This window comes from Streptomyces sp. NPDC087440 (assembly GCF_044744005.1).
Lineage (GTDB): Bacteria > Actinomycetota > Actinomycetes > Streptomycetales > Streptomycetaceae > Streptomyces.
Window position 1 is genome coordinate 113,768 of the sequence record NZ_JBIUXN010000011.1, and the last position, 55,047, is coordinate 168,814.

The window sequence follows — 55,047 nt, forward strand, 5'->3', positions numbered from 1 at the left end:
ACAAGATGTCGGTGTCGATGACGATGAACGGCGCGGTGCTGCCCGTGCTGGCGCTGTACATCGTGGCGGCCGAGGAGCAAGGGGTGCCGCCGGAGAAGCTGGCGGGGACCATCCAGAACGACATCCTCAAAGAGTTCATGGTCCGCAACACCTACATCTATCCGCCGAAGCCCTCGATGCGGATCATCTCCGACATCTTCGCGTTCACCTCGCAGAAGATGCCGCGCTACAACTCCATCTCGATCTCCGGGTACCACATCCAGGAGGCGGGGGCGACGGCCGACCTGGAGCTGGCGTACACCCTCGCCGACGGAGTCGAGTACCTGCGGGCCGGACTCGACGTCGGCCTGGACGTCGACGCGTTCGCGCCCCGGCTGTCCTTCTTCTGGGCGATCGGCATGAACTTCTTCATGGAGATCGCCAAGATGCGGGCGGCGCGTCTGCTGTGGGCGAAGCTGGTCAAGCAGTTCGACCCGAAGAACCCCAAGTCCCTGTCGCTGCGCACCCATTCGCAGACCTCGGGCTGGTCGCTGACCGCGCAGGACGTGTTCAACAACGTGCCGCGCACCTGCATCGAGGCGATGGCCGCGACGCAGGGCCACACGCAGTCGCTGCACACCAACGCCCTCGACGAGGCGCTCGCCCTGCCCACCGACTTCTCGGCGCGCATCGCCCGCAACACCCAGCTGCTGCTCCAGCAGGAGTCGGGCACCGGCCGGGTCATCGACCCGTGGGGCGGCTCCGCGTACGTCGAGAAGCTGACGTACGACCTGGCGCGGCGCGCCTGGCAGCACATCGAGGAGGTGGAGGCGGCCGGCGGCATGGCGAAGGCGATCGACGCGGGCATCCCCAAGCTCCGTATCGAGGAGGCCGCGGCCCGCACCCAGGCGCGGATCGACTCGGGCCGTCAGCCGGTGATCGGCGTGAACAAGTACCGGGTGGAGACCGACGAGGACATCGACGTCCTCAAGGTCGACAACACCTCCGTGCGGGCCCAGCAGATCGCCAAGCTGAAGCGGCTGCGCGAGGAGCGCGACGAGGCGGCCTGCCAGGACGCGCTACGCGCCCTGACCGCGTCCGCCGAGCGCGGCACCTCCAGCGGCCTCGACGACAACCTCCTCGCGCTGGCCGTGAACGCGGCGCGTGCCAAGGCGACCGTCGGGGAGATCTCGGACGCGCTGGAGACGGTGTACGGGCGGCACGCGGGCCAGATCCGTACGATCGCCGGTGTGTACCGCAACGAGGCTGGAGAGTCCCCTTCCGTGGAGCGCACCCGTGCCCTGGTCGACGCGTTCGCCGAGGCGGAGGGGCGCCGTCCGCGCATCCTGGTCGCCAAGATGGGCCAGGACGGCCACGACCGGGGCCAGAAGGTGATCGCGACGGCCTTCGCCGACCTGGGCTTCGACGTGGACGTCGGCCCGCTGTTCCAGACCCCGGCGGAGGTGGCGCGCCAGGCCGTCGAGGCGGACGTGCACATCGTCGGCGTGTCGTCCCTCGCGGCGGGCCATCTGACCCTCGTCCCCGCGCTCCGGGAGGAGCTGGCGGCGGAGGGCCGGGAGGACGTGATGATCGTCGTCGGCGGTGTCATCCCGCCGCAGGACGTGCCCGCGCTGCACGAGGCGGGGGCGACGGCGGTCTTCCCGCCGGGCACGGTCATCCCGGACGCCGCGTTCGACCTGGTGCGGCGGCTCGCTGTGGAGCTGGGGCACGAGGTGGCGGTGCCGGGCGAGGCGTAGGACGTACGGTTTCCGGCAGTACCGGGCGGCACGGCCGCAAGGCCGGGCCGCCCCGAGACCGAACCGTATGTCCCTGCTGCTGCCCTCACGCTGCCCCCGAAGCCGGACGGAGACGGAGAACCGTATGCCCCCGAAGATCGACATCGAGGCGTACGCCAAGGGCGTGCTCGACGGGAAGCGGGCCTTCGTCGCCCGTGCCATCACCCTCGTCGAGTCGTCGCGCCCCGACCACCGGGTGCTCGCCCAGCAGTTGCTGACCGAGCTGCTGCCGCACTCGGGTGCGGCGCGCCGCATCGGCATCAGCGGGGTGCCCGGTGTCGGCAAGTCGACCTTCATCGACGCGTTCGGCACCATGCTGACGGGGCTCGGGCACCGGGTCGCGGTGCTTGCCGTGGACCCCTCCTCCAGCCGCACCGGCGGCTCCATCCTGGGCGACAAGACCCGGATGGAGCGCCTGGCCGTCGACCCCGCCGCCTATGTCCGCCCGTCCCCCTCGGCGGGCACGCTGGGCGGTGTGGCGCGGGCGACGCGCGAGGCGATGGTGGTCGTGGAGGCCGCGGGGTACGACGTCGTGCTCGTGGAGACGGTGGGCGTCGGGCAGTCGGAGACGACCGTGGCGCAGATGGTCGACACCTTCCTGCTGCTGACCCTGGCGCGTACGGGCGACCAGCTCCAGGGCATCAAGAAGGGCGTCCTGGAGCTCGCGGACGTCGTCGCCGTGAACAAGGCGGACGGCCCGCACGAGCGTGACGCGCGGTCCGCCGCACGGGAGTTGGCGGGTGCGCTGCGCCTGATGCACCCGGCGGACGCCGCCTGGACTCCCCCGGTGCTCAGTTGCAGCGCCCGCGAGTCGGCGGGGCTCGACACGGTGTGGGACCGGCTGGAGCAGCACCGCACCCTCCTCGATTCGACGGGCCGCCTGGCCGCCAAGCGAGCCGACCAGCAGGTCGACTGGGCGTGGTCGATGGTCCGCGACGAACTCCTGGGCCGGCTGCGCTCGCACCCGGGCGTGCGCCAGGTGACCCCCGGGGTCGAACAGGCCCTGCGCGACGGCGAGTTGACGGCGACGCTGGCGGCGGAAAGGATCCTGAAGGCCTTCGGCGACCGCCTCGCATAACCCCGGACCCGCACGCCCGATTCAGGGCATGTTCACGTCATGCTCACCGGAAGGCCCTGGCCCCGGCAGGTGATCTTCCGGGATGCTCCCTCACGCATGTGCTCCGACCCGCCCCACAGCGTCGCTTCACAGAATCGAAGGGAAACCCCGGTGTCCTTCACCGTGTCACTGCGTACGGCCGCCCTGCCCGCGGCCGTCGCCGCCGCCCTGCTCCTGCCGACCGCCCCCGCACAGGCGGCGGTCGCCGGCTCCGTCACCGCGACCGTGGAGAGCACTCCCGTGTCGCACAGCGGTGACGCGGCCGACGACCCGGCGATCTGGGTGCACCCGTCGGACCCGGCGAAGTCGGTGGTCGTCGCGACGGACAAGAAGGGCGCGCTGGAGGTGTACGACATGGCCGGGGCCCGCATCCAGCGGATCGACGGCGACCACGGCAACAACGTCGACCTGCGCGGGAACATCGTCGTCTCGGCGGACGACGAGGCGGCGGGCGGCTCCCTGCACGTCTACCGCATCGACCCGGCGACCCGGAAGCTGACGTTGCTCAAGGACGTCCCGACCGAGGTCACCGCGCACGGCCTCTGCCTCTACACCTCGCGGACCTCCGGCAAGCTGTACGCCTTCCCGAACTCCACCTCCGGGCGCGTCGAGCAGTGGGAACTCGCCGTCAGCGGGAACACGGTGAAGGCGACCTCGGTGCGGCTCTGGGACGCCGGGTCGGCCGTCGAGGGCTGCTATGCCGACGACAGCACCGGCAAGCTCTACCTCGGCGAGGAGGACGTCGGCGTCTGGACGTACGGCGCCGAACCCACCGCCGGAACGGCGCGTACGAAACTCGACTCGACGGGTTCCGGCGGCCACCTGACGGCCGACGTCGAGGGCATCACCGCGGCCGGCAACCGTATCTACGTCTCCTCGCAGGGGAGCAACGACTTCACCGTGTACGACCGCGCCTCGCACGCCTACCTGGGCCGGTTCGCCGTCGCGAACGGCACGGCCGCCGACGACTGCGAGGACACCGACGGCATCGACGCCTCGGCCGCCAACCTCGGCCCGGCCTTCCCGCAGGGCGTCTTCGTCTGCCAGGACGGCTCCAACGGCGCGCCCGGCACCAGCGGCAACCAGAACTTCAAGTTCGTCCCGCTCCAGCGCATCACGGCGCTCTTCGGCTGAGCCGGGCGGGGCCCCGGGACGCCCCCCGGGGCCCCTGCTCAGCGCCGCCCGCCGCACTGCCAGCGGTGCACCTCGATCTCGGCGTAGCCGTCCGCGGTCAGGACGGCGCGCGCGGCCTGCGCGTCCGGCGCCCGGACCAGGGCGGCCGTGCCCAGCCACGTCCCGCCGTCGTCCGACAGAAGGGGCCCGTACGCGATCAGGTGGTCCCGGTCGGACGGCGGATCCAGGTCGACGGCCTCGCCGCCACCGAGCCCGAGCACGAAGTACCGGTCGCCGTCGTCGTCCAGCCCGCCCGGGAACTCCCACATGGTGCGACCCAGTTCATTGCGCCAGCGCCGCAGCATCACGTCCCGGTAGGCGCCCGCCTGGTAACAGGGCTCGTCGAAGGCAAAGGCACGAGCGGCCGCCGGGTCCGGCAGGTCGACGATGTGCACGCTGCCGACGAGCGTCTCGTCCGCGTCGTCGGTGAACACCGGTCCGCGGGCTATGAGTTCCTTCGCGTACGTGTCCATGTACGACCAGTGGTCCTCCAGCAGCGCCTCGCGCAGCGGCAGCGAATCCGTACGGTCCCGGTGGTAGCAGAAGAATTCCATGTCCCCATGATCACGTGCGGGGCACGAGCAGGGGCCCGCTTCAGGAAATGCGCAGGTGCAGCCGGAGCACCAGGCCCCGCTCCGTCGCCCGGATCTCCAGCAGGTCGCACAGCTGGTGCATGATCCACACGCCCCGGCCGCCGTTCGCGGCGAACGGGTCGGGGCGGCGGCGCCCCGTCAGCGGGTCGGTGAACCGCCCCCGGTCGCTGATCTCGGCGATCGCCGCACCGCCGTCGCTCCACATCCGCAGCAGGCCGCTGCCGCCGCCGTGCCGCACCGAGTTGCTGAGCCCCTCGCCGACGGCCAGCAGCCAGTCGGCCCGTCGGGTGTACGTGAAGCCCTCGGCCCGCGCCCAGGCGTCGGCCGCGTCGCGGGCCCGGGCCAGCGCGTCCAGGTCGAAGGCGACGGAGACCGCGTCCCGGGGTTCGGGCAGCGGGAGGTCGCAGTCGCGGCAGACCTCGTGCGGGTCGCTGTAGCGGGTGCTGACCCGGTAGGGCTCGGGGCCGCCGACGACGGGGTGCGTACGGTGCGCCTGGGCCAGTACGTCGCCGGGCAGCGCGGTGTCGTACGGGCACAGGATGTCGACCTCGCGGCCCGCGAAGGCCAGGTTGATCAGCGCTTCGTGGCGGGTGGCCTCCAGGGCCTCGGCCGGGGTGCGGCCGACCCAGATCGGTTCGCCGACGATCGACACCCGGCGTCCGTCGGTGCGGTCGGCGAAGTCCTGGAGCAGCGACAGGATGCGCCCGGGGTTGCGCCCGGCGCTGGTCATGTCCGCCCAGGTGACGTCCGTTGCCGCCGCGCCGAGGAAGCCCCGCAGCAGCGTCAGGTGGGGGCCGGGCACGGCCACCAGCACGGGCTGCCCGTCGGCGAGGGCGTCGCGGACGAAGCCGCCGACGCCGTCGAGGTAGGCGTCCGGGCCGGTGTAGAAGAGGGCCGGGTGGAAGAAGGGGGCCCGGCGGCCGGGGGCGGCGGCCACATGGGAGTGCGTGGTCATCGGGCGACGACCTCCATCGTGGAGCCGAGCTCCGGGAACAGGTCGAGGAGCCGCCGCACGGTCGGCGGGGCCTCCGTGATCCGCAGGAGGGTGCTGCCCGGCCGGTGGGCGGCCGCCCGGGCGAGGGTGACCAGGGACGCGGCGTCGAGGTGGTGCAGGGCGGAGAGGTCCAGGTCGAGCCGGGGGTGCGGGGTGCGGGTGAGGGCGGCGGCAGCGGCGGCGACGATGCGCCGGGTGTCGTGGCCCGCCGCGCCGCCCAGCCGGAAGCCGGGGGCGTCGGCCAGCGGGGCCACCCGCAGGGTGGGGGCGGCGACGGGATCGCCCCGGTGGGTCAGATGGGCGCCCGCCAGCACCTTGAGCCGTTCCCGGGACATCAGGCGCCGGTCGTACAAGCACCATCCGGTCAGGGGGAGTTGCTCGAAGACCTCGTGGTGGATGCGCAGTTCGTACTCCAGCATGCGGTCGGCGTCTCCCGTGTCCCGCTCGGCCCAGGACATCTCGCCGACGACCCGCAGGCCCCGGTAGCCGTCCGCGAAGGCCGTGTCGACGGCGGCGTGCCACTGGCCGATCAGCGCGTCCGGGTCGAACGCCGCGTCGACGCGGTACCCCGTGGACACGCTCTCCACGGTCAACTGGCCGCTGCGCCGGGCCCCTTCGGCGTCGATGCCCGCAGCGTCGAGCGTGCGCAGCACGTGGGCGGGATCGGTGGCGTACGCGAAGTACCGCATCGCCTCGTGCTCGGCCAGCCCGTCCCGGACGAACGTGCACAGGTGCTCGGCCCACTGCCGGTCGTCGGAGTAGACGATGCTGGAGTGCCGCCCCACCGCGGTCTCCGCGGGGGGCCCGACCGTCTGTGCCGTTCTCGCCACGCTGTACGTCCCCTGCCCGGCGTTCCCTGCCTGTCCTCCCCCATCAAAACACAGTGCCCGCACCGCCGTTGGCCCTTCAGCTCCGGCCCGTCCGGCGGGGCCACGCGACGTCGTCGACGGCCAGCCACGGCGCCGACGCCACCGCCGTGGGCGTCCGTCCGGTGAACTCCCGTACTTCGCGGTGCAGATGGGACTGGTCGGCGTACCCGCTGCCGAGGGCGACGTCGGCGGGCGGGAGGCCTGCCGCGAGGAGGTGTGCGGCGTGGTCGAAGCGCACGAGGCGGGCGGCACGCTTGGGGGTGATGCCGAGCTGGGAGCCGAAACGGGCCGAGAGGCGCTTGCGGCTCCAGCCCGTCTCGTACGCCAGGGACTCGACGCGTACGCGCCCCCGCCCGGCGAGGGTGCGCCGCCAGGTGTGCGCGACCTCGGGGTCGACCGGCGGCCGCCGTTCCCGGCGTTCCTCGATCAGGCGGCCGAGCAGGTCGCCCGCGACGGCGAAACGCGCGTCCCAGGACGCGGCGTCGCGCAACCGTTCCTCGGCCTGTTCGGCGGCGCTCCGGCCCCAGACGTCCGCGAGGGCGGCCATCCCTCCCACGAGTTCGGCCGTCGGGCCGAACGCCGCGGCCGCCGCGACGGGCCCGAGCCGGATCTGGAGGCAGGCGCCGACCGTACCGCCCGCCCTCAGCTCGCCGGGCAGGAGGCCGACGACGGCACTGCCCCGCCCGGACCGGCCGGCGGCCCGGCAGACGAGCCGGTCACCGCCGCCCAGGTCGAACAGCAGGGTGACGGAGGGGTGCGCCACCATGGCGATCTCCACGGACGCGGGGGCGGCGGAGACGCGTTGCTCGAATCCGGCCATGACGACATCGGGCAGTCGGGCCGCCCGTGGGACCGCGATGTTCACCGCCGTCCAGTCGATGGACTCCGCCTGCTGCACCATGCGTGCAGACTAGGCCTGTTGACGCTGTTCGGGCGGGGCGTCGGCAGCCCGCTGTGCGAACTCCAGCAGCAGGCGGGCGGTTTCCTCGGGCGCTTCCCACAGGGGTACGTGGCCCACGCCCGCCAGCAGGTCGACGCGCGCGTGCGCGACGGTGTCGTACAGGTGCGCCGACGCCGGTTCCCAGCGCGGATCGGCGGCGCCGAAGACGACCCGCACGGGGACATCGAGGGCGGCGAGGCGATCGGGGACGCCGCGTTCGGCGAGGTAGGCGTCGTAGCCGCGCAACATCCGGCGGAATCCTCGGTACGTGGTGTGCTTCAGGTCGGCGACCACCTCGTCCGGCACCTGCACCGGCCGGGCGAGCGTCGCGGCGAGCCCCTTGCGCACCATCGACGGCGACCGCACCGCCCACACGAGCGGCCCGAACGGCGGCCCGGTCAGGGCCCGTACGATCGCGGGCTGCGCGAGCAGCGCCTCGGGGCGCGGCCCGGTGCTGATCAGCACGAGGGCCCGCACGAGGTCGGGGCGGCGTTCGGCGAGGGCAGTGGCGACATAGCCTCCGCTGGAGTGCCCTGCCACGGTGAGCGACCGCAGCCCGAGGCCGTCGAGCACCGCCGCGACCCGGTCCGCCTGGGCGGGGACGTCGTAGGTCGGCGGGGGCGGCGACTGGCCGCTGCCGGGGAGGTCGACCCGTACGACGTGGTGCTGTGCGGCGAGCGCCGCAAGCATGGGCTGCCAGGAGGCGCCGGACGCGCCCGATCCGTGGATCAGCAGCAGGGGCGGCCCTTGCGGCGGGCCGTCGTGGAGCACGCGGATGCCGTTCGCGGCGTCGTATTCGCTCATGCCCACGAGGGTGCGCCGCGCTCCCCGCAGCCGTCTTGTACGAATGTCGCGGCTTCTGCGCCACGGGTGGCACCACAGGTGCCGTGATGACGCCACCACGGACACCCCTCCGGCGACCACGCTCGCTTCACCGCACTCACGCATGCCGTATCAGTGCAGGTCACAGCCCTGGAGGTGGCGAGTTTCCGGGATTTCTCACGCGACCACTTGCCCATGACGCCAAAGTGGTGCCATGATGACGCCATGGACCTCACCCCGTACGTCGAAACCCTTCGCCGCGAGCTCGCGGTGGCCGCCGAGACCGGTGGCGCCGAGGCCCGCGCGATGGCGGAGAAGCTCGTCGCCCCCCTCGACGCGGCGGCCCGGCTGACGATGCTGCACGTCCTGTCGGCCGCCGCCAACGAGATCACCCGCGAGCTCGCCCCCGGATCGGTCGACGTACGAATGCGGGGGTACGACCCCGACTTCGTGGTGACGCTGCCGCCCGCCGACAGCGGCGCCCCGATGAGCCCGACCACGCCGTACGACAGCACCGCACCCGGTGGCGACGACGGCAGCACCGCCCGCGTCAACCTGCGCCTCCCGGCGCACCTGAAGACCCGCACGGAGGAGGCCGCCGCCCGCTCGGGCCTGTCGCTCAACGCGTGGCTCGTGCGCGCCACCGCCGGCGCGCTCGACGCCGAGGCCCGGCCGCGCACGGCGGAGAAGATCCCCTCCATGGGCAACAGCTTCACGGGCTGGGCGCTCTAGCCCACCACCCGCAGTACCCGGCACCACGTGGCGCCGACTGACACCATCCGGCACCACCCAGGACGCTCCCACCACCTCAGAGGACGGAACAGCCATGCCCACCTTCGACACTCCCGGACCGATCTCGACCACGGCACGCGTGGAGGCCGGTTCCCTCCAGTTCACGGCGACCGACCGCACGGACACCGTCGTCGTCGTGGCGCCCCGCAACACGAAGAAGGACCTGGACGTACGGGCCGCCGAGCAGACGGAGGTGTCCTTCGCGAACGGCGTGCTGACGGTCAGGACGCCCAAGCCCAACCTGCTCGGCCTGAGCATCGGCCGCGTCGGCACGGTGGACGTGACGGTCGAACTGCCCACGGGGTCACGTGTCGACATGACCGGTTCCTGGACCCAGGTCCTCGCGGAGGGGCGGCTCGGCGAGGTGCGGGTGAAGACCTCGTCCGGCGACGTCCGCTTCGACGAGACGGGGCCGCTGGACCTGGTCTCCTCGCACGGTTCGATCACCGTGGACCGGGTCACCGGCCGGGCCGAGCTGACCACGAGCTCGGGCAGCGTGCGCATCGGCCACGTCGACGGCCCGGTCACCGTCAAGAACTCGCACGGCACCACCACGGTGGGCACCGTGACCGGTGAGCTGCGGGTGCGCAACGCGCTCGGGGACATCGACGTGACCCGCGCCGAGGAGTCGGTCACCGCGGTCACCGCCCACGGCACGCTGCGGATCGCCGAAGTGGCCCGCGGCACCGTGCAGTTGGAGACGAACCACGGGGCCATCGAGGTCGGCGTCCGCGAGGGCACCGCCACCTGGCTGGACGTCGACGCGGGCACCGGCCAGGTGCACAACGCACTCGCCTCGTCCGAGCCGCCGACGGGGTCCGAGGAGACGGTCAAGGTCCGCGCCCGCACCAAGTTCGGCAACATCACCGTCCGCCGCGCCAAGGCCTGACCCCACCACCTCCACCACCTTCACCCCCGCCGCACGCGGCCCCCGGGCCCCGCCCGGGGCCCCTCCCACCCCAGAGCCCGCCACCAGAACGGGATTCCCCATGCGTTCATCTGACATGCCCACATCACTTCAGGGCGCCACCGCCAACGCCGCCGCCATCTCCGCCACCGGTCTGCGCAAGTCGTACGGCGACAAGACCGTCCTCGACGGCATCGACCTGCACATCCCCGCAGGCACCGTCTTCGCCCTGCTCGGGCCGAACGGCGCGGGCAAGACCACCGCCGTGAAGATCCTCTCCACCCTCATCGGCGCGGACGGCGGCCGCGCCGAGGTGGCGGGCCACGACATCTCCGCCGCACCGCAGGCCGTGCGTGCCGCGATCGGCGTCACCGGACAGTTCTCCGCCGTGGACGGACTGATCACCGGCGAGGAGAACATGCTGCTCATGGCGGACCTGCACCGGCTGTCCCGCCGCGAGGGCCGCAGGGTCACTGCCGAACTCCTGGAGCGCTTCGACCTGGTGGACGCCGCGAAGAAGCCCGCCCAGAGTTACTCCGGCGGCATGAAGCGCCGCCTGGACATCGCCATGACCCTGGTGGGCGACCCGCGCATCATCTTCCTGGACGAGCCGACCACCGGTCTCGACCCGCGCAGCCGCCACCGCACCTGGCAGATCGTGCGCGAACTGGTCCAGGGCGGTGTCACCGTCTTCCTCACCACCCAGTACCTCGAAGAGGCCGACGAACTGGCCGACCGCATCGCCGTTCTCAACAACGGCAAGATCGCCGCCGAAGGCACCGCCGACGAGCTGAAGCGCATGATCCCCGGCGGGCACATCAGGCTCCGCTTCACCGACCCGGCCGCGTACCGGTCGGCGGCCGGCGCCCTGGCGGAGGCCACCCGGAACGACGAGGCGCTCGCGCTCCAGATCCCCAGCGACGGCAGTCAGCGCGAACTGCGGGCCGTCCTGGACTGGCTGGACGCCGCCGGCGTCGCGGCCGACGAGCTGACCGTGCACACCCCCGACCTGGACGACGTCTTCTTCGCCCTGACCGGCAGCACCACCACCGTCCCCCACCAGCCGAAGGAGGCTCTGCGATGAGCTCCCTGTCCCTCGCCGTGCGCGACTCGTCCACGATGCTGCGCCGCAACCTCCTGCACGCCCGCCGCTATCCGTCGCTCACCCTGAACCTGCTGCTGACGCCGGTGATGCTGCTGCTGCTCTTCGTCTACATCTTCGGCGACGCGCTGAGCGCGGGGATCGGCGGCGCCGGGGCGGACCGGGGCGAGTACGTGGCGTACATCGTGCCGGGAATCCTGCTGATGACCATCGGCGGCACCACGATCGGCAGCGCGGTGTCGGTCTCCACGGACATGGCCGAGGGGATCATCGCCCGCTTCCGGACGATGGCGATCCACCGCGGGTCGATCCTCGTCGGGCACGTCGTCGGCAGCGTGCTCCAGTGCGTGCTGAGCGTGGTCGTCGTGGGCGCGGTCGGGGTGGCCATCGGATTCCGCTCCAAGGACGCGACCGTCGTGGAGTGGCTGCTGGCCTTCGCCCTGCTCGTGATGTTCTCCCTGGCGCTCACCTGGATCGCGGTCGGGATGGGCCTGATCAGCCCGAACGCGGAGGCTGCCAGCAACAACGCGATGCCGCTGATCTTCCTGCCGCTGATCTCCAGCACCTTCGTCCCGGTGGACGCGATGCCGGGCTGGTTCCGGCCGATCGCCGAGTACCAGCCCTTCACCCCGGCCATCGAGACCCTGCGCGGGCTGCTGCGCGGCACCGAGATCGGGTACAACGGCTGGCTGGCCGCGGCCTGGTGCCTGGGGCTGGCGGTGCTCGGCTACTTCTGGTCGGCGTCGGTGTTCAACCGCGACCCCAAGTAGGCCCCGGCGCGCAGGGGCGTAGGTGCTCCGGCACTCCGGTGCCGGAGCATCTCCGCATTGCCTCAGCCAGCATCCATTGCAACAAATCATTGCATTCACCTTCAGCGTCATTGCATCAAAATACCGCTGCTGAGCTGCAATTGAGCATCCGATTCCATTGACCGTTCCATGAATGCAACGTAGCTTTCAGCGAACGTTGAACACGTCGGACCGTGCACCGCCATCTGAAGCCCGGAAAGAGGACTGGCCATGAACGCATCCCCGCACACCCTGGCGACACTGCCGACGGAGCGCACGTCCGGCTGCCCCTTCGACCCGCCGAAGGAACTGATCGACGCCCGCGAGCAGGCCCCGCTCAGCCGCATCATGCACCCCGGCGGCGTGCCCGGCTGGATGATCACCGGATACGACCTGGTGAAGTCGGTGCTGGCCGACCCCCGGTTCAGCTCGCGCAAGGAACTGCTGAACGTCGTCGCCGACTTCGAGATCCCCCCGGCGCCGCCCGGCGAGTTCCTGCTGATGGACGACCCGCAGCACTCGCGCTACCGCAAGCCGCTGATCAGCAAGTTCACCGCCCGTCGGATGCGGCTGCTGACCGAGCGGATCGAGCAGATCACCACCGAGTGCCTGGACGCCATGGAGAAGGCGGGCACCTCGGCGGACCTGGTGACGGCGTTCGCCAAGCCCATCCCGACCATCGTGATCTGCGAGCTGCTCGGTGTGCCGTACGACCAGCGCGCGTCCTTCGAGGAGCAGATCGCCCTGTTCATGAACGGGGAGCCCAGCGACGAGGAGCTGCTCGCCGCGTACACCGCGATCCAGCGGTACCTCGCGGAGCTGGTGGTCGCCAAGCGCGCCCACCCCACCGACGACGTGCTCAGCGAGCTGACCGACAGCGACCTGACGGACGAGGAGTTGCAGGGCATCGGCCTGATCCTGCTGGCCGCCGGTCTCGACACGACGGCCAACATGCTGGCCCTGGGCACCTTCGCGCTCCTGCAGCACCCGGAGCAGCTGGCCGCGCTGCGCGCCGACCCCTCGCTCACCGACAAGGCCGTGGAGGAGCTGCTGCGGTACCTGACCGTCGCCAAGACCTTCATGCGGACCGCCACGGAGGACGTCGAACTGGGCGGGCAGCTCATCGAGGCGGGGACGACGGTCCTGCTGTCGTACAACACCGCCGACCGCGACCCCGAGCGCTTCCCCGACCCGCATGCGCTGGACATCCACCGGCAGGCCGCCGGGCACCTGGCCTTCGGTCACGGAGCGCACCTGTGCCTGGGGGCGCAGCTCGCCCGCATCGAGATGCGGGTCGCCTTCCCGGCGCTGCTGGAGCGCTTCCCGACGCTGCGGCTGGCCGTACCGGCGGACGAGGTGGCGCTGCGCCCCGAGGCGGCCGACATCTACGGGGTGAAGAGCCTGCCGATCGCCTGGGACGCGTGACGTACCGCGCACACGCACGGGAGGCGGGCCCCCGCGAAGGGGGCCCGCCTCCCGTGCGTCTACGCCATCACCCCTTGGCCACCAGGGACTTGAGGGCGAGGTTGAGCTGGAGGACGTTGACGCGGGGCTCGCCGAGGAAGCCCAGGGTGCGCCCGTCGGTGTGCTCGGCGACGAGCTGCTCGACGGCCGCGACGTCGAGGTGGTTGCGGGCGGCGACCCGGTGGGTCTGGAGCTTCGCGTACGTCGGCGAGATGTGCGGGTCGAGGCCGGAGCCGGAGGAGGTGACGGCCTCGGCGGGGACGTCGGACGGCTCGACGGTGTGGCCCGGCACCGAGTTGTCCTGGATGACGGCCTGCTGGGCGGAGAGCACCTTGTAGCAGAGGGTGGCCTGCTCGTCCTCGGTCTGGTAGGCGGAGAGCTTGGCCGGGCACTTCCCGTCGACGGCACCGCTGTCGCCGGAGAGGTTGGTGGCGCCGGAGAGGATCAGCTGGTACTGGGTGTTGACGCTGTTGGCGCCCAGCCCGTTGGAGGGGCGGGGCTGGAACCAGCGGAGGTCGGCCTGCGGGGCGTCGTCCGGGTTCTTCTGCGGGAGGTTGTAGGACTGGCCGATCAGCTCGGAGCCGACGACCTTCCCGGTCGTGGGGTCCTTGATCTCGGAGCCGTTGGCCTTGCCCGGGAAGACGGCCTGGGCGATGCCGGTGACGGCGAGCGGGTAGACGACCCCGCACACGAGGGTGAGGACGAGCAGGGCACGCAGGCCCGCCCCGATCAACCGGCCGGTGTTCACTGCGGAGTTGTTCATGACGGTCAGCCGATTCCGGGGATGAGGGAGAGGAGCAGGTCGATGATCTTGATGCCGATGAAGGGGGCGATCAGGCCGCCGAGTCCGTAGACGCCCAGATTGCGGCGCAGCATCCGGTCCGCACTCATCGGCCGGTACTGGACGCCCTTCAGGGCGAGCGGGACCAGCGCGACGATGATCAGCGCGTTGAAGATGACGGCGGAGAGGATCGCGGACTGCGGGGAGGACAGGCCCATGATGTTGAGCTTGTCGAGGCCCGGGTAGACCACCGCGAACATCGCCGGGATGATCGCGAAGTACTTCGCGACGTCGTTGGCGATCGAGAAGGTCGTCAACGCGCCCCGGGTGATGAGGAGTTGCTTGCCGATCTCGACGATCTCGATGAGCTTGGTGGGGTTGGAGTCCAGGTCCACCATGTTCCCGGCCTCCTTGGCGGCCGAGGTGCCGGTGTTCATCGCGACGCCGACGTCGGCCTGGGCGAGGGCCGGGGCGTCGTTGGTGCCGTCGCCGGTCATCGCGACGAGCTTGCCGCCCGCCTGTTCGCGCTTGATGAGGGCCATCTTGTCCTCGGGGGTGGCCTCGGCGAGGAAGTCGTCGACGCCCGCCTCCTCGGCGATGGCCTTGGCGGTCAGCGGGTTGTCGCCCGTGATCATGACCGTCTTGATGCCCATGCGGCGAAGCTCGTCGAAACGTTCCCGCATGCCGTGCTTGACGACGTCCTTGAGGTGGACGACGCCGAGGACGCGGGCGCCGTCAGCGTCTTCCAGAGCCACCAGCAGCGGCGTGCCACCAGCCTGGGAAATCCGGTCGGTGAGTTCCTGCGCGTCGTCTGCGACACGGCCGCCCCGCTCCTTCACCCAGGCCACGACCGATCCGGTCGCCCCCTTGCGCACCTTGCGTCCGTCCACGTCCACGCCCGACATCCGGGACTGCGCCGTGAAGGGCACCCACTCGGCTCCGACCAACTCGCCCTGGTGACGCTCGCGCAGGCCGTACTTCTCCTTGGCGAGTACGACGACGGAGCGGCCCTCGGGGGTCTCGTCGGAGAGGGAGGAGAGCTGCGCCGCGTCGGCCAGCTCGGCCGCGGTCACTCCGCGTACCGGAAGGAACTCGGCCGCCTGCCGGTTGCCCAGCGTGATGGTGCCGGTCTTGTCGAGGAGCAGCGTGGACACGTCACCGGCGGCTTCCACGGCCCGGCCCGACATGGCCAGGACGTTGCGCTGGACCAGGCGGTCCATGCCCGCGATGCCGATCGCGGAGAGCAGGGCGCCGATGGTCGTGGGGATGAGGCAGACCAGCAGGGCGACCAGCACGATCATCGACTGGGCGGCGCCCGCGTAGGTGGCGAACGGCTGGAGCGTGACGACGGCCAGCAGGAAGACGATGGTCAGCGACGCGAGGAGGATGTTGAGGGCGATCTCGTTGGGCGTCTTCTGCCGGGCCGCGCCCTCGACCAGGTTGATCATCCGGTCGATGAAGGTCTCGCCGGGCTTCGTCGTGATCTTGATGACGATGCGGTCGGAGAGAACCTTGGTGCCGCCGGTGACGGCGCACCGGTCGCCGCCCGACTCGCGGATGACGGGGGCCGACTCACCGGTGATGGCCGACTCGTCGACCGAGGCGACGCCTTCCACCACGTCGCCGTCGCCGGGGATGACGTCCCCCGCCTCGCAGACGACCAGGTCGCCGACGCGCAGGTCGGTGCCGGGCACACGCTCCTCGGTCGAGCCGGTCAGCCGGCGGGCGACGGTGTCGGTCTTGGCCTTGCGCAAGGTGTCGGCCTGCGCCTTGCCCCGGCCCTCCGCGACGGCCTCCGCCAGGTTGGCGAAGAGGGTGGTGAGCCAGAGCCAGACGGTGATCGCCCAGCCGAACCAGTCCCCCGGATTCATGATCGCGAAGACGGTCGTCAGCACGGAGCCGATCTCGACCACGAACATCACCGGGGACTTGATCATCACCCGGGGGTCCAGCTTGCGCAGCGCGTCGGGGAAGGACTTCAGCAGCAGCTTGGGGTCGAACAGGCCGGAGCCGACCCGGCCGCCACCGCCCCCGTCGGGGGTGTGTCCGGTGGGGGCCTCGGACTGCGGGGCCACAGTGGTCGTACTCATGACGCGAGCCCTTCGGCGAGCGGTCCCAGCGCGAGCGCGGGGAAGTAGGTGAGACCTGTGATGATCATGATCGTGCCGACCAGCAGGCCTGTGAACAGCGGCTTCTGCGTGCGCAGGGTGCCTGCCGTCTCCGGTACGGGCGTCTGCTCGGCGAGTGAGCCCGCCAGCGCCAGCACGAACACCATCGGCAGGAAGCGGCCCAGCAGCATCGCGATGCCGATGGTCGAGTTGAACCAGGTGGTGTCGGCGCTGAGCCCGCCGAACGCGGAGCCGTTGTTGTTGGCGCCCGAGGTGTAGGCGTACAGGATCTCGGAGAAGCCGTGCGCCCCGGAGTTCAGCATCGAGTCGGCGGGTCCGTCGAGTGCCATCGCGACGGCGGTGAAGCCGAGGACGAGGGCCGGGGTGACGAGGATGTAGCAGGCGGCGAACTTGATCTGCCGGGTACCGATCTTCTTGCCCAGGTACTCGGGCGTGCGGCCGACCATCAGACCGGCGATGAACACCGCGATGATCGCCATGATCAGCATGCCGTACAGGCCCGAGCCGACGCCGCCGGGGGCGATCTCGCCGAGCTGCATGCCCAGCAGGTTGATGCCGCCGCCGAGGCCGGTGTTGGAAGAGTGGAAGGAGTTCACCGCGCCGGTCGAGGTCAGCGTGGTGGCGACCGAGAAGATCGCGGAGCCGCTGATCCCGAAGCGGGTCTCCTTGCCCTCCATCGCCCCGCCGGCCAGGTCGAACGCCGGGCCGTGGTGGGCGGATTCGGTCCACATCATCAGTGCGGTGAAGCCGAGCCAGATCGTCGCCATCGTGGCGAGGATGGCGTACCCCTGCTTCAGCGAGCCGACCATGCGCCCGAAGGTGCGGGTCAGCGCGAAGGGGATGACGAGGATCAGGAAGACCTCGAAGAGGTTGGAGAAGGCGTTGGGGTTCTCGAAGGGGTGGGCGGAGTTGGCGTTGAAGTAGCCGCCGCCGTTCGTCCCGAGCTCCTTGATGACCTCCTGGGAGGCGACCGCGCCGCCGTTCCACTGCTGCGTACCACCGCTGAACTGGCCGACCTCGTGGATGCCGGAGAAGTTCTGGATCGCACCGCACGCGACGAGGACGATCGCGCCGATCACCGAGATCGGGACGAGGATACGGACCGTGCCGCGCACCAGGTCGGCCCAGAAGTTGCCGAGTTCACCGGTGCGGGAGCGGGCGAAGCCCCGTACGAGAGCGGCCGCGACCGCCATGCCGACGGCCGCCGACACGAAGTTCTGCACCGCGAGGCCGCCGGTCTGCACGACGTGGCCCATGGCCTGTTCGCCGTAGTACGACTGCCAGTTGGTGTTCGCCACGAACGAGGCGGCGGTGTTGAACGCCTGGTCCGGGTCGATCGCGGAGAAGCCGAGCGAGCCGGGCAGGCTGCCCTGCACCCGCTGCATCAGGTAGAGGAAGAGGACGCTCACCAGCGAGAAGGCGAGGACGCCGCGCAGGTACGCGGGCCAGCGCATCTCGGTGCTGGGATTGGCGCCTATCGCCTTGTAGATCCACTTCTCCACCCGCAAGTGCTTCGGGGAGGAGTAGACACCGGCCATGTAGTCGCCGAGCGGGCGGTACGCGAGCGCGAGGGCCGCGACGAGTGCGAGGAGCTGGAGCACTCCGGCGAGGACGGGAGACATATCGGGCTCAGAACCTCTCCGGGTACACGAGGGCGAGGATCAGATAGCCCAGCAGGGCGACGGCCACGACCAGGCCGACGATGTTCTCGGCAGTCACAGCTTCGTCACCCCCTTGGCGACGAGTGCCACCAGCGCGAAAACCGCGAGCGTGGTGACGACGAAGGCCAGATCGGCCATCGCAGGCTCCTGGATGCAGTGGGTGAGTAGAGGCAGGTCTCACGACCGGGGCACCCGGCCTGCGCCGTGCGCCCCGAGATGAGAAAACCTCTCTCCCAAGCCCTTCTGACCTGCGTTAACGCTCTCCTGACGCCCGCAGTGCCGCTCTTGACGCGTCCCGTACGGGCCTTGACGCGCCCCTTACGGGGCGGCGCGTCCGGCGGGCGGCACCGGGTAGGGCACGAAGGTGCTGCTGTTCTCGTCGACGGCCAGCGGGCGGTCCAGCGGGGGCACCGCGCGCTGCGGGCAGTCGGTGCGCTCGCACAGGCGGCATCCCATGCCGATGGGGACGGCGGCCGCCGCGTTGGTGAGGTCGAGGCCGTCGGAGTAGACGAGCCGGGAGGCGTGCCGGATCTCGCAGCCGAGGCCGATCGCGTACGTCTTGCCGGGTTCGCCCCAGCCGCCGCGGTGGCGGGTGACGGCGCGGGCGGTCCACAGGTAGCGGCGGCCGTCGGGCATGGCGGCGACCTGGACGTGGATGCGGCCGGGCGCCGTGAAGGCCTCGTACACGTTCCACAGCGGGCAGGTGCCGCCCGCGCGGGAGAAGTGGAAGGCGGTGGCGGACTGCCGCTTGGACATGTTCCCGGCCCGGTCGACGCGCACGAAGGAGAAGGGCACCCCGCGCAGCCTGGGGCGTTGCAGGGTGCTGAGGCGGTGGCAGACGGTTTCGTGGCCGAGGCCGAAGTGGTCGGTGAGGCGTTCGATGTCGTACCGGAATTCCTCGGCGGCCTGGTGGAAGCGGCGGTACGGGAGGATCAGCGCGGCCGCGAAGTGGTTGGCGATGCCGATGCGGGCCAGTGGCCAGGCGGCCGAGCCGGGTTCGAAGTCCTCCGAGGCGAGGGCGGAGATCTCCGCCGTGTTTTCCAGCAGGGCGAGTTGGGTGGCCATCCGGAAGGCGCGCTGGCCGGGGCGCAGCCGGGCGGAGAGGTGCAGGACTCGGCTGCGCGGGTCGAAGCGGTGCAGGTGGGCGGGGTGGGTGCTGTCCTCGGCGAGGCGCACGCCGTGCCGGTCGGCGAGGCGGTCGGTGAGGGCGCGGACGACGTCGCCGGGGCGGATGCCGAGGTCGGCGGCCAGGTCCTCGGCGGCGAGGTCGAGGTCGTGCAGGTAGTTCTGCCGCCGGTAGAAGAACTCGCGGATCTCCTCGTGCGCGGAGCGCGGCTGGGCGGCCGGCTCGGGGCCGCGCCCCTCGGCGGTCTCCGAGAGCCGTTCGGCGAGCTGTTGGTTGCGGCGGCCGAGGTCGACCAGGAGGGTGGCCGCGGCGGGCACCCGGGTGGCGAGGTCGGTGAGGTCGGAGCCGGTGACCCGGCCCGCGGCGACCTCGTCGGCGAGGGCGTCGCGCAGGTCGGCCAGCAGGCGGCTGGTGTCACGCTCGGAGAAGAAGCCGGGGTCGATGCCGAACGCCTCGGTGAGCCGCAGCAGTACGGGGACGGTCAGCGGCCGGGAGTCGTGCTCCATCTGGTTGAGGTAACTGGGCGAGATGGCGAGGACGCGGGCCAACTCGGCCTGGCTCATGCGGCGTTCCTCGCGGAGCCTGCGCAGGCGGGGTCCAGCGTACGTCTTGCTCATCCTGGCTCCTTGCGGCGATCGCGCGTCGAGGGCTGCGCGGCTTCGCAGAGTTGGCAATGCGGCGGGGGAAGATGCGCAGAAGTTAGCAGCAATCCCTGCTTGTTGGCACTGAGTGCCGGTGTCAGAGTCGTCGTGCGGCCCGCCGGGTGACATTGCTTCTGCCGACTCCGACGGCGTCGGCGGGCCGCATCCTTCACCACGCGAAGGCACTTGGTGCCACTACTTCGCATGCTTCACACCGCTGCGACGACACACACGTCTGGGGAGACACACATGGCTACGTGGACAGGGACGCCGGGGACGACCGCCGAGGAGCTCCGGCAGCGCTGGGCGAGCGACCCGCGCTGGCAGGGCGTCGAGCGGACCTACACCGCCGAGGACGTCGTACGGCTCTCCGGCAGCGTCCGGGAGGAGCACACCCTCGCCCGGCGCGGCGCCGAACGGCTGTGGCGCCAGCTCCACGAGCAGGACTTCATCCACGCACTCGGCGCGCTGACCGGCGGCCAGGCCGTCCAGCAGGTCCGGGCCGGGCTCCAGGCGATCTACCTGTCCGGCTGGCAGGTCGCCGCCGATGCCAACCAGGCCGGTCACACCTACCCCGACCAGTCGCTCTACCCGGTCAACTCCGTTCCCCAGGTGGTCCGTCGGATCAACAACGCGCTGCTGCGCGCCGACCAGATCGCGGTGAGCGAGGGCGACACCTCCATCGACTGGCTGGCCCCGGTCGTCGCGGACGCGGAGGCCGGTTTCGGCGGCCCGCTCAACGCCTTCGAGCTGACGAAGGCGATGATCGCCTCGGGTGCGGCGGGCATCCACTACGAGGACCAGCTCGCGTCCGAGAAGAAGTGCGGCCACCTCGGCGGCAAGGTCCTGGTGCCCACCGCCCAGCACATCCGCACCCTCAACGCGGCCCGCCTCGCTGCCGACATCGCCGACGTGCCCACCCTGATCGTCGCCCGCACCGACGCCCTCGCCGCGAACCTCCTGACCAGCGACGTCGACGAACGCGACGCGCGGTTCGTGACGGGCGAGCGCACCGCCGAGGGCTTCTACCGGGTGCGCGGCGGCATGGCTTCGGTGATCGCGCGCGGGCTCGCGTACGCCCCGTACGCGGATCTCCTCTGGGTGGAGACGGGCACGCCGGACCTGGTGCAGGCCCGGGAGTTCGCGGAGGCGATCCACGCCGAGCACCCGGACCAGATGCTCGCGTACAACTGCTCGCCGTCCTTCAACTGGAAGGCGGCGCTGGACGACGACCAGATCGCCAAGTTCCAGCGGGAGTTGGGCGCGATGGGCTACCGCTTCCAGTTCATCACCCTTGCCGGTTTCCACTCCCTCAACCACGGCATGTTCGACCTGGCGCGCGGCTACGCCGAGCACGGGATGACCGCGTACGTGGATCTCCAGGAGCGCGAATTCGCGGCCCAGCAGCACGGGTTCACCGCGGTGAGGCATCAGCGTGAGGTCGGCACCGGGTACTTCGACCAGATCTCGACGGCCGTCAACCCGGCGTCCTCCACGACGGCGCTCGCGGGGTCGACGGAGGAAGAACAGTTCCACTGAGCCGTGCGAGGCCCTGCCGGGGGCTGGGGGGGGGCGCGTCCGGTGCGGGTCCTGCGTCGGGGCCTCGCGTTCGGCGCACGTCACGTGCGGGAGCGTCGTGGCTGATCGCGCAGTTCCCCGCGCCCCTGGAGGGCCTGCTTCGCGGCCCCCAGGCCACTCCTACCCCGCCTCGTCGAGGAGAGAGAACCATGTCGACCACCATCGCCGTTCCCACGAGCACCGTTCAGGTCCTCGGTGCGCCGGGGGAACGTCATCGCGAGATCCTGAGTCCTGAGGCGCTCGGCTTTCTGGGCCGTCTCGACGCTGCCTTCGCGGGGCGCCGCCTGGACGTGCTCACCGAGCGGCGGCGCCGTGCCGACCGCGTCGCCTCCGGGGTCCCGCTCGCGTTTCCGCTGACCGGCAGGGCGATCCGCGCCGACACCACCTGGCGCGTCGCACCGCCCGCTCCCGGCCTGGCCGACCGCCGGGTGGAGATCACCGGCCCGCCCCTGCCCCGTACCGCACGACAGGCGTTGGCCTCCGGGGCGCAGGTGTGGACCGCCGACTTCGAGGACGCCACCTCGCCCACCTGGGCCAATATCGTCGGGGGCCAACTGACCCTCCTGGACGCCGCCGAGGGCCGCCTCGGCACGACCGCGGCCGACGGGCCCACCCTCGTCGTGCGCCCGCGCGGCTGGCACCTCGTCGAGAAGCACCTGACCGTGGACGGACGGCCGCTGTCCGCCTCGCTTGTCGACTTCGGCCTGTACGTCTTCCACTGCGCCCGGCGGCAGCTCGACGCGGGGCGCGGCCCGTACTTCTCGCTACCCAAGCTGGAGAACCGCGAGGACGCCCGCCTGTGGAACGACGTGTTCCTGCTGGCTCAGGACCTCCTCGGCCTGCCGCGCGGCACGATCCGCGCCACGGTGCTCATCGAGACGGTTCCGGCGGCCTTCGAAATGGAGGAGATCCTCTACGAACTGCGCGAGCACGGCGCGGGGTTGACGGCCGGGCGCTGGGACTATCTCTTCAGCCTGGTCAAGACCCTCGGCCACCGCGCCGACTTCGTCCTCGCCGACCGGTCGCAGATCACCATGACCGCGCCGTTCCTGCGGGCGTACACCGACCTTCTCGTACGTACCTGCCACAAGCGCGGCGCCCACGCGATCGGCGGGCTGGCCGCGCAGATCCCCGGCGGCGACACGGCCACCGACGCCGCCGTGTCCGCCACGGTGCGCCGTGACAAGGAGCGCGAGGCCGAGGACGGCTTCGACGGCACCTGGGTGGCGCACCCGGGCCTGGTGCCGCTGTGCCGTGCTGCGTTCGACGGCGTACTCGCGGGCCGACCGCACCAGTTGGACCGTACGCGGGCGGACGTCGAGGTCACCGCGGCCGACCTGCTGGCGGTACGGCGCTCGGGCGGAGCCCCGGCTGCGGAGGGCGTCCGCACCCATGTCGCCCTCGCCCTGCGCTACTTCGACGCCTGGCTGCGCGGCACGGGCGCGGTCGCCCTGAACGGGATCGTGGAGGACGCCTCGACCGCCGAGATCGCCCGGGCCCAGATCTGGCAGTGGGTCCGGCACGGGTGCGTCAGCCGCGAGGAGGTGCGCCGGATCGTACGGGAGGAGGCGGAAGCCCTGGGGGCCGAGTACCCGTGGGCCCGTATCGAGGACGTCTGCAAGATTTTCGAACGGGCAGCCCTGGCACGGGACTTGCCCGCCTTCTTCACCACCGACGCCTACACCCGGCACCTGGTGACGACACGCGGCGGCCGCTCATGAACGACATCAGGCGGGTCGGCGTCGTGGGCGGCGGACAGATGGGCGCGGGGATCGCCGAGGTGTGCGCGCGGGCCGGACTGGACACCGTCGTGTGTGAGACGGACGCGCCCGCCGCCCGTGCGGCCCGCGAGCGCATGGCCGTCTCCCTCGAACGGGCCGTCGAGCGCGGGAAGATGGACCGCCTGTCCGCCGAGTGCGCCCTCGACCGTACGGTCTTCACCGGCAGCCTCGCCGACCTGGCCGACCGGCAGCTCGTCGTCGAGGCCGTGGTGGAGGAACAGGCCGCGAAGCGAGAGGTGTTCGCCGCGCTCGACAAGATCGTGGAGGACGCGGAGGCCGTCCTGGCCACGAACACCTCCTCGATCCCCGTGATGCGCCTGGGCACCGCCACCCACCGCGCCGACCGGGTGCTCGGCCTGCACTTCTTCAACCCGGTGCCGGTCCTGCCGCTCGTCGAGGTGGTGACCTCGCTGCACACGTCGGCCGGGGCCGCAGCGCTCGCCGAGGAGTTCGTGTCCGGGGTGCTCGGCAAGACCGTGGTCCGCTCGCGGGACCGGGCCGGGTTCGTCGTCAACGCGCTGCTGATCCCGTACGTCCTGTCCGCGATCCGCATGGCGGAGTCCGGCTTCGCCACCGCCGCCGACATCGACGCCGGGATGGAATGGGGCTGCGCGCACCCGATGGGGCCGCTGAAGCTGGCGGACCTGATCGGGCTCGACACCGTCGCCGCGATCGCGGAGTCGCTGTACGAGGAGTTCAAGGAACCGCTCTACGCTCCGCCGCCGCTGCTGAGGCGGATGGTCGACGCGGGGCTGCTCGGTCGGAAGTCGGGCCGCGGGTTCCACGCGTACGACCGGGGCTGAGAGCGCCACACGTAAGACCGGGGCCGATCAGGCCCGCACGAACGACCGGGCTGAGGGGCCCGGGTCCGCCGTCGCGCACTGAGGGGCGTGCGGCGGCGGGCGGCAGGGGTGCGCGGCACGGACCGCGCACCCCTCAGTCGCGCTCCGGCGAGGACGCCAGATGACTCCGCACCGACACGACCAGCGGATGGCTCTCGTCGAAACTGCGCAGGCACAGGGCGAGCGTCTCCTCCAGCAGTACGTCGGCGCGTGCCGGGTCGCCGGCCGCCCGGTAGGCCATCGCGAGATTGCTCCGGGCCTGGAGGGTGTCGACGTGCCCCTCGCCCAGCACCCTGGTCCGGGCCGCGACCGCCTTCTCGTACCGGGGTATGGCCCGCTTGGGATGCCCCGCCATGTGGAGGAAGTACGCCTCGTCGTGCAGCGAGGTGAGGGTGTCGGGGTGGTCGTCGCCCAGCACGACCGAGCGGTCGGCGTAGGTCCGGCCGCGCAGGATGTGGCCCCGGAGCCTCTTCCCGGCACCGATGTACGCGTCGGCGAGGACGCTCCGGCTGAGGAGGGTGTGGGCGTGCTCGTCGCCCAGGCCGCGCCGCCGGTGGTCGACCACCCGTCGCAGCAGCGGAATGGCCCGGGCGTTCTGGCCGGAGCCCTGGAGGGCGGTCCCCAGGGCGTGCCGGACGTCCCAGGTACGGGTGTCGTCCTCGCCGTACTGCCGTTGCCGGGCGCGCAGGACTTCCTCGAAGAGGGGGACCGCGGCGGCCGGGTCCCGCGCGTTCATGTGGGCGAGGGCGAGGTCCTCCGCGAGATCGGCGATCCGGGGGTCGTCGGCGGGCAGGGTGCGGCGGCGGGCGGCGAGCGCCTCCGCGTAGAGGGGGGCGGCGAGTGCGGGGTGGTTCGACAGCTCGTGGAGGTACGCCAGTTCCTCCAGCGCGACGAGGGTGCGCGGATGGTCCGCGCCGTGCACGCGGCGGCGCTGTACGAGGGTCTGCTCGCACAGCGGAAGGGCCCGGGCCGGGCCCTCGGCCTCCCGGAGGGCCCGCGCGAGGGCGAACTGGGTGACCAGGGTGTCGGGGTGGTCCGGGCCCAGGACGCGCCGGCGCCGGGCGAGGTTCTCCTCGTGCAGCGGTACGGCCCGTTCCGGGGCACCGGCCCGCGCATGGACGTGCGCGAGGTCGTGGCGGGCGGTGAGGGTGCGGGGGTGGTCCGGGCCCGGGGAACGGAGCAGGGCGGCGAGGTGCTCCTCGTGGAGGGCCACGGACCGGCCGAAGTCCCCGGCCCCTTCGCAGGCCTTGGTGAGGCCGTCCCGTGCGGCCCCGGTGCGCTCGTGCCCCTCGCCGAGGAAGCGCCGGGAGGCCGCGAGGGCCTCCTCCCGGAGGGCGACCCCCTTGCCGAGATCCCCGGCCCGCTCCCAGGCCCCGGCGAGACGGACTCGCGCGTCCAGGGTGTCGGGGTGATCCTCACCCAGGCTCCGCAGGGCATGGCCGAGGACACGCTCCCGACGGACGACTTCGACTTCGGCTTCGGCTCCGGCTCCGGCGGTGGGACCTGCTGGGGCAGCGCGCGTCTCGGGACCTGCCGGGGCGGCGGACGTCGCCGGAGTCGGGGCACCGTGCCCGGCGGGAGAAGGCCCGACGTCTGCGGGGGCTGCCGCAGCGGGGGCGTCGGTGCCGTCCGAGGCGGCGACAGGTGCGGACCCTGCCGGAAAGGCGCGAGGCACAGGGCCTGCGGTAGCTGCCGCAGCGGGGGCGGTTGAAGGCCCGACGGCTGCCGGACCTTCCGCAGCCGGAGCGGCGGTGCCCGCCGAGACGGCGAGAGGCCCGGTACCCGCGGGACCTGACGGGGCGGGGGCGGTGGGGCCCACCAGGGTGGCAGGGGCTGCCGGTGCGGTGGGGGCCTTGGTGGCTGCGGAGAGATCGGCGTCGGTGCTCGCGGCCGTGGGGTCGGCATGCTCGGCCGAGGCGTCGGCGGGCGCATCCGCAGCAGCCGCAACAGCCGCAACAGGAGCGCGCGCGGCGTCGGTCGTCACGTGTGCCGTGTCGGCATCGGGCTGCGCGGTTTTGTCCGTTGTGGGGTCGGCGGCGGGGGCCCGGTTCGGCGACGTCCGCCGCCAGCGTCTGATCATGCGCTCATCGTCGCCTCCCGCAGAGCATCCTGTCCCCCTCGGGGAGCGTCGAATCTGCTCGTCCGGCAAGGGAGTTGACCCCGGGGAGAGGGAGTCGTCGGAACGCACCGGAAGGTCGGCGCGCCGGACTCGGCCCGGTCTTGTTGACCTGGGGGCAGGATTGAGCCAGCGTCAGTACCGGCCCGCTCCGCCGCACTCCCTGGAGGTACACGTGAGGATGCTCATCAACGTCCCCGAGACCGTCGTCGGCGACGCGCTGCGCGGGATCGCCGCCGCGCATCCCGAGCTCGCGGTCGACGTCGAGAACCGGGTCGTCGTACGGCGGGACGCACCCGTCGCCGGGAAGGTGGGGATCGTGTCCGGGGGCGGCAGCGGGCACGAGCCGTTGCACGCGGGGTTCGTCGGGCCGGGGATGCTGTCGGCCGCGTGTCCCGGAGAGGTCTTCACGTCGCCCGTACCCGATCAGATGGTGCGGGCCGCGGCCGCCGTGGACTCCGGGGAGGGGGTCCTCTTCGTCGTCAAGAACTACACCGGGGACGTCCTCAACTTCGACATGGCCGCCGAGTTGGCCGAGGAGGAGGGCATCCGGGTCGAGCGGGTGCTCGTCAACGACGACGTCGCCGTGACCGACAGCCTGTACACGGCGGGTCGACGCGGGACCGGGGCCACCCTCTTCGTGGAGAAGATCGCCGGGGCGGCGGCGGACGAGGGTGCACCGCTGGAGCGGGTGGCGGAGGTGGCCCGGAGGGTGAACGACGCCGCGCGCAGCTTCGGCGTGGCGCTGAGCGCGTGCTCGACACCTGCGAAGGGCAGCCCGACCTTCGAACTCCCGCCGGGTCAGCTCGAATTGGGTGTCGGCATCCACGGTGAGCCGGGCCGGGAGCGCCGCGCCATGATGACCTCCCGGGAGATCGCGGACTACGCGGTGGACGTCGTCCTGGAGGACCTGCGGCCGACCGGCCCGGTCCTGGCGCTGGTGAACGGCATGGGCGCGACACCCCTGTTGGAGCTGTACGGGTTCAACGCCGAGGTGCAGCGCGTCCTTTCGGAGCGCGGGGTGGCCGTGGCCCGTACCCTCGTCGGGAACTACGTCACGTCCCTCGACATGGCGGGCTGCTCGGTGACGCTGTGTCAGGTCGACGAGGAGATGCTGCGGTGGTGGGACGCGCCGGTGCAGACGGCCGCGTTGCGCTGGGGCCGATGAGCCGTCGGAGAGACTGCCGGAGAGGCTGAGAGGAAAGGGTGTCGATGCTGGATTCCGCGTTCTTCCACCGATGGGTGGTCGCCGTGGCGGCCGCCGTGGACCGGGAGGCCGACCGGCTGACGGAGCTGGACTCCGCCATCGGCGACGCCGACCACGGCAGCAACCTGCGGCGCGGCTTCGCGGCCGTCGTCGAGGCGCAGGGCGTGGAGCCGCCGGGCTCCCCCGGTGCCGTCCTGGGGTTCGCGGGCCGCAAGCTGATCTCCACGGTGGGCGGCGCTTCGGGGCCGCTGTACGGCACGCTCCTGCGCCGCACGGGCAAGGCACTCGGCGAGGCCCCCGAGGTGTCCGTATCGGAACTGGCCGCCGCCCTGCGCGCGGGCACGGACGCCGTCGCACAGTTGGGCGGTGCGGCTCCCGGTGACAAGACGATGCTGGACGCACTGATTCCGGCAGTGGAGGCCCTGGAGGCGGCGGAGAAGGACGACGCCCCCGCTGCCTTCCGTGCCGCCCGGGACGCCGCCGAGAGCGGTGCTCTCGCCACGGTGCCGCTGCGGGCACGCAAGGGACGGGCCAGCTATCTCGGTGAGCGCAGCGTCGGCCACCAGGACCCCGGAGCGACGTCCGCCGCACTCCTCTTCCGTACCTTCGCAGAGATCGCAGAGGCCACCGAGGTCTCGGAGGCCACCGGATGAGCGACGCACGCGTGGGCCTGGTGCTGGTCTCCCACAGCGCGGCGGTGGCCTCGGCCGTCGCCGACCTGGCGCGCGGCCTGGCGGGCGGCGGGCCGACCGCCCCGGTCGCGGCCGCGGGCGGCGACCCGGACGGCGGCCTGGGCACGAGCGCGGACCTGATCGCCCGGGCCGCCCACGAGGTGGACGAGGGCGCCGGGGTGGCCGTCCTGGTGGACCTGGGCAGCGCGGTCCTCACCGTGAAGTCCCTGCTCGCCGACGAGGACGACCTCCCCCCGAACACCCGCCTGCTGGACGCCCCCTTCGTGGAGGGCACGATCGCCGCCCTGGTCACGGCTTCGACGGGAGCCTCGCTGGACGCGGTGGAAGCCGCTGCCGCCGAGGCGTACACCTACCGCAAGACCTGATCCCCCTCAGTGCCCCTCGGGGGTGATCCCCACCCCCGCCACCCCCAACGGCGCCTCCCCCGGCTGCGCGAACCAGGTCGGCTCGTCGGCCAGCGCCTGCTTGATCCGGAACGTCGCGAACTCCCGCATCTCCGGCAGCGCGTCCACCTCGAACCAGCCGACCTCCAGCGACTCCTCGTCGTTCACCCGCGCCTCGCCGCCGGTCGCCCGGCAGGCCACGGTGATGTCCATGAACTGGCAGATGTCGCCGTTGCCGTACTGCACCGCTCGCAGGGTCTGCACCAGCACGACCCGCTCGACGACGCACTCGACGCCGGTCTCCTCGTACACCTCGCGCACCGCCGCCTCCGCGGGCTGCTCCCCCGGCTCGGGGATGCCGCCGACGACGGACCACTCCCCGTTGTCGGAACGCTTCCCCAGCAGCACGCGCCCCTGCTCGTCGAAGACGACGGCGGTCACGCCCGGAAGGTACAGAAGCTGGTGTCCCGCGGTCGCGCGGATGTTCTTGATGAAGTCGGGAGTAGCCATGCCACCGACCCTAAGGGACCGGACAAAGTGCCTCGTCAGGACCCTTGTGCGCTGCGACGCGCCCGCACCCGCCGCGTCACCGCCCACACCACTCCCGCCGCCCCGAGCAGCCCCAGGAAGATCTCCGGGCCGATGCCCATCCGGGTCGCCGGAGTGAGCGAGGACCGCAGCGGCACCTTCGCGACCAGCGCGTCCGGCACGAACATCCCGGTCTGCTGGACGACCTTGCCGTCCGGCTGGATGACCGCGCTGACGCCGCTGGTCACCGGGACCAGGACGGCCCGGCCGTGCTCGGCGGCCCGCACCCGGCTCATGGCGAGCTGCTGGTAGGTCATCTCGCTGCGCCCGAAGGTGGCGTTGTTGCTGGGTACGGCGATGACCTGGCCGCCGTGGACCACGGTGTCGCGCACGGCGTCGTCGAAGGCCGCCTCGTAACACGTCACGAGTCCGACCTTGGTGCCCGCCATGTCGAAGACGCCGACCTTCTTGCCGGGGCCGAAATCGCGGCGTACCCGGTCGACGTCCTTGCTGAAGATCCGGGCGAAGTCGCGCATCGGCATGTATTCGCCGAAGGGCTGGATGTGCCGCTTGTCGTAGGTGTCGACGGGGCCTCGCTGGGGGTCCCACTGGATGAGGGTGTTGCGCAGCGGACCCTTGTCCGGGGTGAGGACCGCGCCGATCGCGACCGGGACGCCGATTTTCTTGACGGCCTTGTCGATGACGTCGCGGGCGTCGTAGTTGCGGTACGGGTCGAGGTCGGAGGAGTTCTCGGGCCACACCACGAAGTCCGGCTTGGGCTTCTTGCCCGCGGCGACCTCGTCGGCGAGCTGCTCGGTGCGGCGGGCGTGGTTGTCGAGGACCGCGCGGCGCTGGTCGTTGAAGTCCAGGCCCAGGCGCGGCACGTTGCCCTGGATGAGGGCGGCGGTCGCGGTGCCGTCCTCGGCGGAGTCGTCCAGCAGCGGGCGCGTGGCCAGGGAGGCCAGGAGCGGCACCAGGACCGCCAGCGCCGCCGTCACGAGTCCGGCGCGCGGAACCTTCTTGGTACGCCGGTACGTCAGGACCTGCCGGACCGCCTCGAAGAGGCCGAAGCCGCACAGCGCGACCGCAAAGCCCACCAGCGGGGTGCCGCCGAGTGAGGCCAGCGACAGGAACACTCCGTCCGCCTGCCCGAAGGCGATCTTGCCCCAGGAGAAGCCCTCGAACGGGAAGCGGGCCCGCGCCCCCTCCCCCACGACCCACAGCCCGGCCGCCCACACGGGCCAGGCGGGCAGCTTGGAGGTACCCGCGACGCCCATGCCGACGAAGCCCACGAACACCGCCTCGGCGATGGTCAGCGCGATCCACGGGACCGGGCCGACCTCCTCGCCGGTCCAGGACAGCAGCGGCAGCAGGAAGCCGAGCCCGGCGACCAGGCCGAGCCCGAACCCGGCCCGCAGGCGGCGCCCGTGCAGCGCCCAGCCGAGCAGGGCGAACCCGGGCAGCGCCAGCCACCACAGGGGGCGGGGCGGGAAGCTCGCGTAGAGCAGCAGTCCTGACACGGCGGCCGCGAGGGTACGCACGAGCCACATTCCGCGACGGGGTGCGGCCGGGGCAGGGTCCGGCGGGGCTGCTACGGGGGTGATGGTGGTGCTCACCCGGCGGAGTCTACGGTGGCCGCGCCCCTGCGAGCAGGGCGGTCCCGCCCTCGTTCTGCCGCGAACCCGCCCGTGCGCCGCACCGGAAGCATCGTTCCTGCACAATCCTGTGCGATACGTCCACAAAGTGGCGTCCCGCCCGTTACCGTGTGCGCCAGTCCTCGCCGTCGCACCGGCCCGCTCCGGCCGTCGCGGGCGGGGCCCGTCTCAGGTACGGGGGACGACGGGATGGACGTACGGGGAAAGAGAGAACCGGAACTCCGGGAGCGCGGCGGTGTGCCCTCGGCCCTGGGCATCGCGGTGCTGGGCGGCTGTGCGGCCTGGTCGCTGGTGTGCGCGGCCGGCCGCGACGCGCGCCCCGAGGGCGTCCTGCTGGCCGTGCTGGCGGTGGCGGCCGGGTACGCGGGCGGCCGCATCCTGGGCTCGCTGCTGCCGGTACTGGCGGCCACGGGTCTGGCATTGGCCGCGCTGGGCATCGCTCTGGCGTCCGGCGACGGGATGCCGGGCGCGATCGCCTCGCCCGCGCCGGGGCACACGGGTGCGGCGGCGGCACTGCTGGTGGTGTCCGCGGGGGCGGCGTGCTGTGCGGCGGGGGCGGCGCGGGTCCGGACGGCGCGGGTGCTGCTGCGGCTGCTGGCGCTCGGGGTGGCGGGGGTGGCGCTGGCGCTGGGCTCGGTGGCCGGGTTCGCCGCGTCCCTCGGGGTGCTGCTGTGCTCGCTCGCGGCGGTACGGATGCGCCGACGGCTGCTGGGTCTGGCGGGCCTCGCGGTGGCGGCGCTGCTGGTGGTCGGGGCCTCCTGGGCGGTCGCGGAAAACACGCTCCCCGAGGGCCTGACGACGTCCCTGGAGGGCCAGTTGACCCCGAACCGGGTCGGGTTGTGGCAGGACGCGCTCACCATGGCGAAGGACAATCCGGTCCGCGGCGTGGGCCCGGACCGCTTCGGCGGCCTGAGCAAGGTCGCCCGGCAGACGGTCAACGCGGACGGCAAGCCGCACTCCGCGGTGTGGCAGCAGGTGGCGGAGCAGGGCGTGGTGGGCGTGACCCTGCTGGCAGCCACCTTCACCTGGCTCCTGTACGGCCTCTGGCGCTCCCCCCGCTCCACCCAGGTCGCCCTGACGGCGGCCGCCGCCCTCACGGCCCTGGCAGCCCTCTCCGCCATCGGCAACCCCCTGAGCTTCACCCCGGTAACAGCAGGCGCAGCAGCCCTGGCCGGCGCAGCTTCCGCCCGCACTGCCCGCGCCCCATGAGGGGCGCGGGGAACTGCGCGACCAGCCACAACGCACCGCACGATCCCACTCAACAGCCCCGCGGGTTTAGGTGAAGGGGCGGGACCGGGGCGAGCGCCGCAGGCAACCCAGGTGCCGGGCACGGCACAAAGAAGCCCACCCGCAGCCACCCCACCCCACCGCACTCACATCCCGCACCGCCGCCGAATCTCCCGCACCGCGCCCGCCGCGTCGTCCACCGTCACGGTGAACGTCCGCCCGTCCCCGAGCCTCAGCACGACCGCCTCGCCCCGGCGGACGACCACCGCCATGCCCTGCTCGGGCCGCCACCGGTACCCCCAGCCGCCCCACTGCCTCGGTGTGACGCGCGGGTCCAGCTCGGCCCCCACCACGTGCGACAGAGGGATGCGCCGCCGCGGCAGTCCGATGTGCCCGCAGCGCACCTCCAGGGCGTGGTCGTCCACCTTGACCGCCACGTGCACGAAGGCGAGCGTCCCGAAGATCACCAGCAGCCCGACCGCGACGCACCCCACCACGGACATCGCCAACGGCACGATGCCGTGCATCCAGGAGGAGTCGACGGCCAGTTCGATGCCGAGGGCCAGGAACGCCGCGCCGGAGGCCGAGAGCAGCCACTGGGCGCGGTTCGTCGCACGGCCGTGCCAGGTGGTGCCGGTGGGGACGGACTCACTCGGGAGACCGTCGGCGTCGTCAGCGCGGGGGAAGTCCCTCATGTGTGGCAGCGTACTCACGTTCCGCGGTCATGGCAGCCAGCAGACGGCCTTCGGTGTACGCGAGGGCCGGGGCGGTGAGCCGCGGGGAGCGCCGCCCGCTGAGCAGAACCGTCAGGTGGGACGCCGGATCGGCCGCCGGTGCGGGCTCCAGACCGGCCCGTCGAAGAGCCTGTGCGGCGACCGCCTCGGCCGACCCCATGAGGGTGAGCGGAGCCGTGGAGTCCGACGGTCGCAGCGCCGCCCGGATGCGGTCGGCGACGAGTTCGTAATGGGTGCACCCCAGGACGACGGTCCTTGCGTCCGGCGGGGTGAGCGCCGCGGCCGCGGCCACCGCGCGGTCGATGGCCTCCTCGTCGGCGACCTCCAGCGCGTCCGCGAGCCCGGGGCAGGGCACCTCGGTGACCTGCACCCCCTGCGCGAAGTCCCGGATCAGGCCGCGCTGGTAGGGGCTGCCGGTGGTGGCGGGGGTCGCCCAGATGGCGAAGGGGCCGCCCGATGCGGCGGCGGGCTTGATCGCGGGGACGGTCCCGATGACCGGAATCCCCGGCTCCAGTTCGGCGCGGATCGCGGGCAGGGCGTGCACGGTCGCGGTGTTGCAGCCGATGATCAGCGCGTCGGGGTGCTCCGCCGCCGCCGCGCGGGCGACGGCCAGCGCGTGGGCGCGGATGTCGTCGGGCGTGCGCGGTCCCCAGGGCATTCCGTCGGGGTCGGAGGCGACGACGAGGTCGGCGTCCGGCCGCATGCGGTGCACCGCCGCGGCCGCCGCGAGCAGGCCGATCCCGGAATCCATGAGCGCGATCTTCACCCAGTCACCTTAAACGACCGCCCCGAAACTCCCCGCGAGCCCTCCGCGCACCCCCGGAAGCCGTCGCTCCTGCGGCAGACTGCGAGGGGTGAGCGTCGTCGCGTGGATCGCCGTGGGATCACTGACCGTCTGGCTGGGGCTGCTGCTGTGCCGGGGCTTCTTCTGGCGCACCGACCAGCGCCTGCCGCCGCGCGCCCGCCCCGCCGACGGGCGGTGGCCGTACGTCGCGATCGTCGTCCCCGCGCGCGACGAGGCCGAGGTGCTCCCCGACAGCCTGCCCTCGCTGCTGGCCCAGGACTATCCGGGCGGCGCCGAGGTGATCCTGGTGGACGACGGCAGCAGCGACGGCACCGGCAAACTGGCCCGCACCCTGGCGGGCCGCTGCGGCGGCCTGCCGCTCACCGTGGTCACACCGGGCGAGCCCGAACCGGGGTGGACGGGCAAGCTCTGGGCGGTGCGGTACGGCATGGAGGTCGCCCGGGAGAGCGGCCCGGAGTACCTGCTGCTCACGGACGCCGACATCGCCCACGAGCCGGACAGCCTGCGGGAGTTGGTGGCCGCCGCGCTCCCCGGCGAGCACGGGGACGACGGCTTCGACCTGGTGTCCCAGATGGCCAGGCTGCGCGTGGCGACGCCCTGGGAGCGGCTGATCGTCCCGGCCTTCGTGTACTTCTTCGCCCAGCTGTATCCGTTCCGGTGGATCAACGGGAACAAGGGGCGCACGGCCGCCGCCGCTGGCGGTTGTGTGCTGCTGCGCACCGAGACGGCCCTGCGCGCACGTGTGCCCGAATCGATCCGGGGCGCGGTCATCGACGACGTGTCCCTCGCCCGCGCGGTGCGCCGGTGCGGCGGCCGGATCTGGCTGGGCCTGGCCGAGCGGGTGGACAGCGTGCGGCCGTACCCCGGCCTCGGCGACCTGTGGCGGATGGTCTCGCGCAGCGCGTACGCCCAACTGCGGCACAACCCGCTGCTGTTGCTCGGTACGGTGCTGGGCCTGGCCCTGGTCTACCTCGCCCCGCCGTACGCCCTGGCCACCGGGCTGTTCACGGGCGACACGGCCGCCGGGTGGGCGGGGCTGGTGGCCTGGGCGGTGATGGCGGCGACGTACGTACCGATGCTGCGCTACTACCGGCAGACGCTCGCGCTGGCCCCGCTGCTGCCGTTCACCGCGCTGCTGTACACGCTGATGACGGTGGACTCGGCGGTGCAGCACTACCGGGGCCGGGGCGCGGCCTGGAAGGGGCGTACGTACGCCCGTCCCGAGACCGCGCCGGACCGGTGACGGCGGCTACTTGCGGCCGGGCGTCCAGTTCATGCCCCACCCGTAGGCCTGGTCGACGGTGCGCTGCGGGCTGACCCCGCGCTGCGGCACCAGGTACTGGGCCTCCCGGCGGACGGTCAGGTCGCCGTTCTCGTAACTGATCAGGGCGAGGGCGGCGACGGTGGAGGGGACCGTGCACTCGTCGAGCGAGAAGTCGATCGGCGCGCCGTTCTGCGGGGTGAGCGTGACGGTGGCGTGCAGGTCGGCGAAGGAGCGCGCGCCCTCGTAGATGGTGACGAAGATCAGGACGCGGCGCAGCCGGTCCTTGTGGTCGAGGTTGATGGTGAGGTTCTCGCCGGAGGAGACCGCTCCGGTGCGGTCGTCGCCGTCGAGGTGGATGTACGGGGGCTGGTTGAGCGCGCCGAAGGCGTTGCCCAGGGCCTGGACGACGCCCTTGCGGCCGTCGGTGAGTTCGTACAGGGCGCACAGGTCGAGGTCGAGGTCGGAGTGCTGGGCCATGGCCCGGCCGAGCTTGCTGCCCCAGCCCTTGAACTGCTTGCGGGACTCCCAGTTGAGGTTGACGCGCATGGCGCCGCCGGTGCCGCCCTGCTTGGCGAGGGAGACGGTCGGCGCGGCCTTGGTGAGCGTGACCTTGGTCAGCCGGACGGGAGAGGGGGCGGGGGCCGGTGCGGGCGGCGGCGTGCCGTAGGAGGGCATCGGCGCGGCGGGCATCGTCGGGGCCGAGGGCATCGGTGCGGGCGGCGGCGTGGAGCCGGGCGCGGTCGGCCAGACGGGGGCCTGCGGGGCGGAGGAGGGTGTGGACGGCGTGGGCCAGGACGGGGCGGTGGGCGCCACCGGAGCCGGGGCGGGTGCCGGTGCCGGGGCGGGTGCCGGGGCCGCCTGCTGCGGTTCGTCGACGGTGATGCCGTAGTCCGTCGCGAGTCCTTCCAGGCCGCTGCTGTAGCCCTGGCCGACGGCGCGGAACTTCCAGGCGCCCTGCCTGCGGTAGAGCTCGCCGAGCACGAACGCCGTCTCGACGGTGGCGTCCTGGCTGTCGAAGCGGGCGATCTCCGCGCCGCTCGCCGCGTCCAGGACGCGGACGTACAGGCCCGGCACCTGTCCGAAGCTGCCGCCGTCGGCGGAGGCGGCGAGCACCACGGTCTCCACGGCGCTCTCCATGCGCCCGAAGTCGACGGACACGGTGTCCGTGACGACGCCGCCCGCACCGGGCTGCTTGCCGTCGTACCGGACCGCGCCCGAGGCGTGGGCGGGCTGGTTGTAGAAGACGAAGTCGGCGTCGGAGCGCACCCGGCCACCGGTGAGCAGCAGCGCCGACGCGTCGACGTCCGGCACCCCCGGCCCGGACCCGCGGCCCACTTCGACCCGCACGGACTGTGCCGGTACCGGCACATTGGTTCCCTTAAGCATGGACATGCTCGCCCCCAACGCGAGTCGAAATGAACCGTTCCTTACACGATCCAGACGCTACAAGACGACCGATTTTCCCAAGTTCGCTCTGATTAGTGACACAGGGCTACCCGCAACGCGCGAAACAACCCTCTTACCGGGCTCCCCATACAGAACATCTTGGGCTTAACTTATGTGCCATGACCTCCCCCCGCTCCACCTATGGCGGCGGTTACTATTCCGCCCCGTCCTTCCCGGACACCCCGATCTACGACTCCCTCGTCGCGGAGCGCGGTACGCCCCAGATCGCCCCGATCCGGGTGCCCGCCATGTACGACACCGGCAACAGCTACCTGCCGGCCCTGCCGTCCGCGCTTCCCGCGCTGCCGGCCGCACCCTCCCACCAGCAGCCCTCGTACGGCTACCCCCAGCCCGCGCAGGCGCAGGCTCCGGCCCCGTACCAGCAGGCGCCGCACCTCCAGCAGGCCCCGATGCCGCAGCTGCAGAACGCGCCCGCGCCGTACATCCCCCAGCAGGCGGGCCCCCCGCGCGGCTACCCGAACGGGCAGCAGCAGCCGCAGATGCAGCGTCCCGTCGCCCCGCAGATGCAGCGCCCGGCCGCGCCCCAGATGCAGCAGCCGCAGCGTCCCGTCGCGCCCTCCGGGTACGAGGCGATGCGCCCGGTGAGCCCGCGCCCCGCGCAGGCCGCCGCGCCGTACGAGGACCCGTACAACCGCCAGTACCAGCAGGGCGGCCGGGGCTACTAGGAGACCCGCCGCCGGCGGCGCACCGGAGGCACGCAGTGGGCTCGGACAGGTGTCCGAGCCCACTGGCAGGATGAGCCCATGAACAACTCTGTATCCGTGCACGCGCTGCACTTCTATCCGGTGAAGGCGACGCGGGGCTGCGCTCCCCGCGAGATGGCGATCGAGCCGTGGGGGCCCGCGGGGGACCGCCGGTGGCTGGTGACCGACGCGGCCGGGAAGGCGATCACCCAGCGCGAGTTCGCGCGGATGGCGCTGGCGTCGTCGGAGCCGCTGCCGGGCGGTGCGGTGCGGGTGTCCGCCCCCGGCTGCGACCCCCTCGACGTGCCCGTGCCCGACCCCGAGCGCACGGTGCCGGTGGTCCTCTTCGGCGACAAGTACGAGGCGGTGCCCGCCGGTTCGGCGGCGGACGCGTGGTGGAGCGCGTACCTGGGCGTCGAAGCCCGCCTGGTGCACCTGGACGACCCGGCCGTACGACGCCCGATCGAAACGGACTTCGCCGAGCCGGGCGAGACGGTGAGCTTCGCCGACGGCTTCCCGCTGCTGGTCACCACCCTGGCGTCGCTGGACGCCCTCAACTCCCTGATCGCGCAGGGCGATCTGCCCGACGAGGGCCCCCTTCCGATGAACCGGTTTAGGCCGAATGTGGTGCTCGACGGCACCGCGCCGTGGGCCGAGGACGGCTGGCGGCGCATCACGATCGGCGAGGTCGCCTTCCGGGTGGCGAAGCCGTGCGGGCGCTGCGTGGTCACCACCACCGACCAGGCCACCGCCGAGCGCGGCAAGGAACCGCTGCGCTCGCTGGCCCGGCACCGGAAGTTCGGCAAGAGCCTGGTGTTCGGCCAGAACCTGGTCCCCGCGGCGCCGGGTGTGCTGCGGATCGGGGACCCGGTGGTGGTGGAGGGGGAATAGAGTTCTGACCCGATTCCGCCGAATGGGCGGGCCCCTCGCCGGGAACCCGCTCAGTCGGCGGGCGCGTGTGACGGGCGCGGAAGGGGATCGGGACATTGCGAGCAGCGGACGGGCCGCGAGGGCCTGCGACACCGGCGGAACGGGGGCGGCCCGCCCGCAGGCGGCGGACCGCGTCGGGCGTGTGGCGCTGGCGGCACAACCCGCTGTGCCGCCGCACCGATCGCGCCGAGGCCTGGGTGGCGCTGCTCGCCCTGGTACTGATCGCCTTCCTCGCCCCCGCGGCGGGCCTGGTGGCGGGTCTGCGGACGAACTCCGCGCTCCAGCACGAGGTCGTCCAGCAGCACCGGGAACGGCACGGGACGACGGGCACCGTGCTGCGCCCGGTGCGCGAGGTGCGCCGCTCCGGCGACGCGGAGGCCGGTGCCGGGTACGCGGGTCCGGTGACGGTGCTGGCGCGTTGGACGGCGTACGACGGCAGCAAGCACACCGGGCGGGCCAGTACGGTGCGCCGCAGCGCCGAGCCCGGTGACACCTTCCCGCTGTGGACGGACGACCGGGGCCGGATCGTCAACCGCCCCGTGGACGCCTCGACGGCCACCGCGCAGGCGGTCCTGATGGGCTTCGGCGCGTTCGCCGTGCTGGCCGGACTCGCGCACTGCGTACGGCTGCTGGTCGTACGACGGCTCATGCATCGGCGGTACGAGCGGCTCGACCGGGCGTGGGCGAAGGTCGGCCCCGAGTGGGGCAGGACCGGCGCGGGCGGCTGACGCTGCGACGACCCGGTCAACTGCGCTTCCCCCGCGCGCTACGGTGGTGCAGCGAGATCAGCGCGAGCAGCGGGACGCACGAGGTGGGGGCACGCACACGCCATGGCACAGGGCACGGTCCAGGTGACGCACTCCGGCACTTCCAGGTGGCGGCGCCGCACGGGTGAGTACGACTCCCTCGCCGCCGCCCTGGAGGCCGCGGGGGACGGCGACGTCCTCACCATCGCTCCCGGCACGTACCGGGAGAACCTCGTGGTGCGCCGCGCGGTGACGCTGCGCGGTTCGGAGGGTGCGGCCGGGTCGGTGCGGATCGCCCCGATAGACGGCGTGGCCCTGACGGTGCGCGCCTCCGCGGTCGTACAGGACCTCAGCCTGGAGGGTCAGGACTCGGCGGCGCCCGCCCTGTTGGTGGAGGACGGCACTCCGGAGTTCGAGGGGCTGCGGATCGTGACGCGCTCGGCCGTCGGCATCGAGGTGCGGGGTGCGGCCAGACCGACGGTGCGCCGGTGCGCGGTGGACAATCCGGGCGGCGTCGGCATCGGCGTACTGGACGGCGCCGGCGGCCTGTTCGAGGACTGCGAGGTCGTCGCGGCCGGGCAGGCGGGGGTGTCGGTCAGCGGCGGGGCGCACCCGCGGCTGGAGCGGTGTTCGATCCATCACACGTCGGGCTCCGGGCTCGCGGTGACCGGCGAGGGCTCCGGGGTCGAGGCGATCGGCTGCGAGATCTACGAGGTCAAGGGCACCGGCGTCCAGGTCACGTCGCGCGGTGCGGGCCACCTCACCGAATGCGCGGTGCACCGCACTTCCGCGGACGGCGTGACGCTGGACACGGACGCGGTGCTGACGCTCTCCGACTGCGACATCCACGACATCCCGGAGAACGCGATCGACCTGCGCGGACGCGCGGTACTGACGCTGTCGCGCACCACGGTGCGCCGCTTCGGCCGCAACGGCCTCTCGGTGTGGGACCCGGGCACCCGGGTGGACGCCAACGGGTGCGAGATCCACGACAGTACGGGCGACTACCCGGCGGTGTGGGTGAGCGACGGCGCGACGGCCGTCCTGGACTCCTGCCGGGTGCACGACGTGCCGGACGCCGTCTTCGTCCTGGACCGGGGCTCGCGCGCGGACATCGTCGACAGTGATCTCTCCCAGGTGCGCAACACCGCCGTGTCGGTGAGCGACGGCGCGACCGCACAGCTGGACGACTGCCGGATCAAGGAGGCGTCCACGGGCGCCTGGTTCCGTGACCACGGCAGCGGCGGCACCCTCGCGGGCTGCACCATCGACTCCGTGCAGACGGGCGTCATCGTCACCAAGGGCGCGGACCCCCGGATAGAGCGGACCACCGTCAACTCCCCCGCCGAGTCGGGCTTCTACGTGTCCGCAGAGGGGCGCGGCACCTTCCACAACTGCCGGGTCGCGGGCAGCAACGGCTACGGCTTCCACGTCATGGACGGCTGTCGTACGACGCTGACGCGCTGCCGCACCGAGCGGTGCGCGCGCGGCGGCTACGAGTTCGCCGAGGACGGCCCGCTGGTCGAGGACTGCACCAGCGACGAGAGCGGCGTCAAGGCCGCGGCGGCCGAGCCGCCGCCCGCCGTGCTCACCGCCACCCAGTCCCCGGGCCTGCTCTCCACCATCCCGGTGCAGCGTCCGACGGCCACCCCTCCCCCAACGGCCGCCTCCGACGCGGACCGCGCGCGTTCCTCGCAGGACGTGCTGGGTGAACTGGACGCGCTGGTCGGCCTGGAGAGCGTGAAGCGCGAGGTGCGTGCGCTCACCGACATGATCGAGATCGGCCGCCGCCGCCAGGAGGCGGGCCTCAAGGCGGCCTCCGTCCGCCGCCATCTGGTCTTCACCGGCTCCCCCGGCACGGGCAAGACGACGGTCGCCCGCCTGTACGGGGAGATCCTCGCCTCGCTCGGGGTGCTGGAGCGCGGTCATCTGGTCGAGGTGTCCCGGGTGGACCTGGTCGGCGAGCACATCGGGTCGACCGCGATCCGTACCCAGGAGGCGTTCGACCGGGCGCGCGGCGGGGTGCTGTTCATCGACGAGGCGTACGCCCTCTCGCCCGAGGACTCCGGCCGGGACTTCGGCAAGGAGGCCATCGACACGCTGGTGAAGCTGATGGAGGACCACCGGGAGGCGGTGGTGGTGATCGTCGCGGGCTACACGGAGGAAATGGAGCGGTTCCTGACCGTCAACCCCGGTGTGGCGTCCCGTTTCTCACGGACCATCACCTTCTCCGACTACGAGCCGGACGAACTGCTGAGGATCGTGGAGCAGCAGTCCGAGGACCACGAGTACCGGCTCGGGGCGGGCACGCCGGAGGCGCTGCTGAAGTACTTCACGGCGCTGCCCAAGGGTCCGGCGTTCGGCAACGGCCGTACCGCCCGGCAGACCTTCGAGTCGATGGTGGAGCGGCACGCGGGCCGGGTCGCCCAGTTCACCGAGGTGTCCACGGACGACCTGACCCTGCTCTATCCGGACGATCTGCCCGAACTCCCTTAGGTGCGGGGGGTGTTCTGCCGGGGCAGGGCCGGTTCCGGCAGCCGGGCGAGGAGCTTGTCACGCTCGGCGGCGAAGGCGGGGTCGGCCTGGTAGTCGGAGTGGCCGAGGATCGGTGCGGGCAGCGGGGTGTCGCGGGTGCGCCCGTAGGCGAGCGGGTCGAGGAGCGCGTCGCGGTCCACGGGTTCGCAGTCCTCGTCGGGCACGACGCGGACGGGGCCTCCTATCGGGTCGGTGTGCCGCCAGAGGTTGCGCCAGCAGTCGACCTCGTCGTGCAGTCCGCGCAGGCAGGACGGCCCGAAGTAGGCCGGGAACCAGCGTCCGTACAGCCGCTCCAGCGGTGCGCCGTACGTCAGCAGGGCGACCCGGCGGCGGGTGCGCAGCGGGAGCTGCCAGACGGCGGCGGCCGACAGGACGCTGCCCTGGGAGTGGCCGGAGATGACCAGGCGGCCCTGGGTGCGTTCGGTCCAGGTGGCCATGCGCCAGGTGAGGTCGGGCACGGCGCGTTCCGCGTAGCAGGGCGGGGCGAAGGGGTGGGCGGCGCGCGGCCAGAAGGTGCCGACGTCCCACAGGATGCCTATGGTGCGCCGCGCCTTGGGGTCGCGGTAGGCGCGGCGTCCCCAGGTGACCAGGAGCAGGAAGCCGAAGCCGATCAGCCAGGAGCCGAGGGCCTGCGAGGTGTGTGCGACGGCCTCGACCGGTGAGGGGGTGCCCTTGGCGGCGCGGCCGGGCACCTCGTCGTACAGGAAGGCCCCGAGGAGGGCGACGCCGCCGAGGATCAGGGTGGCGCCGGACAGGGCGGCGATCATGCGGGGGGCGTGGTCGGTGAGGTCGGCGGCGGCGCGGGCGAGCGCGATGCGGCCGGTGCGCACCGGGTCGGGCCGCTCGGTGGGGTAGTCGCCCTCGACGGTGGGACCGAGCGCGCTGCGGGTGCGCCAGGTGCGGATGCCGTAGTGCAGGGCGAGCAGAAGCAGGATCAGCAGCAGGGGCGGGATGACGGACGCCTGCCAGGTCAGCAGGACCGGCGGTCCTGAGACGGGCACGTCGGGGCCGGTGGCCATGCCGGGGGTGCCGGGGCCGTCGAGCCAGTCGGCGACCCGCTGGGCGACGCCGCCCGACATGACGCCGCCCAGTGCGCAGGCCAGCATGGCGACGGCGGGCCCGCCGAGTCCGCGCATGGCGGTACGGGCCACAGGCGTGCGGCGGTTGAGGATCACCGCGACGACGGCGAGCGCGAGGACCAGCAGCAGTTGGGCGAGGGTGAGCAGCCCGAACGACCGGGCCCCGCCGTCGAGGCGGCCCACCGAGCTCCACGCGGGCCGCGACCAGCCCGCGTACAGCACGGCGAGGGCGAGAGCGACGAGGGACGCGGCGGGCAGCAGCGTGACCAGGGCCCTGTCCAGGGCGGCGTCGAAGCGGGACTCGGTGCGGCCGCGTCGGCAGATCACCCACACGACGACGACCGCGCCCAGCAGCAGGGCCCCTTGGAGGGCCCAGCCGCACACGTTGAGGACGGTGTGGTCGGCGGCGCGGTCGTGGCGGGCGGTGGCGACGGTGAGGGCTCCGGCCACGGTGAGGAATCCGGCGGCGGTGTGCGCGGCGCGCAGCCGGGCGACGAGGCGGCGGCCGTACCAGAAGCCGGGGCGGCCGAGGGCGGGCCCGGCGGAGGACTCCTCGGCGTTGGGGAGGGGCTGCTGGGACTCGTACGCGCTCCAGGTGCGGTGCGAGAGGTACCAGAGGAGTCCGGTGAGGGCGGCGGGGACGAGGGCGGCCAGGGCGATGCGGCGGCCCGGCTGGCTCCACCAGCCGCCGTGCGCGGTGGACAGGAAGCCGAGCCAGGACTTCTTGTCGGAGCAGGACGCGGAGCCCGCGCACTGCCAGGCGGTGAGGTCGAGGGCGACCTCGCAGGCGGCGGCGACGAGCAGGAGGGTGAGGGTGAGCGCGACGAGGCGCACGAGGACGCCGTAGAGCCGGACGGTGCGGGCGTTTCCCTCGGTGGTGGGGCGCATCCAGTGCGCGAGGTTGACGACCATGAAGGGCAGCAGGAGCAGCCACAGGGCGCGGATGCCGTTGCCGGAGGTGAGGTTGGACCAGACGTACGCCTCGGGGATGGGTTTGTCCCGGTAGTCGCCGGGGCGCTCCTCGGCGTCGACGTCCTCGGTGCGGCGGAACACGGCGGCGGTGTTGTCGCCGGTGACGCGGGTGGTGCGGGGGTCGCCGAGCATGTCCTGGGGGGTGGCTCCGCCGACGCCGTGCACGAGGAGTTCGAGGGCGGGGGCGGTGAGGTAGGCGACGATGCCCGGAGGGGGGCCGTCCGGAGCGGCAGGGACAGAAGGCACTGCGGGGCTCGCTCTCCTGCGTGTGCGAGGGGGGAACTTTCAGCATCCCGGACGCACCCCCCGCTGCCCACCCCCACCGCACATTCTCCGCGAGTCGCCCCCGGGAATCTCGCGTCCGGGCGGCCATCGCACCAGCCGTGGAGGCGTGTTGCGGCCCGTGCGAGGATGAGCAGCCCCTGACAACGTCGTGGAAAGGACCGGGGCCCGCAGTGACCGAGAATCAGAACCTCCTCGCCGAACAGCGCCGCGCCCTCATCCTCGACGAGGTGCGCCGGCGCGGCGGGGTGCGGGTCAACGAGCTGACCCGGCGGCTGAACGTGTCCGACATGACGGTCCGCCGCGATCTGGACGCGCTGGCCCGCCAGGGTGTGGTGGAGAAGGTGCACGGCGGCGCGGTCCCGGTGGCGGAGGCGAGCACCCACGAGCCCGGTTTCGAGGCCAAGTCGGCGCTGGAGCTGGCCGCGAAGGAGGACATCGCGCGGGCGGCGGCGGCGATGGTGGTCCCGGGCAGCGCGGTGGCCCTGTCGGGCGGTACGACGACGTACGCGCTGGCCCGGCACCTGCTGGAGGTGCCGGACCTGACGGTGGTGACGAACTCGGTGCGGGTGGCGGACGTGTTCCACTCCGCGCGGCAGGCGGGCGGCGACGCCGGGGGTGCGGCGACGGTGGTGCTGACCGGTGGGGTGCGCACTCCGTCGGACTCGCTGGTGGGGCCGGTCGCGGACCGGGCGATCGCCTCGCTCCACTTCGACGTGCTCTTCCTCGGGGTGCACGGGATATCGGCCGAGGCGGGTCTGTCGACGCCGAACATCGCGGAGGCGGAGACCAACCGCAGGCTGGTGGGTTCGGCGCGCCGGGTGGTGGTGGTCGCGGACCACACCAAGTGGGGGACGGTGGGCCTGAGTTCGTTCGCCTCGCTGGAGCAGGTGGACGCGTTCGTGACCGACCGGGGCCTTTCGGCGGCGGCGCGCGAGGAGCTGGCGGAGCATCTGCCGGGGCTGGTGGTGGCGGGCGAGGAGCCCGGGACGGAATCCCCCGAAGACAACTGACGGTACGTCAACTACCTTTGCGCGTACGCTTCTTCCGCAGGCAACCCGGAAGTTCCGCCGTCCACCGGAGGTGCACCGCGCATGGTCCGTCAACTGCGGGGCGTGGGGCTCGACTTCGCCGAGTCCGCGCCCGTACGCCTGGTCTTCGCCGCAGAGGTCGCGGCCGCGCCCGAGGACGTGTACCGGGCGCTCGCCGAGGAGACGCGGGCGTGGCCGCACTGGTTCACGGCCGTGACGTTCGCCCGGCCGACGGCCGAGGGCCGCGAGGTGCACCTCAAGGGCGGCACCAAGTTCATGGAGACGGTCGTGGCGGCCGAGCCCGGCGAGCGGTACGCGTACCGGATCGACCTCACCAACGCCCCCGCCGTCACGGCGATGCTGGAGGAGTGGCGGATCCGGCCGACCGGGGCGGCCACCCGCGTTCAGTGGACCATGGCCGTCGACGGCCCGGCCCCGCTGCGGCTGGTGCTGCGGGCGGCGCGCCCCGGGGTGGGGCGCTCCTTCCGCGACGCGGTGCGGGCGCTGGACCGGCGGCTGGCGGGGCAGCGGCGGCAGTAGGGCTCAGGGCCGCGCCCCGATGCCTTCAGGGCTACACCCCCGTCTCGCTCAGGGCCACACCCCTGTCTCCAGGAACTGCTCGATGGCCGCCGAGTAGGGGGCGATGTCCAACCCCTGCTCGGCGAGCCAGTCGTCGGAGTAGTACTTGTCGAGGTAGCGGTCGCCCGGGTCGCAGATCAGCGTCACCACGCTGCCCCTGCGGCCCTGCTCCACCATCTCCGCGACGATCTTCAGCGCGCTCCACAGCCCGGTGCCGGTGGAGCCGCCCGCCTTGCGGCCGAGGGCGGCGTCCAGGGCGCGCACGGCGGCCACGCTCGCCGCGTCCGGGACCTTCATCATCCGGTCGACGGCGCCGGTGACGAACGAGGGCTCCATGCGGGGGCGGCCGATGCCCTCGATGCGCGAGCCGCAGTCGCTGGTGGCGGACGGGTCGTGGTTGCTCCAGCCGTCGAAGAAGCAGGAGTTCTCCGGGTCGGGGACGCAGATGAAGGTGTCGTACTGCATGTAGTGCACGTAGCGGGCGATGGTCGCCGAGGTGCCGCCCGTGCCGGCGGTGGCGACGATCCAGCTGGGCTCGGGGTAGCGCTCCAGCTTCAGCTGCTGGTAGATCGACTCGGCGATGTTGTTGTTGCCGCGCCAGTCGGTGGCCCGCTCGGCGTAGGTGAACTGGTCCATGTAGTGGCCGCCGGTCTCGGCCGCGAGGCGGGCGGACTCCTCGTACATCTTGCGGGAGTCGTCCACGAAGTGGCACTGGCCGCCGTGGAACTCGATGAGGCGGCACTTCTCGGCGCTGGTGGTGCGCGGCATCACGGCGATGAACGGCACCCCGATGAGCCCGGCGAAGTACGCCTCCGAGACGGCGGTGGAGCCGCTGGAGGCCTCGATCACGGGGCGGCCCGGCCGGATCCAGCCGTTGCACAGCCCGTACAGGAAGAGCGAGCGGGCCAGGCGGTGCTTGAGGCTGCCGGTGGGGTGCGTCGACTCGTCCTTGAGGTAGAGGTCGATGCCCCACTGCTCGGGCAGCGGGAAGCGCAGCAGGTGGGTGTCGGCGGACCGGTTGGCGTCCGCCTGCACCTTGCGCACCGCTTCCTTCAGCCAGGCCCGGTACTCCGGGTCGCTGCGGTCGACGTCCACGGTCGGCACCGCCGCCGGTGCGACAGGGGGTACATCGGCCACTGCGGCGAGGCCGCGTCCTGCCGGGTCGCTGCTGCTCATCCGCGCCACTCCTCGTGCTGCTCTGTGCTGTCCCGTGCGGTTTCGTACGGCTGTGTGGGGCTTTGTCGAGCTGCTGTGCCATCGGCATGAGCGCCCGGCACAGCGATCTCCCACTTGCCACTTTAAGCCGCCCACCTGCACAAACGTTCACTTTGGGCAGCCATAGCACTCCCTTGTGTCACCGCTTGGGGCGCACTGGGGGCGCAGAGGTGGAATGCCCCATTCAGTGCTCTGATCCCCCTGGTGTGCACACCCCCGCCCATGCAGACTGCCCAGAGACAGCGGGGGCACGAACGGGGGCGCATCACGACGTCCATCCATCGGGAAGACCCGGAAGGCCGGGAAGACCACGGGAAGGAGGCGAACAGCCCATGGCGGAGCCCGACTTCAGCGTGTTGGGGGTAAGGATCGAGCGATGGCCGCGTTCGCTCACCAGGGCGGGGCAGGTCGTCGTACGGGACGGAGTGCTGGCGCTGCTGAGAAGCGACGGCCAGATGATCGACAGCGCGCCACTGGGGACGGTGACCGCGGGCAGGCCGTGGTTCGCCGGTGGCGACCGCACGGTGGCCCGGCTCAACGGCATCCGGTACCGGCTGACCTCCGCCGAGGCGGGCGGCCGACTGCGGGACGCGCTGCGGTCCGTGACGACGTCGCGCGATACGTCGCCCGGCGCGACGGGCGGTGCCGCGCGTGGCTGAGGCGACGCGGGTGCGTACGACCGAGGCGACGCGGGTTCGCGGGGCCGAGGCGACGCGGGTTCGCGTGGCTGAGGCGACGCGAGTTGCGGACCGCCATCCAGGGGTCCACCCTGGCGATATCTCACGCAGGGTGCCCCTGCGGTGACGCTGTGATCCAGCCCGCCGCTCCGATCGAACCGCACCCTCGCCCCCGAAGCTCTTCGACCGCCTTCCGGACCTCACCCCGGGGAGTCGCAGCAGTGATCAGCCAGCCCAGCAGGCACTGCACGGTGGAGCTCCAAGCTGCACCGGCACGGATCGGCCAAGTCCGCAGGATCGTTTCCGCGCAATTGCGCTATTGGCATCTGGACCCGTTGATAGACCCGGCGGCGCTCGGTGTGACCGAGCTGCTGACCAACGTCCATCGGCACGCACATCCCGACAAGACGTGCACCGTGGAGATCGAGTTGCTTCTCGACCGGCTCACGGTGTCCGTCCACGACCACGACCCCCGGCCGCCCACGGTGTGCGTGGCGGAGCCGTTCGACACCGGCGGGCGCGGACTCGCGCTCGTCGAGGCGGTCAGCGACGACTGGGGAGTGCGCCGGCAGGAGGGCGAGGAGGGCAAGACCGTGTGGTTCGCCCTGCCCACCGCCGTGCCCGACACCGCCGCGCCCGCCGCTCCCCCGCCCGCGTCCGACGCCCTCGTCGAGGACTCGACCGTGGTGGCGCTGACGCCGCGTCCGGAGCGCGAGCGCAGTAAACACGGCCGGACAGCCCGGTCCGCCGCGGTGGGCTGACCCGGACCGTCGCGTACCGGCTCGTCGCGCCCACGACTGCGCCCTTGACCGGGCCGTCACGTCGCGAACCGGCCCGGAGTCCCGGGCCGGTCGCCGCGGCACGGCCGCCCTCAGGCCATGCCGCCCTTGCCCCTGAGCGGGTCCTCGGTGCCGCCGAACTGCTCGTTCAGCACGGAGAGCCTGCGCCAGTACTCGTCCTCGTCGATCTCGCCGGTGGCGAAGCGCCGCCCGAGCACGGTGATCGGCGACTGCTCGCCGAGCCCGCGCCGCTGGCCCGCCTGCCAGGGGCCCTGCCAGGGTCCGCCGCGCCCGGGTCCGCGTCCCCTGCCCCGCCACACGGTGCGGCGCAGCAGGGTGATGACGCCGATGACCACGGCCGCCCAGACCAGGGGGAAGAACAGCATCCAGGGATGGGGTCCGTCGTACGCAAGGGTGTTCATGGGGTCCGACTCCTCGGGTCGTTGTGTGCTTCCGAGGATGTGCCGGGCGGGGGGTGCGGGGCGTCGTACGGGCAGCGGCCGTCGACGTACCTCCGCGGGAGTACGGGGCGGGCCTGCCGGTGCTCCCCGCCGGGCCTGCCGACGGCGCGGGCACCCGTCCGGCAGGTGCCTCCCGTCAGCGCGGGGCGCCGTACCAGCGCCACTCCGCCAACCGCTCCCGGCCCGCGAGGTCGCCGCGTCCGGTGGCCCACAGCAGGGTGGGCCAGGGCTCGGTGCCCGCCGGAACGTGCGGGAAGAGGCGGTGCAGGGCGCGGGCGCACAGGTCGGCGGGCGGTTCCCAGGAGGTGAGGCCGAGGCCGGTCGTCAGGTCGTGGGTGTGCACGAGGATCTCCACGACGCTCATCGCGGTGAAGCCCTCGGGGTCGGAGTCGCCGTAGACGTGGTACGCCCTGGCCTCGGGGGACTTGACCGACACCACCGCGTGCATGAGCGCGGCGGCCGAGTCGAGTGCGGCCAGCAGGCCTTCGGGGCCCGCGGCGCGCTCGACGCGGACGGCGTTCTGGGGGCCGTCGGGGCTCTCGGCGGTCCGCCGGTAGGGCACGTTGGAGCCGGTGCGCTCGGCGGCGAGCTTGACGGCGTACGAGAACAGGTCGTCCACCAGATGCTCGGCCGTCTCCCAGCAGTCCCACTCCAGCGCTCCGGCCCGGACGCTCCAGTCGGCGTCGAGGGCGGGGCGCAGGGCGGCGATGCTCAGGTCGGCGGCGAGGCGCAGGTCGGCGGGAGCGAGCCGCGTGCCGGGGGTGTCGGCGGGGGTGAGGGTCATGCGCGGACGCTACCAAGTCGGTCGGGCGCGGCCACCGTCAATTTCCGGCAGGGACCGCCGGCGCCGCGAGCGGGTCGTCCAGGACCGGCTGCCAGGCCAGCTCGGCCGCTCCGACCAGGGAGTTGTGGTCGAGCGTGCTGGGCAGGATCGGTACGCTGCCGCTCCTGCCCCACAGGCTGCGGTCGGCGACGACGGCGCGCAGCCGCTCGGGGGCGGCGGCCAGCAGGGCCTGGTGGAGGCCGCCGAGGACGATCCGGTCCGGGTTGAGGATGTTGACGAGCCCGGCGAGCCCGAGGCCGAGCCGGTCCACGAGGGCCTCGGCGGCCGTCCGTACCGCCAGGTCCGTGTACTCCTCGCGGAGCAGGTCGCGGGACTGCTGGAGCAGCGAGACCTCGGGGCCCGGGGTGCGCCCGGCCTCCGCGAGGAAGGCCACCGGGTCGGTCTCGACGTCGAGGCAGCCGCGGCTGCCGCAGTGGCAGGGGCGGCCCTCGGGGTTCACGGTGAGGTGCCCGACCTCCAGGGCGAGGCCCGAACTCCCGCTGTGCAGGCGGCCGTCGAGGACCAGCGCGCCGCCGACGCCCCGGTGCCCGGTGGCCACGCACAGCAGGTGCTGCGCGCCCCGGCCCGCACCGTGGCGGTGCTCGGCCAGTGCCGCGAGGTTGACGTCGTTGCCTGTGAAGGCGGGGCCCTCGATCCCGGCGGCGGCAACGCGTTCGGCGAAGATCTCGCGGACCGGGGCGCCGGGGGGCCAGGCCAGGTGGAGGGGGTTGAGGGCGGTGCCCTCGGGTTCGGCGACGGCGGAGGGGACGGCGAGTCCGGCTCCGGCGCAGCGGCGTCCGGACTCCGCCAGCAGGCGGGCGCCCGCGTCGACGACCGCGCCGATGACCTGGGCGGGGTCGGCGTCGATGTCCTGGCAGCCGGGGGCGGTGGCCACGATCCGGCCGCCGAGGCCGACGAGGGCGGCCCGGTAGCCGTCGGAGTGCACCTGGGCGGCGAGCACGACCGGGCCGGTGTCGTCGACGGTCAGCCGGTGCGAGGGGCGGCCCTGCGATCCGGCGGCCGCGCCGGGGTTGGAGTCGACGCGGATCAGGCCGAGGGCTTCGAGTTCGGCGGCGACCGCGCCCGCCGTGGCGCGGGTCACGCCGAGTTCGGCGGTGAGGACGGCGCGGGTGGGGGCGCGGCCCGTGTGCACGAGTTCCAGTGCGGGTCCCAACGCTCCCCTTCCCCGGTCCAACTTCGTCCTGGCGCTGGTCACCCTGGTCCCCTCGGCGTTCATGAAGCCGAGTCTGCCACGCCCCGCGCGCGCCTTGCCCCGTTTGGGGGGCTCCCCCTATGCTGACTTTGTGCCGAACCTAAACAAAGTCCGGACGACCGCTTCGGGGGGCCCGGGCGGAAACCCCGCCGCACCCTCCCTCTCCCGTCTCCGCACCGCGCTGACCCTCTTCTTCGCCCTCGACGGCTTCATCTTCGCCGGGTGGGTGGTCCGTATCCCGGCCATCAAGGAGCAGACCTCCGCCTCGGCCAGCGCGCTCGGCCTCGCCCTGCTGGGGGTGTCGGCGGGTGCGGTGATCACGATGACGCTGACCGGCCGCCTGTGCGGGCGCTTCGGCAGCTTCCGGGTGACGGTGGTCTGCGCGGCGCTGCTCTCGCTGAGCATCGCGCTGCCGCCGCTGACGCATTCGCCGCTGGCGCTGGGGCTGGTGCTGCTGGTGTTCGGCGCGCTGTACGGAGGCATCAGCGTCGCGATGAACAGTGCGGCGGTGGATGTCGTGGCCGCCCTGCGCCGCCCGGTGATGCCGAGTTTCCACGCGGCGTTCAGCCTGGGCGGCATGGTGGGTGCGGGGCTGGGCGGGCTGGTGGCGGGCGGGTTGTCGCCGCTGGTGCACCTGTCGCTGCTGACGCTCGTCGGGCTGCTGCTCACGGTGGCGGCGGGGCCGACGCTGCTGCGCGAGTCGCGCACGCTGACACCGGTCACGCCTTCGACTCCGGGCACTGACGACCGTACGCAAGAGGCCGACCGTACGGAAAGGGCCGACCGCAAGGGGTCGCGCCGCGTCGTCGCCCTCTTCGGGATCATCGCCCTGTGCACCGCGTACGGAGAGGGTGCGATCGCCGACTGGGGGCCGCTGCACCTCCAGGAGGACCTGGGTGCGCACCCGGGCACCGCCGCCGCCGGGTACTCGCTGTTCGCGCTGGCCATGACGGTCGGCCGGTTCTCCGGCACCACTCTGCTGGAGCGGCTCGGTCAGACCCGGACGCTGGCGCTGGGCGGTGCGACCGCCGCCGTCGGCATGCTGCTCGGCTCCCTCGCGCCGACGCTGTGGCTCGCGCTCCTCGGCTTCGCGGTGACCGGTCTCGGGCTGGCGAACATCTTCCCGGTGGCGATCTCCCGGGCGGGCGAGCTGGCCGGTCCCGGCGGGGTCGCCGCCGCGTCCACGCTCGGGTACGGCGGAATGCTGCTGGGCCCGCCCGCGATCGGGTTCCTCGCCGACTGGCTGTCGCTGCCGACGGCGCTGACGACGGTGGCGGTCCTGGCGGCCGGGGCCTCGTGCCTGGGGCTGTTGGCACGGTCCGCGCATCCGGTGTCGCACTCAGGGGGCTCGGGTGGCCGAATAACAGCCGACTAGGCAGCCCTGAGTAGGGCTACTCAGGCGGAACCGGGCCCTCGGGGGCACGATGAGGGTCCACCGTCGAACCGTCCGGGGGGACGAGATGAAGGATCATCGCGCGCACGGCCTCGTACAGCTCACGTTCCGCAACCCCGCTTCCGTGGTCTACCTGTCGCTGGTGACCGTGGCCGCGCTGTTCGTGACCGTCGACATGCTCTTCGTCACGCACGACGACGCGTCGCTGGCGGGGGTCTGGCTGTTCCTGCTCGCCGCGCCGACGGTCTTCCTGTTCATGATCGGCGGCGATCTGCTCGCGAGCGCGGTCGCCGACTCTGCCGCCTTCCTCTATCCGTCGCTCGTCCTGTCCGTCCTGATCCAGTCGTACGCGCTCGGGCTCTTCGTCCGTCTGCTGCGCGGGGAACGGCGGGCGCCGTCGCGAAGCGTGCCAGGATCGGCCGTATGAAGACCGACGAACACATCGAATCCCTTTCCCGGGAGGGGCAGTTGCTGGCCGACGCGGCCGGGGCCGCGGGCACCTCGGCCGAGGTGCCGACCTGCCCCGGCTGGCTCGTGCGCGACCTGCTGCGGCACACCGGGATGGTGCACCGCTGGGCGACACAGTTCGTGGCGCACGGGCACACGGAGTACCGGCCGGACGCGGGCGAACCGGACCTGGACGGCGACGCGTTGCTGTCCTGGTTCCGCGAGGGGCACGCGGCGCTGGTGGGTGCGCTGCGTGCGGCCCCGCCGGACCTGGAGTGCTGGACCTTCCTGCCCGCGCCGTCGCCGCTCACGTTCTGGGCGCGCCGCCAGGCACACGAGACGACCGTGCACCGGATGGACGCGGCGTCGGCGGTGGGACTCGAAGTGGGCGACGCACCAACGGAGTTGGCGGCGGACGGCATCGACGAGCTGCTCACCGTCTTCCACGCGCGCGACCGCAGCCGGGTGCGGCCCGAGAAGCCGGGGACGCTGCGGGTGCGGCCCACGGACGGCCCGCCGGGCGCGGTGTGGACCGTACACCTGTCGCCCGACGGTCCGCCCCGTACCGTACGCAACGACGAGGGCCCGGCCGACACGGAGCTGAGCGGTGCGGCCGGGGCGCTGTATGCGGTGCTGTGGAACCGGGCGCCGGTGGACGCCGTGACGCTGGCCGGGAATCCTCAACTCGCCGCTCTGTGGCGCGAGTCGTCGTCCGTCACCTGGAACTGAGAGGCGTCCCGGGACGCTTCGCGTGGAAGACTCACCGGCATGGGGAATCGAACACGGGCGCAGAGCGACGCCATCACCATCGAGATCGGGTACGCCCTGTTCAGCGCCTTCGTGCTGGCCGGGGTGACGTTCCTGGCGGTGGTCGCACCGGCGGATCTGCTGCTCGGCCTCTCGGGGGACCGGATGCGCGGGACGACGACGGCGGCCGGAGTGCTGGCCGTGGTCGTCTTCTTCGTACGGGTCGGGTACGTGCTGTGGGGCTACCGGGGAGCGCCGGGCACTCAGCCGAGCCAGCCGGGGCGCACCAGCCCCGACTCGTAGGCCATCACGACCAGTTGGGCGCGGTCGCGGGCGCCCAGTTTGACCATGGTGCGGCTGACGTGGGTCTTCGCGGTGAGCGGGCTGACGACGAGCCGCCGGGCGATCTCCTCGTTGGACAGCCCCATGCCGACCAGCGCCATCACCTCGCGCTCCCGCTCGGTGAGCGCCTGGAGGGCAAAGGCGTGCGCGGGCTCCTTCGACCGGGCGGCGAACTCGGCGATCAGCCGCCGGGTCACTCCGGGCGACAGCAGTGCGTCGCCCTCGACCACCGCGCGGACCGCCCGGATCAGCTCCTCGGGTTCGGCGTCCTTGACGAGGAAGCCGGAGGCTCCGGAGCGGATCGCCTCGAAGACGTACTCGTCGAGCTCGAAGGTGGTGAGCATGACGACGCGCACGCCGTCGAGTTCGGGGTCCTCGGTGATGCGCCGGGTGGCGGCGAGTCCGTCGAGGCGGGGCATGCGGATGTCCATCAGGACGACGTCGGGCCGCAGTTCGCCGACCAGCCCCCAGGCCTCCTCCCCGTCGCTCGCCTCGCCCGCGACCTCGATGCCGGGCTGGGCGCCGAGCAGGGCGCGGAATCCGGCCCGTACGAGGGCCTGGTCGTCGGCGAGCAGGACACGGATCACCGGACGTCTCCTTCGGACTCTTCGGGTGCCTCGGGTGCTTCGGGTGCTTCGGGTGCCTCGGGTGCTTCGGGCGCTTCGGAGCTGATCCCCCGGGCTCGTTCGCGGCCGAGCAGAAGGGTGGCCTCCACGCGGAAGCCGCCGCCGGGCAGCGGACCGGCTTCGATCGTGCCACCGAGGGCGGCCGCGCGCTCCCGCATTCCGGCCAGTCCGTTGCCGCTGCCGCCTGCCGCGTCGCCCGTCGCCGGTCCGGCGTCGTCGATACGGAGCCGGAGGGCACCCGGCGTGTGGGCCACCAGGACGTCGGCGGTACGGGAACCGGAGTGCCGGACGACGTTGGTGAGGGCCTCCTGCACGATGCGGAAGGCGGCGAGGTCGGCGCCGGGCGGGACGCGTCGGGGAGGTTCTCCCTCGCTGCTGGTACGGACCGTGAGCCCCGCCGCGGCGGCCTGCTCGACGAGTTCGGGCAGCCGGTCGAGCCCGGGGGCGGGGGTGCGGGGGGCGTCTCCGGGCGTCCGCAGGGTGTCCAGCACCTGGCGGACCTCCCCGAGGGCTTCCTTGCTGGCGGACTTGATGGTGCTGAGGGCGGTGCGGGCCTGTTCGGGGTCGGTGTCGAGGAGGGCGAGCCCCATGCCGGCCTGCACGTTGATGACGGAGATGCTGTGCGCGAGGACGTCGTGCAGCTCGCGCGCGATTCTGAGCCGTTCCTCGTCGGCCCGCCGCTTCTCGGCCACGGCCCGCTCGGCGCGGGCCTGGCGGCGCTGCTGCCGTTTGAGGCGGGCGAGTTCGGCGGCGGCGAGGAGTACGGCGAACCAGGCGGCGATGACGGTCTCGACGCCCCAGGGCGCGGGCCCGTCCCCGGCGGGCGGCAGCCACCGGTACAGCCAGTGCCCGATGAGCAGGTGCCCGCCCCAGAGCATCCCGAGCGCGCACCAGGCGGCGACGCGCCGCCCGCGCACGACCGCCCCGAAGCACGCCACGGCGGCGGTCAGGAAGACGGGTCCGTACGGATATCCGCCGGCCAGATACCCGAGCACGCTCGCACAGGCGACGAAGGCGACCACGGCGGGCACCCGGTGCCGCCAGAGCAGCACGGCCGCCCCGCCGACGAGCAGAACCCGCGCGAGAACGTCGAGCTGCTGCCGCTCAGGCTGCCCCACCTGAGCAAAGTGCGACCCGACAAAAACGACGAGCGCGATGACGAACGTCGACCGCCAGGCCAACCCACCGATCCCGGGACGACGCTCACGCCCCCAGCGCTCTCCTGGTTCCATGCACCCCACGCTAGACGCCCGCCCCCTCACAAGCGTCCCCCGCCCGAGGCACCGCCGCCTACTCCCCCCGCAGTACTTCCAGTAACGCGAGACATCCAGGGACGCGAGAAACCGCGCCCCTCCAGGGGCGCGGGGAACTGCGCAAAACACCAGCCCCCCACCCAGCCGCGCGGCGAGCGCTTTAGGTGAAGGGGCGGGACCGGGGCGAAATCCCGGGGGTCCGGGGGCAGCGCCCCCGGCACGAACAGCACCCCCCCCCCCCCCCCCCCCCCCCCCCCCCCCCCCCCCCCCCCCCCCCGTAC

General features: G+C 72.6%; 51 protein-coding genes (1 of these 51 running past the window's edge). 28 read left to right on the plus strand and 23 right to left on the minus strand.

Translation table 11 applies throughout. The annotated features are described in order from the left end of the window. The 3 genes from scpA to ACIO3O_RS22270 all read left to right on the plus strand — a co-directional run. Positions 1 to 1,736, plus strand: partial view of a methylmalonyl-CoA mutase gene (gene scpA, locus ACIO3O_RS22260; protein ID WP_401748425.1) — the 3' portion only. The gene continues 514 nt to the left of window position 1, outside the view; only the last 1,736 of its 2,250 coding nucleotides appear in the window; its start codon lies off the left edge, out of view; it ends in the stop codon at positions 1,734 to 1,736. 124 nt (positions 1,737 to 1,860) lie between these two features. Beyond that, on the plus strand, positions 1,861 to 2,853 hold the full coding sequence (meaB, locus tag ACIO3O_RS22265; RefSeq protein WP_401748427.1) for a methylmalonyl Co-A mutase-associated GTPase MeaB: 993 nt from the start codon (positions 1,861 to 1,863) through the stop codon (positions 2,851 to 2,853). Between the two features lie 150 nt (positions 2,854 to 3,003). Then, a complete protein-coding gene (locus ACIO3O_RS22270; RefSeq protein ID WP_401748429.1) occupies positions 3,004 to 4,026 on the plus strand; it encodes a phytase in 1,023 nt (340 codons plus the stop codon). Positions 4,027 to 4,064: 38 nt separating this feature from the next. Here ACIO3O_RS22270 and ACIO3O_RS22275 read toward each other — a convergent pair whose 3' ends face one another. The 5 genes from ACIO3O_RS22275 to ACIO3O_RS22295 all read right to left on the minus strand — a co-directional run bounded on the left by ACIO3O_RS22275 (position 4,065) and on the right by ACIO3O_RS22295 (position 8,265). Continuing rightward, positions 4,065 to 4,619 (minus strand): YciI family protein, encoded by a 555-nt coding sequence (locus tag ACIO3O_RS22275; protein WP_401748431.1) that lies wholly within the window; start codon positions 4,617 to 4,619, stop codon positions 4,065 to 4,067. A gap of 40 nt (positions 4,620 to 4,659) precedes the next feature. Further along, entirely contained in the window at positions 4,660 to 5,613 is a 954-nt protein-coding gene (locus ACIO3O_RS22280) for an anti-sigma factor RsbA family regulatory protein (protein ID WP_401748433.1), read from the minus strand. Beyond that, entirely contained in the window at positions 5,610 to 6,482 is an 873-nt protein-coding gene (locus ACIO3O_RS22285; RefSeq protein ID WP_401748435.1) for an MEDS domain-containing protein, read from the minus strand. The genes ACIO3O_RS22280 and ACIO3O_RS22285 overlap by 4 nt, the downstream gene beginning before the upstream one ends. A gap of 76 nt (positions 6,483 to 6,558) precedes the next feature. Continuing rightward, a complete protein-coding gene (locus ACIO3O_RS22290; RefSeq protein ID WP_401748437.1) occupies positions 6,559 to 7,422 on the minus strand; it encodes a helix-turn-helix domain-containing protein in 864 nt (287 codons plus the stop codon). A 9-nt stretch (positions 7,423 to 7,431) separates the two neighbouring features. Then, a complete protein-coding gene (locus ACIO3O_RS22295) occupies positions 7,432 to 8,265 on the minus strand; it encodes an alpha/beta fold hydrolase (protein ID WP_401748439.1) in 834 nt (277 codons plus the stop codon). A 243-nt stretch (positions 8,266 to 8,508) separates the two neighbouring features. On the opposite strand from ACIO3O_RS22295, the gene ACIO3O_RS22300 reads away from it, so the two are divergent. The 5 genes from ACIO3O_RS22300 (at position 8,509) to ACIO3O_RS22320 (ending at position 13,297) form a co-directional block, all read left to right on the plus strand. After that, on the plus strand, positions 8,509 to 9,015 hold the full coding sequence (locus ACIO3O_RS22300) for a hypothetical protein (protein WP_401748441.1): 507 nt from the start codon (positions 8,509 to 8,511) through the stop codon (positions 9,013 to 9,015). A gap of 94 nt (positions 9,016 to 9,109) precedes the next feature. Further along, positions 9,110 to 9,964 carry a DUF4097 family beta strand repeat-containing protein gene (locus ACIO3O_RS22305; RefSeq protein ID WP_401748443.1) on the plus strand — a complete coding sequence of 285 codons (855 nt, stop codon included), beginning with the start codon at positions 9,110 to 9,112 and terminating at the stop codon, positions 9,962 to 9,964. A gap of 115 nt (positions 9,965 to 10,079) precedes the next feature. Next, positions 10,080 to 11,066 carry an ATP-binding cassette domain-containing protein gene (locus ACIO3O_RS22310; protein ID WP_401748444.1) on the plus strand — a complete coding sequence of 329 codons (987 nt, stop codon included), beginning with the start codon at positions 10,080 to 10,082 and terminating at the stop codon, positions 11,064 to 11,066. Next, complete coding sequence (locus ACIO3O_RS22315) at positions 11,063 to 11,854, plus strand: ABC transporter permease (protein WP_401748446.1); 792 nt, start codon at positions 11,063 to 11,065, stop codon at positions 11,852 to 11,854. Before ACIO3O_RS22310 ends, ACIO3O_RS22315 begins: the two co-directional genes overlap by 4 nt. Before the next feature lie 249 nt (positions 11,855 to 12,103). Continuing rightward, entirely contained in the window at positions 12,104 to 13,297 is a 1,194-nt protein-coding gene (locus ACIO3O_RS22320; RefSeq protein ID WP_401748448.1) for a cytochrome P450, read from the plus strand. A 67-nt stretch (positions 13,298 to 13,364) separates the two neighbouring features. Here ACIO3O_RS22320 and ACIO3O_RS22325 read toward each other — a convergent pair whose 3' ends face one another. The 5 genes from ACIO3O_RS22325 to ACIO3O_RS22345 all read right to left on the minus strand — a co-directional run bounded on the left by ACIO3O_RS22325 (position 13,365) and on the right by ACIO3O_RS22345 (position 19,650). Further along, a complete protein-coding gene (locus ACIO3O_RS22325; protein WP_401748450.1) occupies positions 13,365 to 14,099 on the minus strand; it encodes a potassium-transporting ATPase subunit C in 735 nt (244 codons plus the stop codon). A 5-nt stretch (positions 14,100 to 14,104) separates the two neighbouring features. Continuing rightward, positions 14,105 to 16,207 carry a potassium-transporting ATPase subunit KdpB gene (gene kdpB, locus ACIO3O_RS22330; RefSeq protein WP_401748452.1) on the minus strand — a complete coding sequence of 701 codons (2,103 nt, stop codon included), beginning with the start codon at positions 16,205 to 16,207 and terminating at the stop codon, positions 14,105 to 14,107. After that, positions 16,204 to 17,868, minus strand: a complete 1,665-nt coding sequence (gene kdpA, locus ACIO3O_RS22335; RefSeq protein WP_401748454.1) for a potassium-transporting ATPase subunit KdpA — start codon at positions 17,866 to 17,868, stop codon at positions 16,204 to 16,206. The genes kdpB and kdpA overlap by 4 nt, the downstream gene beginning before the upstream one ends. A 7-nt stretch (positions 17,869 to 17,875) precedes the next feature. Beyond that, positions 17,876 to 17,965, minus strand: a complete 90-nt coding sequence (gene kdpF / locus ACIO3O_RS22340) for a K(+)-transporting ATPase subunit F (RefSeq protein WP_365409864.1) — start codon at positions 17,963 to 17,965, stop codon at positions 17,876 to 17,878. Positions 17,966 to 18,225: 260 nt separating this feature from the next. Continuing rightward, a complete protein-coding gene (locus tag ACIO3O_RS22345; RefSeq protein WP_401748456.1) occupies positions 18,226 to 19,650 on the minus strand; it encodes a short-chain fatty acyl-CoA regulator family protein in 1,425 nt (474 codons plus the stop codon). Positions 19,651 to 19,923: 273 nt separating this feature from the next. Between ACIO3O_RS22345 and aceA the strand changes: the two genes are divergently transcribed. The 3 genes from aceA (at position 19,924) to ACIO3O_RS22360 (ending at position 23,836) form a co-directional block, all read left to right on the plus strand. Further along, complete coding sequence (gene aceA, locus ACIO3O_RS22350; protein WP_401748458.1) at positions 19,924 to 21,213, plus strand: isocitrate lyase; 1,290 nt, start codon at positions 19,924 to 19,926, stop codon at positions 21,211 to 21,213. A 188-nt stretch (positions 21,214 to 21,401) separates the two neighbouring features. Beyond that, complete coding sequence (gene aceB, locus ACIO3O_RS22355) at positions 21,402 to 22,973, plus strand: malate synthase A (protein WP_401748460.1); 1,572 nt, start codon at positions 21,402 to 21,404, stop codon at positions 22,971 to 22,973. Beyond that, entirely contained in the window at positions 22,970 to 23,836 is an 867-nt protein-coding gene (locus tag ACIO3O_RS22360; protein ID WP_401748462.1) for a 3-hydroxybutyryl-CoA dehydrogenase, read from the plus strand. Before aceB ends, ACIO3O_RS22360 begins: the two co-directional genes overlap by 4 nt. Before the next feature lie 133 nt (positions 23,837 to 23,969). On the opposite strand, the gene ACIO3O_RS22365 is transcribed toward ACIO3O_RS22360, so the two are convergent. After that, positions 23,970 to 25,955: a tetratricopeptide repeat protein gene (locus tag ACIO3O_RS22365; protein WP_401748464.1), complete on the minus strand. Its 1,986-nt coding sequence runs from the start codon at positions 25,953 to 25,955 to the stop codon at positions 23,970 to 23,972. 211 nt (positions 25,956 to 26,166) lie between these two features. Between ACIO3O_RS22365 and dhaK the strand changes: the two genes are divergently transcribed. The 3 genes from dhaK to ACIO3O_RS22380 are packed head-to-tail and all read left to right on the plus strand — an operon-like array spanning position 26,167 to position 28,255. After that, positions 26,167 to 27,159, plus strand: coding sequence for a dihydroxyacetone kinase subunit DhaK (gene dhaK / locus ACIO3O_RS22370; protein WP_401748465.1), 993 nt, complete (start codon positions 26,167 to 26,169; stop codon positions 27,157 to 27,159). A 44-nt stretch (positions 27,160 to 27,203) separates the two neighbouring features. Beyond that, positions 27,204 to 27,851, plus strand: coding sequence for a dihydroxyacetone kinase subunit DhaL (gene dhaL / locus ACIO3O_RS22375; protein ID WP_401748466.1), 648 nt, complete (start codon positions 27,204 to 27,206; stop codon positions 27,849 to 27,851). Further along, a complete protein-coding gene (locus ACIO3O_RS22380) occupies positions 27,848 to 28,255 on the plus strand; it encodes a PTS-dependent dihydroxyacetone kinase phosphotransferase subunit DhaM (RefSeq protein WP_401748468.1) in 408 nt (135 codons plus the stop codon). Before dhaL ends, ACIO3O_RS22380 begins: the two co-directional genes overlap by 4 nt. 6 nt (positions 28,256 to 28,261) lie before the next feature. On the opposite strand, the gene ACIO3O_RS22385 is transcribed toward ACIO3O_RS22380, so the two are convergent. Next, complete coding sequence (locus ACIO3O_RS22385) at positions 28,262 to 28,783, minus strand: NUDIX hydrolase (protein WP_401748469.1); 522 nt, start codon at positions 28,781 to 28,783, stop codon at positions 28,262 to 28,264. Positions 28,784 to 28,818: 35 nt separating this feature from the next. Further along, complete coding sequence (gene lnt / locus ACIO3O_RS22390) at positions 28,819 to 30,417, minus strand: apolipoprotein N-acyltransferase (RefSeq protein WP_401748470.1); 1,599 nt, start codon at positions 30,415 to 30,417, stop codon at positions 28,819 to 28,821. Positions 30,418 to 30,645: 228 nt separating this feature from the next. On the opposite strand from lnt, the gene ACIO3O_RS22395 reads away from it, so the two are divergent. Next, positions 30,646 to 31,665, plus strand: coding sequence for an O-antigen ligase family protein (locus tag ACIO3O_RS22395; protein WP_401748472.1), 1,020 nt, complete (start codon positions 30,646 to 30,648; stop codon positions 31,663 to 31,665). A gap of 164 nt (positions 31,666 to 31,829) precedes the next feature. On the opposite strand, the gene ACIO3O_RS22400 is transcribed toward ACIO3O_RS22395, so the two are convergent. Both ACIO3O_RS22400 and ACIO3O_RS22405 read right to left on the minus strand, forming a co-directional pair. After that, complete coding sequence (locus ACIO3O_RS22400) at positions 31,830 to 32,378, minus strand: hypothetical protein (protein WP_401748473.1); 549 nt, start codon at positions 32,376 to 32,378, stop codon at positions 31,830 to 31,832. Further along, positions 32,356 to 33,183 carry a glutamate racemase gene (locus tag ACIO3O_RS22405; protein ID WP_401748475.1) on the minus strand — a complete coding sequence of 276 codons (828 nt, stop codon included), beginning with the start codon at positions 33,181 to 33,183 and terminating at the stop codon, positions 32,356 to 32,358. Before ACIO3O_RS22405 ends, ACIO3O_RS22400 begins: the two co-directional genes overlap by 23 nt. Before the next feature lie 88 nt (positions 33,184 to 33,271). Here ACIO3O_RS22405 and ACIO3O_RS22410 point away from each other — a divergent pair, with 88 nt between their 5' ends. After that, on the plus strand, positions 33,272 to 34,465 hold the full coding sequence (locus tag ACIO3O_RS22410) for a glycosyltransferase (protein ID WP_401748477.1): 1,194 nt from the start codon (positions 33,272 to 33,274) through the stop codon (positions 34,463 to 34,465). Positions 34,466 to 34,471: 6 nt separating this feature from the next. On the opposite strand, the gene ACIO3O_RS22415 is transcribed toward ACIO3O_RS22410, so the two are convergent. Next, positions 34,472 to 35,872 (minus strand): TerD family protein, encoded by a 1,401-nt coding sequence (locus tag ACIO3O_RS22415; protein ID WP_401748709.1) that lies wholly within the window; start codon positions 35,870 to 35,872, stop codon positions 34,472 to 34,474. Positions 35,873 to 36,051: 179 nt separating this feature from the next. Here ACIO3O_RS22415 and ACIO3O_RS22420 point away from each other — a divergent pair, with 179 nt between their 5' ends. The 4 genes from ACIO3O_RS22420 (at position 36,052) to ACIO3O_RS22435 (ending at position 40,808) form a co-directional block, all read left to right on the plus strand. Continuing rightward, positions 36,052 to 36,618, plus strand: a complete 567-nt coding sequence (locus tag ACIO3O_RS22420; protein ID WP_401748479.1) for a DUF6643 family protein — start codon at positions 36,052 to 36,054, stop codon at positions 36,616 to 36,618. Positions 36,619 to 36,696: 78 nt separating this feature from the next. Continuing rightward, positions 36,697 to 37,527, plus strand: a complete 831-nt coding sequence (locus tag ACIO3O_RS22425; RefSeq protein ID WP_401748481.1) for an MOSC domain-containing protein — start codon at positions 36,697 to 36,699, stop codon at positions 37,525 to 37,527. Between the two features lie 179 nt (positions 37,528 to 37,706). Further along, positions 37,707 to 38,294 carry a hypothetical protein gene (locus ACIO3O_RS22430; protein WP_401748482.1) on the plus strand — a complete coding sequence of 196 codons (588 nt, stop codon included), beginning with the start codon at positions 37,707 to 37,709 and terminating at the stop codon, positions 38,292 to 38,294. 102 nt (positions 38,295 to 38,396) lie between these two features. Then, complete coding sequence (locus tag ACIO3O_RS22435) at positions 38,397 to 40,808, plus strand: right-handed parallel beta-helix repeat-containing protein (protein WP_401748484.1); 2,412 nt, start codon at positions 38,397 to 38,399, stop codon at positions 40,806 to 40,808. Here the strand turns inward: ACIO3O_RS22435 and ACIO3O_RS22440 are convergent. Next, positions 40,805 to 43,144 (minus strand): hypothetical protein, encoded by a 2,340-nt coding sequence (locus tag ACIO3O_RS22440; protein WP_401748486.1) that lies wholly within the window; start codon positions 43,142 to 43,144, stop codon positions 40,805 to 40,807. The genes ACIO3O_RS22435 and ACIO3O_RS22440 overlap by 4 nt on opposite strands. A gap of 209 nt (positions 43,145 to 43,353) precedes the next feature. Between ACIO3O_RS22440 and ACIO3O_RS22445 the strand changes: the two genes are divergently transcribed. Together ACIO3O_RS22445 and ACIO3O_RS22450 are read left to right on the plus strand one after the other, a co-directional pair. After that, positions 43,354 to 44,193, plus strand: coding sequence for a DeoR/GlpR family DNA-binding transcription regulator (locus tag ACIO3O_RS22445; RefSeq protein ID WP_401748487.1), 840 nt, complete (start codon positions 43,354 to 43,356; stop codon positions 44,191 to 44,193). 81 nt (positions 44,194 to 44,274) lie between these two features. Beyond that, complete coding sequence (locus tag ACIO3O_RS22450; RefSeq protein ID WP_401748489.1) at positions 44,275 to 44,751, plus strand: SRPBCC family protein; 477 nt, start codon at positions 44,275 to 44,277, stop codon at positions 44,749 to 44,751. A gap of 48 nt (positions 44,752 to 44,799) precedes the next feature. Here the strand turns inward: ACIO3O_RS22450 and ACIO3O_RS22455 are convergent, their stop codons facing one another. Further along, positions 44,800 to 45,966: a PLP-dependent cysteine synthase family protein gene (locus ACIO3O_RS22455; RefSeq protein WP_401748491.1), complete on the minus strand. Its 1,167-nt coding sequence runs from the start codon at positions 45,964 to 45,966 to the stop codon at positions 44,800 to 44,802. 371 nt (positions 45,967 to 46,337) lie between these two features. Between ACIO3O_RS22455 and ACIO3O_RS22460 the strand changes: the two genes are divergently transcribed. Both ACIO3O_RS22460 and ACIO3O_RS22465 read left to right on the plus strand, forming a co-directional pair. Beyond that, on the plus strand, positions 46,338 to 46,664 hold the full coding sequence (locus ACIO3O_RS22460; RefSeq protein WP_401748493.1) for a hypothetical protein: 327 nt from the start codon (positions 46,338 to 46,340) through the stop codon (positions 46,662 to 46,664). Positions 46,665 to 46,903: 239 nt separating this feature from the next. Further along, complete coding sequence (locus tag ACIO3O_RS22465) at positions 46,904 to 47,443, plus strand: ATP-binding protein (protein ID WP_401748495.1); 540 nt, start codon at positions 46,904 to 46,906, stop codon at positions 47,441 to 47,443. A 110-nt stretch (positions 47,444 to 47,553) separates the two neighbouring features. Here ACIO3O_RS22465 and ACIO3O_RS22470 read toward each other — a convergent pair whose 3' ends face one another. The 3 genes from ACIO3O_RS22470 to ACIO3O_RS22480 all read right to left on the minus strand — a co-directional run bounded on the left by ACIO3O_RS22470 (position 47,554) and on the right by ACIO3O_RS22480 (position 49,982). Next, positions 47,554 to 47,883, minus strand: a complete 330-nt coding sequence (locus ACIO3O_RS22470; RefSeq protein ID WP_401748497.1) for an SHOCT domain-containing protein — start codon at positions 47,881 to 47,883, stop codon at positions 47,554 to 47,556. 175 nt (positions 47,884 to 48,058) lie between these two features. Next, positions 48,059 to 48,706, minus strand: a complete 648-nt coding sequence (locus tag ACIO3O_RS22475; RefSeq protein ID WP_401748499.1) for a maleylpyruvate isomerase N-terminal domain-containing protein — start codon at positions 48,704 to 48,706, stop codon at positions 48,059 to 48,061. A 37-nt stretch (positions 48,707 to 48,743) separates the two neighbouring features. Next, the gene (locus tag ACIO3O_RS22480) at positions 48,744 to 49,982 is read right to left on the minus strand and encodes an ROK family protein (protein ID WP_401748501.1); all 1,239 of its coding nucleotides are present in this window, start codon (positions 49,980 to 49,982) and stop codon (positions 48,744 to 48,746) included. 67 nt (positions 49,983 to 50,049) lie between these two features. Between ACIO3O_RS22480 and ACIO3O_RS22485 the strand changes: the two genes are divergently transcribed. The 4 genes from ACIO3O_RS22485 (at position 50,050) to ACIO3O_RS22500 (ending at position 52,848) form a co-directional block, all read left to right on the plus strand. Beyond that, positions 50,050 to 51,333, plus strand: a complete 1,284-nt coding sequence (locus ACIO3O_RS22485) for an MFS transporter (protein ID WP_401748503.1) — start codon at positions 50,050 to 50,052, stop codon at positions 51,331 to 51,333. A gap of 85 nt (positions 51,334 to 51,418) precedes the next feature. Then, positions 51,419 to 51,778, plus strand: a complete 360-nt coding sequence (locus tag ACIO3O_RS22490) for an SCO4225 family membrane protein (protein ID WP_401748504.1) — start codon at positions 51,419 to 51,421, stop codon at positions 51,776 to 51,778. Then, positions 51,775 to 52,527: a maleylpyruvate isomerase family mycothiol-dependent enzyme gene (locus ACIO3O_RS22495; protein ID WP_401748506.1), complete on the plus strand. Its 753-nt coding sequence runs from the start codon at positions 51,775 to 51,777 to the stop codon at positions 52,525 to 52,527. The genes ACIO3O_RS22490 and ACIO3O_RS22495 overlap by 4 nt, the downstream gene beginning before the upstream one ends. 39 nt (positions 52,528 to 52,566) lie before the next feature. Beyond that, on the plus strand, positions 52,567 to 52,848 hold the full coding sequence (locus ACIO3O_RS22500; RefSeq protein WP_401748508.1) for a DUF6332 family protein: 282 nt from the start codon (positions 52,567 to 52,569) through the stop codon (positions 52,846 to 52,848). Here ACIO3O_RS22500 and ACIO3O_RS22505 read toward each other — a convergent pair. Both ACIO3O_RS22505 and ACIO3O_RS22510 read right to left on the minus strand, forming a co-directional pair. Continuing rightward, positions 52,809 to 53,474 carry a response regulator gene (locus ACIO3O_RS22505; protein ID WP_401748510.1) on the minus strand — a complete coding sequence of 222 codons (666 nt, stop codon included), beginning with the start codon at positions 53,472 to 53,474 and terminating at the stop codon, positions 52,809 to 52,811. The two genes, ACIO3O_RS22500 and ACIO3O_RS22505, sit on opposite strands and share 40 nt — an antisense overlap. Then, positions 53,471 to 54,745, minus strand: coding sequence for a sensor histidine kinase (locus ACIO3O_RS22510; RefSeq protein WP_401748512.1), 1,275 nt, complete (start codon positions 54,743 to 54,745; stop codon positions 53,471 to 53,473). The genes ACIO3O_RS22505 and ACIO3O_RS22510 overlap by 4 nt, the downstream gene beginning before the upstream one ends. Positions 54,746 to 55,047: the final 302 nt, after the last annotated feature.

What these genes read in the sequence shown, in the direction of transcription:
- meaB (WP_401748427.1), top strand. Translation starts at nt 1,861, where the DNA reads ATGCCCCCGAAGATCGACATCGAGGCGTACGCCAAGGGCGTGCTCGAC.
- ACIO3O_RS22275 (WP_401748431.1), bottom strand. Translation starts at nt 4,619, where the DNA reads ATGGAATTCTTCTGCTACCACCGGGACCGTACGGATTCGCTGCCGCTG.
- ACIO3O_RS22280 (WP_401748433.1), bottom strand. Translation starts at nt 5,613, where the DNA reads ATGACCACGCACTCCCATGTGGCCGCCGCCCCCGGCCGCCGGGCCCCC.
- ACIO3O_RS22290 (WP_401748437.1), bottom strand. Translation starts at nt 7,422, where the DNA reads ATGGTGCAGCAGGCGGAGTCCATCGACTGGACGGCGGTGAACATCGCG.
- ACIO3O_RS22295 (WP_401748439.1), bottom strand. Translation starts at nt 8,265, where the DNA reads ATGAGCGAATACGACGCCGCGAACGGCATCCGCGTGCTCCACGACGGC.
- ACIO3O_RS22300 (WP_401748441.1), top strand. Translation starts at nt 8,509, where the DNA reads ATGGACCTCACCCCGTACGTCGAAACCCTTCGCCGCGAGCTCGCGGTG.
- ACIO3O_RS22305 (WP_401748443.1), top strand. Translation starts at nt 9,110, where the DNA reads ATGCCCACCTTCGACACTCCCGGACCGATCTCGACCACGGCACGCGTG.
- ACIO3O_RS22310 (WP_401748444.1), top strand. Translation starts at nt 10,080, where the DNA reads ATGCCCACATCACTTCAGGGCGCCACCGCCAACGCCGCCGCCATCTCC.
- ACIO3O_RS22315 (WP_401748446.1), top strand. Translation starts at nt 11,063, where the DNA reads ATGAGCTCCCTGTCCCTCGCCGTGCGCGACTCGTCCACGATGCTGCGC.
- ACIO3O_RS22320 (WP_401748448.1), top strand. Translation starts at nt 12,104, where the DNA reads ATGAACGCATCCCCGCACACCCTGGCGACACTGCCGACGGAGCGCACG.
- ACIO3O_RS22325 (WP_401748450.1), bottom strand. Translation starts at nt 14,099, where the DNA reads ATGAACAACTCCGCAGTGAACACCGGCCGGTTGATCGGGGCGGGCCTG.
- kdpB (WP_401748452.1), bottom strand. Translation starts at nt 16,207, where the DNA reads ATGAGTACGACCACTGTGGCCCCGCAGTCCGAGGCCCCCACCGGACAC.
- kdpA (WP_401748454.1), bottom strand. Translation starts at nt 17,868, where the DNA reads ATGTCTCCCGTCCTCGCCGGAGTGCTCCAGCTCCTCGCACTCGTCGCG.
- ACIO3O_RS22345 (WP_401748456.1), bottom strand. Translation starts at nt 19,650, where the DNA reads ATGAGCAAGACGTACGCTGGACCCCGCCTGCGCAGGCTCCGCGAGGAA.
- aceA (WP_401748458.1), top strand. Translation starts at nt 19,924, where the DNA reads ATGGCTACGTGGACAGGGACGCCGGGGACGACCGCCGAGGAGCTCCGG.
- aceB (WP_401748460.1), top strand. Translation starts at nt 21,402, where the DNA reads ATGTCGACCACCATCGCCGTTCCCACGAGCACCGTTCAGGTCCTCGGT.
- ACIO3O_RS22360 (WP_401748462.1), top strand. Translation starts at nt 22,970, where the DNA reads ATGAACGACATCAGGCGGGTCGGCGTCGTGGGCGGCGGACAGATGGGC.
- ACIO3O_RS22365 (WP_401748464.1), bottom strand. Translation starts at nt 25,955, where the DNA reads ATGATCAGACGCTGGCGGCGGACGTCGCCGAACCGGGCCCCCGCCGCC.
- dhaL (WP_401748466.1), top strand. Translation starts at nt 27,204, where the DNA reads ATGCTGGATTCCGCGTTCTTCCACCGATGGGTGGTCGCCGTGGCGGCC.
- ACIO3O_RS22380 (WP_401748468.1), top strand. Translation starts at nt 27,848, where the DNA reads ATGAGCGACGCACGCGTGGGCCTGGTGCTGGTCTCCCACAGCGCGGCG.
- ACIO3O_RS22385 (WP_401748469.1), bottom strand. Translation starts at nt 28,783, where the DNA reads ATGGCTACTCCCGACTTCATCAAGAACATCCGCGCGACCGCGGGACAC.
- ACIO3O_RS22395 (WP_401748472.1), top strand. Translation starts at nt 30,646, where the DNA reads ATGGACGTACGGGGAAAGAGAGAACCGGAACTCCGGGAGCGCGGCGGT.
- ACIO3O_RS22400 (WP_401748473.1), bottom strand. Translation starts at nt 32,378, where the DNA reads ATGAGGGACTTCCCCCGCGCTGACGACGCCGACGGTCTCCCGAGTGAG.
- ACIO3O_RS22415 (WP_401748709.1), bottom strand. Translation starts at nt 35,872, where the DNA reads ATGCTTAAGGGAACCAATGTGCCGGTACCGGCACAGTCCGTGCGGGTC.
- ACIO3O_RS22420 (WP_401748479.1), top strand. Translation starts at nt 36,052, where the DNA reads ATGACCTCCCCCCGCTCCACCTATGGCGGCGGTTACTATTCCGCCCCG.
- ACIO3O_RS22425 (WP_401748481.1), top strand. Translation starts at nt 36,697, where the DNA reads ATGAACAACTCTGTATCCGTGCACGCGCTGCACTTCTATCCGGTGAAG.
- ACIO3O_RS22435 (WP_401748484.1), top strand. Translation starts at nt 38,397, where the DNA reads ATGGCACAGGGCACGGTCCAGGTGACGCACTCCGGCACTTCCAGGTGG.
- ACIO3O_RS22450 (WP_401748489.1), top strand. Translation starts at nt 44,275, where the DNA reads ATGGTCCGTCAACTGCGGGGCGTGGGGCTCGACTTCGCCGAGTCCGCG.
- ACIO3O_RS22455 (WP_401748491.1), bottom strand. Translation starts at nt 45,966, where the DNA reads ATGAGCAGCAGCGACCCGGCAGGACGCGGCCTCGCCGCAGTGGCCGAT.
- ACIO3O_RS22460 (WP_401748493.1), top strand. Translation starts at nt 46,338, where the DNA reads ATGGCGGAGCCCGACTTCAGCGTGTTGGGGGTAAGGATCGAGCGATGG.
- ACIO3O_RS22470 (WP_401748497.1), bottom strand. Translation starts at nt 47,883, where the DNA reads ATGAACACCCTTGCGTACGACGGACCCCATCCCTGGATGCTGTTCTTC.
- ACIO3O_RS22475 (WP_401748499.1), bottom strand. Translation starts at nt 48,706, where the DNA reads ATGACCCTCACCCCCGCCGACACCCCCGGCACGCGGCTCGCTCCCGCC.
- ACIO3O_RS22480 (WP_401748501.1), bottom strand. Translation starts at nt 49,982, where the DNA reads ATGAACGCCGAGGGGACCAGGGTGACCAGCGCCAGGACGAAGTTGGAC.
- ACIO3O_RS22490 (WP_401748504.1), top strand. Translation starts at nt 51,419, where the DNA reads ATGAAGGATCATCGCGCGCACGGCCTCGTACAGCTCACGTTCCGCAAC.
- ACIO3O_RS22495 (WP_401748506.1), top strand. Translation starts at nt 51,775, where the DNA reads ATGAAGACCGACGAACACATCGAATCCCTTTCCCGGGAGGGGCAGTTG.
- ACIO3O_RS22500 (WP_401748508.1), top strand. Translation starts at nt 52,567, where the DNA reads ATGGGGAATCGAACACGGGCGCAGAGCGACGCCATCACCATCGAGATC.
- ACIO3O_RS22510 (WP_401748512.1), bottom strand. Translation starts at nt 54,745, where the DNA reads ATGGAACCAGGAGAGCGCTGGGGGCGTGAGCGTCGTCCCGGGATCGGT.